This window comes from Flavobacterium sp. MR2016-29, from assembly GCF_015350695.1.
In the GTDB taxonomy this organism is placed as follows: domain Bacteria; phylum Bacteroidota; class Bacteroidia; order Flavobacteriales; family Flavobacteriaceae; genus Flavobacterium.
Window position 1 is genome coordinate 1 of sequence record NZ_JADKPU010000005.1, and the last position, 57,671, is coordinate 57,671.

Annotated in this window: 40 protein-coding genes (1 of these 40 running past the window's edge); 12 read left to right on the top strand and 28 right to left on the bottom strand. The window is 34.3% G+C overall.

The annotated features are described in order from the left end of the window. The coding region (locus tag IR010_RS12420; RefSeq protein ID WP_194604242.1) for a DUF11 domain-containing protein at positions 1-2,103 on the bottom strand (2,103 nt) is incomplete at its 3' end. A 473-nt stretch (positions 2,104-2,576) separates the two neighbouring features. Continuing rightward, positions 2,577-3,632 carry a helix-turn-helix transcriptional regulator gene (locus IR010_RS12425; RefSeq protein ID WP_194569806.1) on the bottom strand — a complete coding sequence of 352 codons (1,056 nt, stop codon included), beginning with the start codon at positions 3,630-3,632 and terminating at the stop codon, positions 2,577-2,579. 542 nt (positions 3,633-4,174) lie between these two features. On the opposite strand from IR010_RS12425, the gene IR010_RS12430 reads away from it, so the two are divergent. Together IR010_RS12430 and IR010_RS12435 are read left to right on the top strand one after the other, a co-directional pair. Next, positions 4,175-7,240, top strand: a complete 3,066-nt coding sequence (locus IR010_RS12430; protein WP_228515156.1) for a PAS domain-containing protein — start codon at positions 4,175-4,177, stop codon at positions 7,238-7,240. Positions 7,241-7,242: 2 nt separating this feature from the next. Next, positions 7,243-7,698, top strand: coding sequence for a response regulator (locus IR010_RS12435; RefSeq protein WP_029272895.1), 456 nt, complete (start codon positions 7,243-7,245; stop codon positions 7,696-7,698). 123 nt (positions 7,699-7,821) lie between these two features. On the opposite strand, the gene IR010_RS12440 is transcribed toward IR010_RS12435, so the two are convergent. The 4 genes from IR010_RS12440 to IR010_RS12455 form a co-directional block, all read right to left on the bottom strand. Then, positions 7,822-9,240 (bottom strand): TolC family protein, encoded by a 1,419-nt coding sequence (locus tag IR010_RS12440; protein ID WP_194604245.1) that lies wholly within the window; start codon positions 9,238-9,240, stop codon positions 7,822-7,824. Further along, positions 9,221-10,576 carry an HlyD family secretion protein gene (locus IR010_RS12445; RefSeq protein WP_194604248.1) on the bottom strand — a complete coding sequence of 452 codons (1,356 nt, stop codon included), beginning with the start codon at positions 10,574-10,576 and terminating at the stop codon, positions 9,221-9,223. The genes IR010_RS12440 and IR010_RS12445 overlap by 20 nt, the downstream gene beginning before the upstream one ends. Positions 10,577-10,578: 2 nt before the next feature. Continuing rightward, a complete protein-coding gene (locus tag IR010_RS12450) occupies positions 10,579-12,234 on the bottom strand; it encodes a peptidase domain-containing ABC transporter (protein ID WP_194604252.1) in 1,656 nt (551 codons plus the stop codon). Positions 12,235-12,333: 99 nt separating this feature from the next. Continuing rightward, complete coding sequence (locus IR010_RS12455) at positions 12,334-12,663, bottom strand: hypothetical protein (protein ID WP_228515157.1); 330 nt, start codon at positions 12,661-12,663, stop codon at positions 12,334-12,336. Between the two features lie 315 nt (positions 12,664-12,978). On the opposite strand from IR010_RS12455, the gene ribB reads away from it, so the two are divergent. Together ribB and IR010_RS12465 are read left to right on the top strand one after the other, a co-directional pair. After that, entirely contained in the window at positions 12,979-13,641 is a 663-nt protein-coding gene (gene ribB, locus IR010_RS12460) for a 3,4-dihydroxy-2-butanone-4-phosphate synthase (RefSeq protein WP_194604258.1), read from the top strand. A gap of 3 nt (positions 13,642-13,644) precedes the next feature. Beyond that, positions 13,645-14,217, top strand: a complete 573-nt coding sequence (locus IR010_RS12465; protein ID WP_194569814.1) for a Crp/Fnr family transcriptional regulator — start codon at positions 13,645-13,647, stop codon at positions 14,215-14,217. 72 nt (positions 14,218-14,289) lie between these two features. On the opposite strand, the gene IR010_RS12470 is transcribed toward IR010_RS12465, so the two are convergent. The 4 genes from IR010_RS12470 to IR010_RS12485 all read right to left on the bottom strand — a co-directional run bounded on the left by IR010_RS12470 (position 14,290) and on the right by IR010_RS12485 (position 16,807). Next, positions 14,290-15,537 (bottom strand): MFS transporter, encoded by a 1,248-nt coding sequence (locus IR010_RS12470; RefSeq protein ID WP_194569816.1) that lies wholly within the window; start codon positions 15,535-15,537, stop codon positions 14,290-14,292. 19 nt (positions 15,538-15,556) lie between these two features. Next, positions 15,557-15,784, bottom strand: a complete 228-nt coding sequence (locus tag IR010_RS12475) for a hypothetical protein (RefSeq protein WP_029272889.1) — start codon at positions 15,782-15,784, stop codon at positions 15,557-15,559. Between the two features lie 6 nt (positions 15,785-15,790). Next, positions 15,791-16,387, bottom strand: a complete 597-nt coding sequence (locus IR010_RS12480) for a TetR/AcrR family transcriptional regulator (protein ID WP_194604261.1) — start codon at positions 16,385-16,387, stop codon at positions 15,791-15,793. Positions 16,388-16,567: 180 nt separating this feature from the next. After that, positions 16,568-16,807 carry a hypothetical protein gene (locus tag IR010_RS12485; protein ID WP_194604264.1) on the bottom strand — a complete coding sequence of 80 codons (240 nt, stop codon included), beginning with the start codon at positions 16,805-16,807 and terminating at the stop codon, positions 16,568-16,570. 167 nt (positions 16,808-16,974) lie between these two features. Between IR010_RS12485 and IR010_RS12490 the strand changes: the two genes are divergently transcribed. Continuing rightward, positions 16,975-20,250 (top strand): CheR family methyltransferase, encoded by a 3,276-nt coding sequence (locus tag IR010_RS12490; protein WP_194604267.1) that lies wholly within the window; start codon positions 16,975-16,977, stop codon positions 20,248-20,250. Between the two features lie 49 nt (positions 20,251-20,299). Here IR010_RS12490 and IR010_RS12495 read toward each other — a convergent pair whose 3' ends face one another. Then, positions 20,300-20,752 carry a response regulator gene (locus IR010_RS12495; RefSeq protein ID WP_194569824.1) on the bottom strand — a complete coding sequence of 151 codons (453 nt, stop codon included), beginning with the start codon at positions 20,750-20,752 and terminating at the stop codon, positions 20,300-20,302. A 357-nt stretch (positions 20,753-21,109) separates the two neighbouring features. On the opposite strand from IR010_RS12495, the gene IR010_RS20240 reads away from it, so the two are divergent. The 5 genes from IR010_RS20240 to ligD all read left to right on the top strand — a co-directional run bounded on the left by IR010_RS20240 (position 21,110) and on the right by ligD (position 25,155). Beyond that, positions 21,110-21,244: a hypothetical protein gene (locus tag IR010_RS20240; RefSeq protein WP_255526354.1), complete on the top strand. Its 135-nt coding sequence runs from the start codon at positions 21,110-21,112 to the stop codon at positions 21,242-21,244. 20 nt (positions 21,245-21,264) lie between these two features. Beyond that, a complete protein-coding gene (locus tag IR010_RS12500) occupies positions 21,265-21,735 on the top strand; it encodes a hypothetical protein (RefSeq protein WP_194604269.1) in 471 nt (156 codons plus the stop codon). Between the two features lie 24 nt (positions 21,736-21,759). Further along, positions 21,760-22,059: a hypothetical protein gene (locus IR010_RS12505; RefSeq protein ID WP_194569829.1), complete on the top strand. Its 300-nt coding sequence runs from the start codon at positions 21,760-21,762 to the stop codon at positions 22,057-22,059. Between the two features lie 77 nt (positions 22,060-22,136). Then, positions 22,137-22,607 (top strand): hypothetical protein, encoded by a 471-nt coding sequence (locus IR010_RS12510; RefSeq protein ID WP_228515158.1) that lies wholly within the window; start codon positions 22,137-22,139, stop codon positions 22,605-22,607. 4 nt (positions 22,608-22,611) lie between these two features. Beyond that, entirely contained in the window at positions 22,612-25,155 is a 2,544-nt protein-coding gene (gene ligD / locus IR010_RS12515; RefSeq protein ID WP_194604272.1) for a DNA ligase D, read from the top strand. Here ligD and IR010_RS12520 read toward each other — a convergent pair. Continuing rightward, the gene (locus IR010_RS12520; protein ID WP_029272880.1) at positions 25,152-25,931 is read right to left on the bottom strand and encodes a Ku protein; all 780 of its coding nucleotides are present in this window, start codon (positions 25,929-25,931) and stop codon (positions 25,152-25,154) included. The two genes, ligD and IR010_RS12520, sit on opposite strands and share 4 nt — an antisense overlap. 94 nt (positions 25,932-26,025) lie before the next feature. Next, on the bottom strand, positions 26,026-27,624 hold the full coding sequence (locus tag IR010_RS12525) for a family 43 glycosylhydrolase (RefSeq protein ID WP_194604275.1): 1,599 nt from the start codon (positions 27,622-27,624) through the stop codon (positions 26,026-26,028). Between the two features lie 440 nt (positions 27,625-28,064). Between IR010_RS12525 and IR010_RS12530 the strand changes: the two genes are divergently transcribed. Together IR010_RS12530 and IR010_RS12535 are read left to right on the top strand one after the other, a co-directional pair. Beyond that, positions 28,065-28,511 carry a response regulator gene (locus IR010_RS12530; protein WP_194569834.1) on the top strand — a complete coding sequence of 149 codons (447 nt, stop codon included), beginning with the start codon at positions 28,065-28,067 and terminating at the stop codon, positions 28,509-28,511. Positions 28,512-28,523: 12 nt separating this feature from the next. Continuing rightward, positions 28,524-32,930 carry a PAS domain S-box protein gene (locus IR010_RS12535; protein WP_194604278.1) on the top strand — a complete coding sequence of 1,469 codons (4,407 nt, stop codon included), beginning with the start codon at positions 28,524-28,526 and terminating at the stop codon, positions 32,928-32,930. A gap of 73 nt (positions 32,931-33,003) precedes the next feature. On the opposite strand, the gene IR010_RS12540 is transcribed toward IR010_RS12535, so the two are convergent. From IR010_RS12540 to IR010_RS12610, 15 genes are all read right to left on the bottom strand, one after another. After that, a complete protein-coding gene (locus IR010_RS12540) occupies positions 33,004-34,920 on the bottom strand; it encodes a sialate O-acetylesterase (RefSeq protein WP_194604281.1) in 1,917 nt (638 codons plus the stop codon). 216 nt (positions 34,921-35,136) lie between these two features. Then, the gene (locus IR010_RS12545; protein ID WP_228515159.1) at positions 35,137-37,056 is read right to left on the bottom strand and encodes a RagB/SusD family nutrient uptake outer membrane protein; all 1,920 of its coding nucleotides are present in this window, start codon (positions 37,054-37,056) and stop codon (positions 35,137-35,139) included. Positions 37,057-37,067: 11 nt separating this feature from the next. After that, entirely contained in the window at positions 37,068-40,160 is a 3,093-nt protein-coding gene (locus IR010_RS12550; RefSeq protein ID WP_194604287.1) for a SusC/RagA family TonB-linked outer membrane protein, read from the bottom strand. A gap of 546 nt (positions 40,161-40,706) precedes the next feature. Further along, positions 40,707-41,363 (bottom strand): fructose-6-phosphate aldolase, encoded by a 657-nt coding sequence (fsa, locus tag IR010_RS12555; RefSeq protein ID WP_029272873.1) that lies wholly within the window; start codon positions 41,361-41,363, stop codon positions 40,707-40,709. Between the two features lie 225 nt (positions 41,364-41,588). Then, complete coding sequence (xylA, locus tag IR010_RS12560) at positions 41,589-42,914, bottom strand: xylose isomerase (RefSeq protein ID WP_029272872.1); 1,326 nt, start codon at positions 42,912-42,914, stop codon at positions 41,589-41,591. Between the two features lie 8 nt (positions 42,915-42,922). Then, positions 42,923-44,407: a xylulokinase gene (locus IR010_RS12565; RefSeq protein WP_194604291.1), complete on the bottom strand. Its 1,485-nt coding sequence runs from the start codon at positions 44,405-44,407 to the stop codon at positions 42,923-42,925. Positions 44,408-44,410: 3 nt separating this feature from the next. Further along, positions 44,411-45,421, bottom strand: a complete 1,011-nt coding sequence (locus tag IR010_RS12570) for a GntR family transcriptional regulator (RefSeq protein WP_029272870.1) — start codon at positions 45,419-45,421, stop codon at positions 44,411-44,413. Positions 45,422-45,549: 128 nt separating this feature from the next. Further along, the gene (locus IR010_RS12575; RefSeq protein ID WP_194604294.1) at positions 45,550-46,575 is read right to left on the bottom strand and encodes a glycoside hydrolase family 43 protein; all 1,026 of its coding nucleotides are present in this window, start codon (positions 46,573-46,575) and stop codon (positions 45,550-45,552) included. Positions 46,576-46,605: 30 nt separating this feature from the next. Next, positions 46,606-48,039: an MFS transporter gene (locus tag IR010_RS12580; protein ID WP_194569849.1), complete on the bottom strand. Its 1,434-nt coding sequence runs from the start codon at positions 48,037-48,039 to the stop codon at positions 46,606-46,608. A 219-nt stretch (positions 48,040-48,258) separates the two neighbouring features. Next, positions 48,259-49,368, bottom strand: coding sequence for an endo-1,4-beta-xylanase (locus tag IR010_RS12585; protein WP_194604297.1), 1,110 nt, complete (start codon positions 49,366-49,368; stop codon positions 48,259-48,261). A gap of 22 nt (positions 49,369-49,390) precedes the next feature. Continuing rightward, positions 49,391-52,294, bottom strand: coding sequence for a glycosyl hydrolase 115 family protein (locus IR010_RS12590; protein WP_228515160.1), 2,904 nt, complete (start codon positions 52,292-52,294; stop codon positions 49,391-49,393). 217 nt (positions 52,295-52,511) lie between these two features. Further along, the gene (uxuA, locus tag IR010_RS12595) at positions 52,512-53,675 is read right to left on the bottom strand and encodes a mannonate dehydratase (RefSeq protein WP_228515166.1); all 1,164 of its coding nucleotides are present in this window, start codon (positions 53,673-53,675) and stop codon (positions 52,512-52,514) included. Between the two features lie 176 nt (positions 53,676-53,851). Continuing rightward, on the bottom strand, positions 53,852-54,589 hold the full coding sequence (locus tag IR010_RS12600) for an SDR family NAD(P)-dependent oxidoreductase (RefSeq protein ID WP_194569857.1): 738 nt from the start codon (positions 54,587-54,589) through the stop codon (positions 53,852-53,854). Between the two features lie 16 nt (positions 54,590-54,605). Then, positions 54,606-56,771, bottom strand: coding sequence for an alpha-glucuronidase family glycosyl hydrolase (locus IR010_RS12605; protein ID WP_194604302.1), 2,166 nt, complete (start codon positions 56,769-56,771; stop codon positions 54,606-54,608). A gap of 157 nt (positions 56,772-56,928) precedes the next feature. Then, positions 56,929-57,671, bottom strand: partial view of a LacI family DNA-binding transcriptional regulator gene (locus tag IR010_RS12610; RefSeq protein WP_194604305.1) — the 3' portion only. The gene runs 304 nt beyond the window's last position; the window shows 743 of its 1,047 coding nt (coding positions 305-1,047); the start codon falls outside the window, past its right edge; the stop codon is at positions 56,929-56,931.

Here is a 57,671-nt window from a genome sequence, read left to right on the forward strand (position 1 = left end):
AAGTGGATTCAGCGTTACTGTATTGTCTTCTGCAACTGTATAAGCATCATTGATTGCAACAGGTAAATGATTTACTGTAGGAGTAACAGATGACGAATTATTTGTCGAAATCGGATCATATGAACTAGTACTAATTGTAGCTGTGTTCAAATAAGAGCCTGTAGCATTTACTTTAGCAACAATAGTTAATGTTACTGTTGCACCATTCGCTAAATTACCGATAGTCCAATCTGGAGTTGTCCATGATCCTGTAACAGTTGAAGCACTTACAAAAGTATATCCTGCCGGAAGAACATCTTGAACTTTTACTCCAGTAGCATTATTAGATCCATTATTTTGTGCAGTTATCGTAAAAGTAACATTATCTCCAACGGTAGGAGTAGTGTTATTTATACTCATATTAACTTGTAAATCAGCCTTACAAACAGATGAATTCAAATTAACAGAGATTGCCAATATAGAACCAGTATTACCACTAGTAGCACCATTTGCTTTAAATTCCGTTAGAGATGAAGAATCTGTTTGCCCATTTGCACCTCCCAAAATTGTTTTAGTTGAAGAATCAGTTGTTGCATTAACAGAAATTACACCTCCGCCTCCGCCTCCGCCTGGTCCCTCTGCTTCAGCTCCAGTAATTAACTGTCTGCCACCGCTTCCTCCATTTGCATTTAAAGTAGTTGTATTCGCAATAGTCCCAGCTTGAATTAAAACTGTTCCTCCACCACCTCCACCTCCAGGAGCATCATTATGGGTATTATTAGTATTAGCTCCATTTTCGCCATTGGCTTGTATAGTACCTGTACCTGTTATACTATTTGTAACTACTAAGAAAACGATTCCTCCACCATCTCCACCATCTGCATTGGAAGTATTATTACCATCACCGGCTCCACCACCTCCACCAAAGAAAATTTGGCTTTGCATACTTGTTGAAGCTAAAGGTCTTCCACCTAATCCTCCTGTTGCATCTCTATAATCTCCTCCCCAAGTAGAATTTGAAACCGCTGCTGCAGGAACTCCTGTAGCTATAAAACCTGCAGGATATGATGGTCCTACAGTACACGCATTTAAGTTTGCTGATGAATAAGTATATCCTCCACTACCACCTCCGGCAGAGTTTGTTAATGCATTTCCGTTTGCTATATAATTTGGATCTAATACCCAAGCTCCAGGATTTCCACATCCACCTGTAAAATCATTCATTACACCGGCTCCTCTAAACCAATTTGCGGGATTACCTCCATTGGCACCACCTCCACCTCCAGAGTTATGAGCATTACCTCCACCACCACCATTTGCAGGTGCACCTCTTCCGTATCTTCCTCCTAAGGCTGCAGCATCATAATCTGTTCTATATCCTGCAATTCCTTCTCCTTTTTCCGCAGATAATGCCGGATCTGTGGTTCTAAAATCTGTATAAAAAGTAGCCCCTGCTGTAGAAGTTGTATTTTCAATTGTACCACCCCTAAAACCAGCTTGATTGGCATTTATCGAACTGTTATTAATAATGTTAGTAGCAAGAATTCCAACAACACCTCCTCTTCTTCTTTCTGGAGCTGATGGGTCTGCTCCTCCAAAAGTAGGTGCACCCCAAGGAACAGCAACAATAGTTCCTGGACTGGTAATTGTTAAATTAGCATATTGTGGAATTCTTATAACTTGAACATATCGAGCTGCATAGTAAGATAATCGCGTATTACAAGTTAAGGTAATAACATTACCTGAAACACTGCTTACAGTAGCCAATTCATAAGATCCGGCACCATTATAATTAGTTACAGCTCCGTAATTTATTGTATTTGTAGCATCTATAATTGCTCCCTGTGCCTGATAAAGCATGATTAAATCTCCCGCAGCTAAAGCATTAGATACGAATCCAGCGGCATTAGTAGCAAGTCCTGTATACGTAATTCCATCACGATTTAATTCATTTATATTGGTTACAGTAACTGTATTTGTACCTGCTAATACATCAGCGGTAACTCTTGTGTATCTATTCAATACTGTATTGGCAACAGTGACCGTTAATGAGCCATCTTTTGTTTGCGCAAAAACGTTATTAAGAGATAACAGCAATAAAAAAATGACCAGAAATATATTCAAAGTCCTTTTTTTGATTTCCGATAAAATTTTCAAATAAGTAAAGTTCACCATATAATAAATAATTAAAATTCTTTTAAAAAAAAGCAATAAATAGCCTGTGCTTGAAATTTCAAAAATTGAAAAATCAAGCATTTCTTGTTAATTAAAAATGTGTTTATAACTTGGTATAAAACGGATAAAAGAAAACTGAATAGAACAATGATTACTAAGGATTTACAACTTCATCAACACCATTAATTCATTTGTTTTACCGCCAAAAATAGATGAAAAAAAAAAGTATGAATAGTCAATTCGGACATATTTAAAGCTTGTAATCAGTGTTGTTCTTTTGAAAGAAAAAAATTATTTTTAGCTCATTTTGTATTTTTGTAAATAGTTAAAAATAAATCAGTTATAAAATATGCCATAAAAAAACAAGGAATAAAAAATTAGAAAAAAAATTAAAAAAAACTGCAAAAATATTTTTTATCCAGCTAAAAACGCGCTTCCGAAGGCAATTTGCCAAAACGCTTTTTAAAGCCAGATGCAAATCGGCTTGGGGAATCATAACCGGTTATAATCGCAATATTTTGAATGTTGATATCTGATTTTTGAATTAGCTGCATAGCAAGCAGCATATTTCGCTCTTTATGATACTGCAACATTGAAAAACCAAAAACAGTTTTGAAATTCGATTTTAATTTTGTTGGCGATGTATTTACTTCTTTGGCAATAAATTCTATCCCTACAAAAGGAAGATGTAAATTATGCAAAATGATTTTCTCCGCTTTAGCTACATTTTGGTACTCCAAATTGGTTAAAGAATTATTATCTAAAATTCGGTTATCATCAAACGAATTCTCAAAAAAATCAACCATTAGTTTAATACTCTTTTTCTTCAGACCAGCTCGTTCCGCTTCTATATCAGCACTATTTTCTAATATTTCTAAAATTTTATTAGACAAATCATGAGCTTTTGGAGCAATGTCTAACCAAGTATACGATCCTCTTTGTCCATTTAAAAATCTCATAATAGCTTTTCTTTCCTTAAATTTTTTGGAAGAAAAATTCTTATTAGCCCAATCTTTTTTGATAACAAAACTAAAAACCTTACATGCAGTACCTTCAAAAAAATAGGTAGAAATTTCCGTATCTGGCTTGCTGAATGTCCAATATGGACTTAAAAGCGTAACCTCTTCAGATCCCTTAAAAGAAAAATTATTTTCAAATAATGAATATGTAAGTAAATAATATTCGCTTAATTTATTTTTATCAAATCCGAGTTTAGTTACTATATTTTTCGTTACATCTACCTTACTCACTAAAATCCAAAATCCTTCATCAATTTTTCTATAATAAAAATCTGTTTTACAAAAAGGCGAATCTAAAAGCATCGATTGCTTTGAAGAATTATGTTTTGTTATGGGCAGTTTTAGCAAACTACTCAACATTACAGAAGGAGAATTAAATAAAAATGGTAATTCAAAAAAATCATCCTTCAAGAAAAAAAGATGTTTTTTAATATAATTTGGCCAATTATCTAAGGTCATAAAGTAAAAATAAAAATTTGCATTGGGACAATGTGTAAAACTTATAATCAAGAAATAAAAGTTTCTATTCTATATAAAAAACTTACAATATTTTCTTTTTTCATACGTACGAATTAAAAGCAGATTTGGTTTTAATTTTTTAAAAAAAGTAGCCTCATTCCTTCAACTAATGCAAGCATAACTACAAGATATTATTTTTTTTAAACCACTATTAATCAATTCTAAAAAAAAATAAATATTAATAAATCAGTACTAATTTTTCCTATTTTTTTAAAAAAAATGTATTCCCTTTCTTATTTAAAACTAATTAAGGATCGATTGGTATAATTGAGGTGCAAAGTGAAATTTTAAATTTCCAGGCACATTTCATAACTTAAAATAGTTTTCATTTCTGCTTTTTTGATGGCATTGCGTATTCGGGTTAATTTTTTTATTTTAGCTAATGCTTGGGCACTTGATCTTTCATAATATATCATGAAGAATTATAGCGGTAAAAAGCAACAAAGCCACCAATGATAGCTTCTCAGACATAAAATGCATCAATGAAATTAACAGAAAACAAAGACTTTTTTCAAACCGTTTTTAACGCTGTGTCAAACGGTATTGCTGTGATGCAATCTCTTTATAATAATGAAGGAAAAATTGAAGATTTTTCAATTCTATTCTTTAATACCTATACGCTCAACTGGACTGGCGATATAGATTATAAAAACAAACTATACAGTGATATTTTCCCTACAGCAAAAGAAAATGGCGTCTTAGAAAAATTTATTGAGACAGCAGAAACTGGAATTACTGCCAATTTCGAAAAATGGTATGAAGGCGAAGGCATGAAAAACTGGTTTCGTTTTAGTGCAGTAAAACAAGATGATTTATTGGTTGTTACTACATATGATATTACTGAAAGCAAACAGACCGAAATTGCGCTTAATAAAGCATTAGACACTGCAGAAAAACAAAAACGGCTCTACGACTCAATTACCAATAACACGCCTGACTTGGTTTATGTTTTTGATCTGGACTACAATTTTACTTACGCAAATAAAGCTTTACTCACCATGTGGGGTAAATCAGCAGAAGATGCTATTGGCCTTGGTCTGCGTGAAAATGGTTACGAAGAATGGCACGCGCAAATGCATGAACGAGAAATAGATGAAATTGTCGCAAATAAAAAAACAATCAGAGGAACTGTATCTTTTCCTCACGCAGAGTTAGGCAACCGTGTTTACGACTATATTCTTACTCCGGTTGTTAATGAACAAGGAATTGTTGAGGCTGTCGCGGGAACAACACGAGATATTACCGAAATAAAACAGGCTGAAGAAAAATTACAGCAAAGTGAAACCCGCTTTCGTAATATGATTGAGCAGGCGCCCGTAGCAATGTTACTCTCTAAAGGAGCAGATGTTGTTATTGAGAGTATAAACAAGCCTATGCTGAAGTTTATGAACAAAAATACAGCGGAGGAAGTTCTTGGAAAAAAAATGCTTGAAACATTGCCCGAACTTAAAGGTCAGCCAGCACTCGAAAATGTTATAAATGTACAAAAAACGGGTATTGCTTTTAGGGGAGATGAACAACCTGTTGATTTATTGGTTGAAAGTAAGATGGAGCGCCGTTATTTTAATTTCTCATACGACTTAATTAAAGAATTAGGAGAAACTTCTGCAGTGTTGCACATGGCTTTAGACGTAACCGAGCAAGTGCTGGCGAGAAGAAAGTTAGAAGACAGCGAGAGCAGACTGAGATCAATGATCGACCAAACCCCGTGTCCTACATTGGTGTTAAAAGGCGATGACTTGGTCATAGAGCAGATAAATAAACACATGCTTGGAATGATTGGCCGTGGAGAAGAAATCATCGGAATGCCATTGATTGCTGTTTTGCCAGAACTTGATGGACAATACGTTTGGAGTCAAGTTCAGAACGTTTACAACAAAGGGATTCCTTTTGATCAAGCCGAAGTATTGGTAACACACAATCGTACTGGTGAAATAAAAGATTATTATTATAATCTTGCCTATCGTCCGTTAATTGAAGACGGCAAAATAACCGGCATGATTCAGACAGCTGTTGATGTTACAGAGCAAGTAATCTCAAGAAAAAAATTAGAAGAGAGCGAAAATCGTTTCCGAGCTTTGGTAAATGCCTCATCAGATGTGGTCTATCGTATGAATGCCGATTGGACTGTTATGCGCAATTTAGAAGGGCGAGGCATTCTTTCTGATACTGGAGACCCAATATTCAACTGGATGGATAAATATATTCATCCCAAAGATCAGGAAAAGGTTATAAAAGCTACTATTGAAGCCATAGCAAATAAAAGTATTTTTGAACTGGAACATAGGGTTTTAAATTCAGACGGTACTTTGAGCTGGACTTTTTCAAGAGCCATACCTGTATTTGATGATCATGGGAATATTATTGAATGGTTTGGATCTGCAACCGATATTAGTGCTCAAAAAGAGGTACATGAGATTATTAAGGAAAGTGAAGAAAAATTCAGACAGCTTGCTGATCTTGTACCACAAATTATCTGGACAGGCAATCCCGATGGATTTATTGATTATTATAATAAACGTTGGTATGAGTACACCGCATTAAATGAAAATCAATTTGGAGATCCTAGCTGGATTCCGCTACTCCATCCTGATGATGCTGCAATTGTAACTGAATTTTGGTACAATAGTGTTCAAAAAGGCACTTCATATCAAATTGAATTACGATTAAAAAATGGAAATACTGGTGAATACCGCTGGTTTTTAAGCAAAGCATTACCAATTAGAGATAAATCCGGAGTGATAACGAAGTGGTTTGGTACGTGCACAGACATACATGAACAAAAGACCATTACTGAAAAATTAGAAATTCTTGTGAATGATCGTACTAAAGAATTACAGCGATCAAATGAAGATTTACAGCAGTTCGCTCACGTTGCATCTCACGATTTAAAAGAACCTGTTCGAAAAATAAAAACGTTTACCAGTCGTCTCGAAGATCATCTTAAAGACAAATTAGACGAATCTGCAACGAAATTTATTGATAGGATTCATGTTGCTACAGATCGTATGTTCAACATGATCGATGGTGTTTTGGCATATTCTAAAATCAACGCAGATTTGCAAAGTCCAACGTTGGTTGATCTGAATGATGTTATAAAAAACATTGAAACCGACTTGGAAGTAGCTTTGCAAAAAACAGGCGGAAGAATTTATCATGATAATCTCCCAACGATTGAAGGAGCATCAGTATTACTGTATCAGCTTTTTTATAATCTGATCAATAATTCTATTAAATTTGCAAAATATGGTACACCATCACAAATAAATATATCCTCAAAAACAATAGTTGAAAAAGAGATAGAATTTGCAGTAATTACCTTAGAAGATAATGGAATTGGTTTTCAGCCCGATCAAGCAGAACGCATCTTTGAAACCTTTACCCGACTCAATTCTAAAGACAGTTACGAAGGTACAGGATTGGGACTATCACTTTGTAAAAAAATAGTGGAACGACATGGAGGAACAATCAGTGCAGTTGGCAATCTAGATAAGGGAGCTACATTTATTATAACACTCCCGATACAACAAAAAGAAAAAGATATTTAGATATGGATAAAAAAATAATTTTATTAGCTGATGATGACATGGACGACACTGATATGTTTCGTGAAGCATTAGTAGATATTGATGAAAATATTATTTGCCACATTGCTGATAATGGCAGTGAAGCATTGAAAATACTCAATGAGCTGGATGAAAAACCTAATCTTATTTTTCTAGACCTCAACATGCCTATTATGAATGGCTGGGATTGTCTTAAACTACTAAAAAAAGATAAAATTTACCAGGATATTCCTGTGATTATGATCTCAACTTCTTCCCACAAAAACGATATCGAAACGGCTGCAAGCCTAGGTGCCATTTGCTATTTTGTCAAACCCAACAGCTACAATAACTTGAAGCAAATCTTGCAATCAATTACTGCAAATCTCGGAGCTGGATTAAAAAGCGCTATTGATAATCTCCAGAAAAGTCAATCTGAGAATATTTTTGGGTTTCATTAGATTACTTTAGAAAACATAAATAAAAAAGTTATCCTTGTCAAAGTTTTAAAACTTTGACAAGGATTTAAAAAAACAAAACCTTTATTCCTTTGCCACTTTGAGCCTTTGAACCTCTAAAAAAAATCAATCCGGATTCGCTAAAATCTTAAACAACTCCGCATTCGAAATGTAAAACTGATTTTCGATTCCGATTTGAGACAGCTTTGCACTTACCAGATTATTCTCTCTAGAATTAATTAGGAAGATTGAGCTTTCGCCAAAAGAAAACAATTTCTCCTCTGAGTTCAGCATCGTCAAATAATCCTTTACCAAATTATCAATCACATTTTTTTGTCTTTTTAAAGAGGCAATTTCAGTCTGCTGTGCTTTTATTTTATTTTTAAGTTCTAATCTTTGCTGATCAATATCAAACTTTAAATCCTGAATTTTAAGTTTCGCCATTTTTAAGCTTCCTCTCTCCTTTCGTAAGAAAATCGGAATGCTGAAATCGACATTAAACTTATAATCATCGGCGTTAAAAGAATCAAAATAAGAAGGGTCAGAAATATAATTGTAACCCACATTTAATTTTGGAAGAAGCGAATTTGCTTTAAGCTGCCTGTTGACTTCCAGCATCGACATTTTGGTTTCTAAAGCCTGAATTTTAGGATGTGAATCTAATGTTTCTACATTGACCATCATCGCATCAGTTCTTAGTGTTTCTTCTAAAGTCAAAATTAGATTTTCTTCTGGCTTAACCATTTCATCCAATTCGACTGGAACATTTTCAATCCATAAATAATTGGAGAGATTCAATTTAGCTTTAGCCAATTTTAAATTTCCATTTTCTACATTCAATTCTCTGTTTCGAACCGTAATTCCGGCTTCAACGCTGTCAATTGATGGAGAGTCTCCAAGTTCTATTAATTTTTTTACACCTTGAAAACGCGTGCTTGCAAAACCTAAATATCTTTTGTAAAGCTCGGCTTCATTATAACTTTTGCGCCATTCAAAATAAGCTTCACTGGCTTTGTACAAAACTTCGATTGCTCTTAGTTTTCGCTGTGCGTCGCTTAATTTTAACTGCAATTTTCCTTCTCTTACATCGGCCATACGCTGGTTTATAAACATTCCCTGACCTAAAGCAACGCTAATTCCTAATGAAGTTAATCCAGCTTCTGGCGTACGATTCTGCGGATTGTAATATTGCCCATCGGTATCATCAAAACCGGCTTTGATCTCGATTCCGTACCAAGTCGGAATTTTAAAACTGCTGTTTAAAAGCGAATAATATTCTGTTCCCTTAAATTCTTTTTTACTGTAGTCCACTTCAATTTTTGGATCAAATCCGCCACGCGCAACCATAAGCGCTGCCTGAGCATTACTTAATTCTAAATTGGCCTGTTTTACCAACGGATGGTATTTTTTTACATATCCTAAATACTCGCTGTAACTGAGTTCTTCCTTATTAAAATCCTGACTGTAAATGGTCGAAAAGCCGAATAAAAACAAAAAAGAAAACAATCTCACCGCATCTTTCAAATTATTTTTTCTCTTTTCCATTTTTAACATCTTTTTCATCTGACTTATAATAATTTGGTGGAAAACCATTTAAATTTCGCCATATTTCATACCATACCGAAACGGTATCTAACAAAGCAATACTCTGTGCTCCTGCTCCAATACTTAGTTCTTTTGGCCATTTATGATCCGGACCATCAGGCGAAACTAGAATTCGGTATTTTCCGTTGGCACTAATAAAGTTTTCGATTGCCACTACTCGACCGCCAAAAGTTCCGTACGATAATCCCGGCCATCCAGAAAATACAATTCTAGGCCATCCGTCAAACCAAACACGCACTTTTGCACCGCGATGCACCAGCGGAAGATCGATAGGATCAACATATGTTTCAACGGCAATATCATAACTAGACGGCATGATGCTTACAATAGGAGTTCCTTCTTTGATCGTTTCACCGAGACCCGCCAGCAAAGCACGGTTTACATAACCGCTTTGAGGCGCCGTGATGTAATACAGCCCATTTCTTAAACTATAATTTACATATTGATTCTGCAATTTATTTACCTGCGCTTTTGTATCGTACTGTGTGCTTAAGGCTGTGAATTTGTCGCTTCTCGATTTCGAAATTTTTTCAGCATATTCAGCTGTAATTCGGTTTATTTCGACTTTAGCATTGATCAATTCATTTTTACTGCTCAACAATTTGTTTTGCTGTGTAATGATATAAGCTTGAGATTCCTGAAGTTTTAATCTTTTTTGTTCAACATCTGAAAGCGGTTTTAAGCCTTCTTTATTTAAAGCTGTCGAACGATCAAATTGTGTATTGGCTATTCTTAACTGCGTTTTTACCGCTTCAAGATCCATGCTGTCACTTTTAATTTTCAAGTGCGCTTGTTTTATTTTATTCTGAGCCTGCTGTAATTTTAATTCTCTTTCTGTGTTAAGCGACTGCGCTTGAACATCGAGAGAGTTTACTTTATCTCCATACGATTCTACGGCCATTTTTTTTGCATCAACCTGATCTTTAGTGTTTCCAACCAAATTAGGGTCTAAATAATCTTCTTTAGTTTCAGAAATAAATAAGATCGTATCGCCTTTTTTTACGTAATCACCTTCTTTTACAAACCATTTTTCAATTCTTCCTGCAATAGCATTATGCACAGTCTGTGGTCTTTGATCTGGTTTTAAAGTCGTAACTGAACCGCTTCCAGAAATATTTTGTGTCCACGGAAGAAAAAGACACGCAATTAAAAAAATCAAAAATCCAACTATGACTCTGTTTAAAATTTTATAATGCGGTCTGCGGGCCACGCTGGTGATAGAGGCGTATTTCCCCGGCGTAATAAGTATGTTATTATCTTTAGATATATTGAGCATGATTAAAGCTTTATGTCGTTAATAATTTTTCCATCATCAATCGTTATCATACGGTCGCATTTGTTCTTCCAAATATCATTTTTAGAAGTTACAATTACCGTCCAGTCATTTTCTTCAGAAAGTAAAAAATCGACAATTTTACCCGAAGTCAATTCGTCCATTTTATCAACTGGATCTTCAAGGAATAATATATTAGGTCTGTGAACAATGCTTCGCGCTAAAAGAATCTTCTGAACATCTGAAGCTGAAAGTTCGCGTCCCCCAGGATGAATTTGATGTTCCAGTCCATTTGGGAATGTTTTAATATCTGCCGTAAGTGCTACATTATCTAAAGCCCATTTTAAATCATCATTTGTGATCGCTTCATTACCAAAAAGAATATTTTCCTTAATGGTTCCTGCAAAAAGTGTATCGCCTTGTAAAAAAGTGCCCGCTTGAGCTCTATAGCCATCTTCATCAAGACGGTTCATGAAATTATCGGTTACATACATTGCACCGCTTTCTGGTTCAAGCAATCCGGAAAGCAGTCGTAATAAAGTACTTTTTCCCGCGCCATTTGTTCCTCTCAATATTATTTTTTCGCCTTGAGATATTTTCAGGTTAATGTTTTTTAGCGATTTTTTATTATGCTCCGGATAGTTGTAATTTATGCTATCGGTTTCGATTGTAATGCCCGTTTCGCTTACCGCGGATGTATGAGGAATACTTGAAATTTCCATATCAGTAACCTGACCAATTTTTTCTACTGATGTCAATACATCATAAAAAGATTCTAATCCGAAGATGATTTTTTCTACCGAATTGATCAGCAATACAATTACAATTTCAGCAGCTACAAACTGCCCAATGTTCATTTGATGGTGAATTACCAGAAAACCACCAATCGACAACAGGGCAGCCGTAACAATAACTTTAAAAACTGTAAGCTGAATGTATTGTTTTTTCATTACCTGAAAATGCTTCTCACGGTAGTTTATATATTGGCTTACGTAGCCATCATTTCTGTTCAATGCATATTCGAAACCCCCTTTTCTGCGAAAACTTTCGCGATTGCGCGCTATTTCCTGAAGCCAAGCCGCTACTTTATACTTAAATTTAGATTCGTTAAGACTCGTTTCTAATCCATCTTTGTATGAAAATTTAAAAATGACATACAGAATAACGATAAACAAAAGACCGATTACGGTAAAAAAGGAATGGTATAAAACCAATAAAATAATACCCAAACCAACCTGAAGAAAAGCAGTACAAAAGTCTAAAAGAAGTTTTGCAGTTCCTTTTTGAACCATCAGCGTATCAAAAAAACGGTTTGCTTTTTCAGGAGCATATTCAGAATACATTTCTTTAAATTTAATTAAAGGCATTCTGTAAGCAAATTCAAATGAAGAACGCACAAAAATTCGCTGTTGCAGATTTTCTACAATTCGCAATTGCAAAATAATCAAAACACCGCCAAACCCAACTCCGATTGTAACCAAAAATACAAGCACAATCCAAGAAACGCTAAGCTGTCCGCTTTGAATAAAATTAATAATCGCCTGAATTCCTAAAGGCAGAGAAAGGTTGACCAAACCAGCAAAAGCAGCATAAAATATAATTTGATATACGTCGCGCTTATCCAGTTTGAGTAAATTGTAAAATCTTTTTAATGGTGTCATGAATTATGATAAATACAAGATTAATAGATTGATATTAATATACGGATCAGACCGTATTAAGGATTTAGAATTCATTCTAATCCCATCAGCTATAATTATTTATGCAACAATTCGAGGAGGCGGTAAGTGAATTTTACCATGAAAACCAAACGAGAATATAGGATTATTTATGTAGTTTTCTCCTTTAGATTTAATTTGAACATACAAGCTGGGTATTGTAGCATTTAAAGGAACCAAATATTCTAATAAAAGAATTCCTTTTGCAAGTTTAGCCGTTTTGCTGTCTTTTGTTTCATCAAGCTCTTCTGGAATGCCGTCGCATTTGAACATCTTTTTAAGAAAATTGCAGGTCATTCCTTTAACCGAATGCGTTTCAGAATTTTGTTGTACGACTCTGCTAAACGTACTTGAGATATTAATACTGCTCATTAAAAAATAGCCGATAAGCAACACCTGCAGGCATTTACATAAAAGACTATTTTTAATTTTGCTGAGCATCTTGTAAAAAAAATTAAGTCCGCAATTTAAAACTAAATTTTATCTCATACATTAGAATAACATTAGAATTTGGACTATTTCAATCTTTTGTTTGAGGTTAGTCTGAAAGCATTTTAAGAATTTCTTTAAATCAAAAATTTTGTAAAATAAAAAGGAATAATTTATTGACTTACATCAAACTTTTGCTTGAGAAACAACTTTAGCTTTGCTGCTTATTACTTTTAAAAAGTATCAAAACAAATAAAAATGATAAGTACAGAATTAAGTCCGCTTATACAATTTGGCGCCACTAGTGAAGAACGTGTAGAAAGAGCTTTAGAACAACTCAAAAAAGGAAAAGGAATTATTGTTACCGATGATGAAGACCGTGAAAACGAAGGCGATTTAATTTTTTCTGCAGAACATATTAACGTAAAAGATATGGCTTTAATGATTCGTGAATGCAGTGGCATTGCGTGCCTTTGCTTAACCAATGAAAAAGCAGATGAATTGCAGCTTCCTTATATGGTAAAAGAAAATACGAGCAGTTTTCAAACTCCATTTACAATAACAATTGAAGCAAAAAATGGCGTAACAACAGGCGTTTCTGCCTTAGACCGAATAACTACAATTAAAACCGCAATTGCAACCAATGCCCAACCCGAAGATTTAGCAAGACCTGGACATATTTTTCCGCTACGTGCAAAAAATAATGGAGTTTTAGAAAGAAACGGCCATACAGAAGGAAGTGTCGACTTAATGAAACTGGCCAATTTAAAACCAGAAGCAGTTCTTTGCGAATTAATGAATGAAGACGGCAGCATGGCAAAACTAAATCAAATTATAAGTTTTGCTAATAAGCACGATTTAATAGTTTTGTCGATCGAAGATATTGTCTATTACCGTAAATTCGTGAGAGATTATAATTAAAATATGATATACGAACAGCTTGGTCATTACATTAAAAAAAGCATTGCAGTTTCTGATGATGATTTAGAAATAATTCTTTCTTATTTTAAGCCATTAAAAAAAGACAAAAACGACATTTTGCTTTCGCAGGGAGAAATCAGCCAGCAGACTTTTTTTGTTGGTAAAGGCTGTTTGCGCATATTTTTTATTAATGAAGAAGGGAAAGATGCCACCCGTTATATTGCTTTCGAAAATCAGTTTGCCACAGCTTTAGTAAGTTTTATAACCAAATTGCCTGCATTAGAAAACATTCAAGTAATCGAGAAATCAGAATTATTGACCATTTCTCATGAAGACTTTATTCATTTGATGCAAATTGTGCCCCAATGGAGAGAGTTTTACAGTAATTATTTAGAAAAAGCATATGTAAACAATGCTAATCGTTTAATGTCATTTACTACAATGGACGCTTTAGAACGCTACCAGCAATTGCTTAAAATAAATCCTGCTATTGTAAAAAGACTTCCAAATAAAATAGTTGCTTCTTATATTAATGTTTCTCAAGAAACTTTAAGCCGATTAAAATCAAAAACTTAAAAAAGAAACTTACGAAAAAAAAAGAGCTTGTCCGAAAGAACAAGCTCTTTTTTAAAAAGTCAGCTATTTATATTAAACCTTTAATGCTTTCTCTCTCGACTTTGCTAATTGATTTACTCTCCACATTAGCAATACTGTTGAAAACGTAACAACTGCAATTACATAGCCCAAAATATCATAATTTTCTAATGGTGAAGTTTTGGTTTCCTGATGCACAATAAAACCTGCACAAACTGCTGCAATTCCGCCTGCAATTTGTTGTAGTGAGGATGTTATAGACATATACGCACCACGGTCTTTCATTTCTGGAATTGCTGTATTTAATGTTGTTGCTGGAATCATTCGGCTCATGATTCCCATAAATAAAATCATGTTGATCACTACGATTTCCCATAATGGGATTGGGTCAAGATTGGTATAAATTAAAATCATGACAATCGAGATTACAGACCCAGCAGCAAACAGCTTAAACTTGCTGATTTTATCACTCAATTTCCCGACCAAAGGCATGATAAAAAGTACTGAAAGTCCAGTAAAGAAAAATACCATTGGTAATTGTAAATGACTAATATGAATATTATTTACCAAAAACGCACTTCCGAAAGGCTGCAGCATAAAGCCTCCAACTGAAAGAAAAGCAATTGCTGTAAAACCAACTTGATAATGTTTATTGCTCAAAGTATGCCAAAGATGCAAAAACGGACTTTTATCTGACTGTAATTCTAAGTGTTTTGTAATAGGCTGTAATTGTGTAATAATCGCAACAAGAATTAACAATCCTAAAACGGCAATCATGATAAAAGCAGAATGCCATCCCCAATTATTTGCAAAATATAATCCAACAGGAATTCCTAGAATCTGGCTCGTTGCAAATGCCATTTGTATAAAACCCATTACGCGTCCTCTTTGATGAATTACAAATAAATCGGTTACAATTGCTAGGGAAACTGAGCCAATTACACCGCCAAAAAGACCTGTAACGATTCGTGCCAAAAGCAGCATGATATAACTTGTTGAAAGTGCGCAAAAAACAGTTCCGATAATAAATCCTGTATAAAAGAATATCAAAAGTTTTTTTCTGTCAAATTTATCGGCAAAACCTGCAGCTAATAATCCCGAAATTCCTGCACTAAATGCGTAGGCAGAAACTGCAAAACCAAAGTTTGAAGTGGTCATATCTAATGTTTTCATCAAAATATCTCCAAGTGGAGAAATAACCATAAAGTCAAGTATAACAGTAAATTGCAAAAGTGCCAGTATGGCAATAATTATTTTTTGATGTGAAGTGAAAGCAGGACTTTCTATTGTAGTTTTTTCCATTTTTTAATGTAATTTTTGCTTAGGATAATTCTTGGCACTCATGGCCTATTTTATTAATTAAAGTGATAATCTCTTCTGGTGTAAGTGTTTCAGAAACAACGCGAAGTACGCAGTCAATATCTTCACAGTCAATACTCCATTCTTGTATTTCTGAATGATTATCTAGTATTTGGCGTATAGCACAATTTGGAGTTATTTCTCCAATATCGGTTTTAAAAATGTGTATTGTATTTAAATTTGTTTCCATAATTTTTCATGGTTTTAACCCTTTTACGGTAGCTTGAAAAGCCTCTTTCATAATTTCTTTAGTAAGCTTGAAAGGTCTTCCTCCCATGCTTTTTCCTTCTCTATGTAAATTTAATAGTGTGTATAAAGGTCCGTAGGCAACACACCAAAAAGCCTCAAATGTCATCGGAATTAGCTGTTTAGTCAGCTGTGCATTTTCAACAAATTGCGTCATAATAGCTCTGAAATCTGAGAATTCTTTAATAGAATCTAATATAGCTTCGCCGTGAGGAGAATGTTTGATGATTTCAAAAAATGCAACTTCTTTAGGATATTTCATGGCAAAGTCGGCGCGGTTTTCCCACTGTTTCCATAATCCTTCCTCAAATGACATTTCTGGCGAAAAGTTTTTAATCGTATTAGTAAAAAACTTTAAAGCCATAGTGGCACCTATTTTTTGTATTAAATCATCCTTGTCTTTGTAATAAATATAAAGTGTAGCCACCGAAATCGAACAGGCTTTTGCGAGCTTATTCATGCTGAAACCCTGAAAGCCTTCCTGCACGATTTGATCGATCGCCATTTCGATTACCAATTTTTCTTTATCTACATCTCTTATTCTCATTTGAGCTATTTTTAAGCAAAGATAAAATAATAAATGAATGAACGTTCTTTTATTATTATTTTTTTTCTGAACTAATGTCAAACTAAAATAGTCACCACTTCTAAAAAATTTATTTTAAAATAGGATATAAAAAAAACCTGTAAAAACAGGTTTTAGAATAAAATTTGTATGGATACAGATTTAAAGTGGCGGAATAGAGTCTTTACGCATTTTTTTGGTTTTACCAGCCGTAGTATGTTTTTTCGCCGGATTTGTTTTTGTAGAATCTGTTTTATAAGTTGATTTCTTTTCAACTTTAGATTTAGTAGTACGATTAATAATCGTATCTTGTTTAGATTTTGGTTTTTTAGTCGGAGTTTCCTGTGCAAAGGCAAACCCCATAAATCCCACCATTGCGATTGTTACAAGTAAATTTTTCATAATATTGATAATTAGATAGTTAACGATAATTTTATAGAGTAAATATTAAAAACACAACCATCAAAATTTTATAATATTTACTATCATTTTTTATATATTTTCCATTACAAAAAACCTTTTTTTAATACTAAAAGACTTCTTATCTTTGATTTAAATATTATCTCTCCATGAAACTTCCTGAAAATAAAGATCCTAATAAAACAAAACAGGATTTTCCCGTTGTGGGTATTGGTGCCTCTGCAGGAGGACTAGATGCATTCAAAAAAATACTTAAAGCGATACCTGTTGATTCAGGAATGGCTTATGTACTGGTACAGCATTTATCGCCTGATCATCCAAGTAATTTAGCAGAAATTTTGGCACAGAGCACTGAGATTCCTGTTCATGAAATCATAAATGATATTAATCTTGCGCCAAATCATATCTACATTATACCAGAGAACAATAACTTAATTGCTGAGGATGGCGTATTAAAACTGCATGTAAGAACTCGAAATGAGAAAAAAAATGCTTGCATTGATATCTTCTTTGAGTCTTTAGCAAAAGTTCACGAAAGTTTTGCTATTGGGGTCATTTTATCTGGAACCGCTTTTGACGGAACTTTTGGATTAAAGAAAATTAAAGAATTTGGAGGAGTAACTATTGCGCAGGACCCAGAAACAGCTGCATTTAAAGGAATGCCACAAAGCGCGATCGATGCTGACGTGGTCGATTATGTACTTGCGCCTGAACTGATTCCAGAACGATTAGTTCAGATTCAAAAAAGTTATACGGCTAATCATGCTTATAATGAAATAGATACAATTCCGAAAAATGAAGAAGAAACACTAAATCAAATTATCAATCTTATTTTCTTAAGAACGGGAAATGATTTTAGCCATTATAAACAGCCTACAATAAGAAGACGTATTGCCAGAAGAATGGTAATCACGCGGAAAGAAAGTTTACAGGAATATTTTTATTTACTTAGAAATGACAAAACAGAACAGGATATTCTTTTTAATGATTTCCTTATTCCGGTTACCTATTTCTTTAGAGACAGTAAATTTTTTGAAACGCTGCCAAGTACTATTTTTCCGCAATTGATTCAAAATACTACAAACAACAATTTACGTATTTGGATTGCCGGATGTGCGACTGGTGAAGAAGCTTATTCTCTTGCCATAAGCATTCATGAATTTCTTGTTGAAAAAAACAACAAGGATATAAAAGTTCAGATTTTTGCATCTGATATTTCCGAAAAATGCATTACCAAGGCACGAACTGCCATTTATTCAGCACAGGACGTACAGCACGTTTCGCAGGCCAGGCTTCAAAATTATTTTACAAAACGTGATGGAAATTATCACATCAATAAAGTAATACGTGATATGTGCATTTTTGCCGTTCATAACTTTATTAAGGACCCGCCTTTTGCCCGAATTGATTTGGTTTCTTGTAGAAATGTACTGATTTATTTTGATCCTTTTTTGCAAAAAAAAGTATTGAGTTCTTTTCATTATTCTCTGAAAGAAAAAGGAATTTTATTTCTAGGAAAATCTGAAACCACAACCAATGCGCAAAATTTATTTGAGCCAACTGGCAGAAACGAAAAAATATATATCCGGAAATTTGCTCCTGTCCGCTATGTACCTGAGGCATTTAAGCCTGCAAATATGAGTACGCGTGATAAACCAGAATCAACTGAAAAAAGAAGTCTGCCTGAAGCAGATTTTAGAAAAATTGCTTCTGATATCTTATTTTTAAAATATACGCCGGCAAGTGTTATTATAAATGAACATCTTGAAATAGTTCATTTTCATGGAGATACAAGTTACTTTTTACTCCCTTCTCCAGGAAAACCAAATTTTAATGTGCTAAAAATGGCGCGCGAAGGTATCAGCTTTGAACTTCGAAATGCCATTTTGAAAATAAAAAAGGATAAAAAAAACGTAAAAAAGGAGAATGTAGTAGTTAAAGATCAGCCTTATATGGCCTCATTTGAAGTAGTTTCTATTCCAAATGATGATGAACATTTTATGATTCTTTTTTATAAAAAACCGCTTCCTGAATTTGATGACAGCAAAATAAAAAGAAAAACTTCAGATCAGCAGCGAATACTTGAACTGGAAAATGAATTATTGCAGCTTCGCGAAGATATTAAGCGCGTAACAGAAGAGCAGCAGACTGCATTTGAAGAATTGCAGACTACAAATGAAGAATTATTGAGCAGCAGTGAAGAAATGCAGGCAATGAACGAAGAATTAGAAACTTCGACCGAAGAACTTCAGTCTAACAATGAGGAATTAATGTGTGTTAATGACGAATTAATGGATCGTCAGGAGCAATTGATTTCGATGCGAAATTATTCTGAATCTATTTTTAAAACGATTCGTGAACCTTTATTGATCATCGATAGAGACTTTTTCGTTAAAAGTGCTAATCCTTCTTTTTATAAATATTTTCAAACCACAGAAAAAGAAACTGAAGGATATTCATTCTTTGAAATTGGTGATTGCCAATGGAATATTCCGGACTTCAAAGATCTTATCTTTAAAATGTTAGGAGATGAAACGTCTATTGAAGATTTTCAGGTTCATACAATATGCAAAGGCATTGGAAAAAAGATCATGATGGTAAATGCAAGGCGAATTTTAAATGCTAAACCAGCGGGGATGATTCTTGTTGCCTTAGAAGATATTACTGAAGTTGTTGCAGCTAATGAACAGCTCAACATCAAAAATTTGCAATTGCAAAGTTATAATGAGCAGCTCGAAAGATTCACTTCTGCTGCAAGTTATGATTTGCAGGAACCGCTTCGCAAAATTCATATGTTTTGCCAGCGAATTATAGACAATGAGCAAAACTTGTCAGAAACAAGCAAACACAATCTTGAACGAATGTTATTTGCTGCCAGTAATATGAGTCAGTTAATTGCAGATCTTATTGATTATTCCCGAATAAATTTTGTAGAAAAAGAATTTAAAAAAACAGATTTAAATGTTCTTTTAAAGAAAATAATTGCAGATCTTAAAGATAATATTTTAGAAAAAAATGCCTCAATTACGATCTCACCGCTTCCGCAGCTAAATGTTATATCATATCAAATTCAACAGCTTTTTTCTAATTTGATTCTGAATGCTATTAAATATACAAAAGAAGGCGTAATACCAGAAATCAAAATCGAAAACGAGAATCCTTCAACAGAAGAAATACTTGAGATTGGCGGCAATAAAGACATTAGTTATATTAAAATTTCTATAACTGATAATGGTATTGGTTTTGAGCAAGAATTTGAATCTAAGATTTTTGAGCCTTTTTACAGATTACACAGTGCCCAATATCATGGCAGTGGACTGGGTCTGACATTGGTCAAAAAAATTGTATCCAACCATCACGGATTCATTGCAGTAAGAAGTAAAATAAATCAAGGAACAGTATTCAATATCTACTTGCCACTATAAGATAATAATTAAAAAAAGAGATACTTAAAAACGGGTACCTCTTTTTTTATTAATTATCTAGAGAAGCTTTTATCTGTTTTTTATTAAGCTGTGTAATTGTTTTCGACTCTAACCAATATTCTATAATTGTTTTTATGATCTGCTTAAATTTAGTATAATCATACGGTTTAATAAAATAGCTTTGAGTAGGAATCGAATACGGATCTATTACAAAACTTTGCTCAAAAAATGTTGTAAAAAACAGATACGGGCAATTAAATATTGTACCTACATTATCAAGTGTTGTCTCTATAATTTTATTATTCATAACATTCAATAAAACGATATCTGCAAATACAAGAAACGGTTTAATTTTATGTCGAAGTAAATAAGTACAAGCAGTATCAACATTATTAAAATATATAGTCTGATTCGGATAGTTCAATTCAGAAAAAACTTCTATAAATAATTTTCGATCTTCTTGCTTGTTTTCTATTACTACAATGGGTCCTTTTTTATTCATAATCGGTAAATTAAATTTATAAATTACGCTTTGACAAAATCAAAGTGGTGTCTTTTCTATAGAATTCTTTATTCAAATGCTATAACAAGGCATTACAAATATTTTAAAAATTGCTCTAAAAAAACTTACAAAATCATTCTTCCAGATTATATAATTTTCATTCTAGAGTAAATATTTGCGTTTATATTTCAAAAAAATCCTCCTAAACCACTGAAAATTATGCAACTACTAAATTTAATTCTATAAACAAATATTAATGTTTCAAATTAATTTTGATATATACCATAATCAGTTGAGCTTAAATGAATTAAAAGTCACTGATAACCTCATTATTATATTAATTTAAATAAAAGTATTATGAACACTTCAAGTCAAAAAAACAGCGGCACTACTAGTGCTAAAACAGCATCTAAAAAATCTGATGCTAAGGAAACTGCTTCAAAAAGCACTTCAAAAACTGCCGACAAAAAGTCGACAACAACTAAAAAATAAGAATCTTTAAATCATTTCATATGATAACAGGAAACAACCAAAATTACGGTCGGGATGACCGTAATTTTCATCATCCGGAAGATGACATTCGCAATAAACCTTCAAATGATAAAGAAAGTTATGTTGATCATTATCAGCAAGAACATGGAGGACCAGATTATGATGATGAAGAAATTGTAAATCAGGACGATGATATAATCAACAATGAAGACGATGATTTGGATCGTGAATTTTCTGATGCCATAGATAGAGATGACGAGGATGATGAAGACAATGACTTACTGGATAATCTTGATGAAGATCTAGACGAAGAAGATGATGATCTTGATGAAGATGATATCGACGATGATCTGGAAGAAGATTATGATGAAAATGATCGCGATATAAATGATGCTCCTGATAATTTTAAATTAGATGAATTAGATCAGGAATATGACATTGATCAGGATCTTGAAGAGACAGATCCTGTTAATCATCCTAGAGAATTTTAAGAGATATAAACTAAATTTTAAATTATGGAAAATATTTTTAATCCACAAACCCGCGAAAATTTAGGATACTATGCGGAGAAAGAAATTACACCAATATCGGCAAATAAAATTTTGTGTTATGCTGCCGGTTCGTTTTTGGTGGGGAAAACGCTAAAAGCAGCAGGTAAACGTTCTGCTGGATCTTTTATAGGAAAATTGGTATTGCCATTGCTGGCACTAGGGTTCTACAGAAAATTAACTGATACTTCTGAATCAAAACTGAAACAGAACGAAGAAGAAAACAAAGAACAGCAAATAAACCAATATGACAGCAACGAATTGTAACTGATGTACTTCATATATCATTTGAATATGAAGTACATTATTTTTCCAATTAGCCTTCATTTCTAAATGACCAAAAAATGCATATAGACTTTTACACTTTCTTGCAGCTATTAATAGTTTCAATAACAGCAACGTCAACGATGACATTGTTTAGTTATGCCGTATCGAAAAATTTTAGGGAATTGTATAAAGAACCTGTTTTGCTATCACTAGTTCTTTCAAAATTAAAATTAGAAACAGCACCTAAAACAGAAAATGTCTTAGGCTGGATCCTGCATTATATTATAGGTTTTCTTTTTGTATTGGCATATCATTTTTTATGGTCGCACAATATTTTGCCAGTTTCTATTTTGAGTGCTCTTTTACTGGGTTCGATCAGCGGTATAATTGGCATTTTAGGCTGGATGCTTATTTTTAAATTAAGCAATCATAAACCTGCTATCGATTTTAAGGGATATTATATACAATTATTTTTGGCTCACGTGATCTTTGGCCTAACCGCTACTGCCGTTTACGCCCTTTCTTTAACCACTTTAATATTAGCATAAACATATGTCACTTTCTAAATACAATCAGAAAAGAGATTTTAAACAAACTCTCGAACCGAAGGGCAAGATTGGAAAATCGGCTCATGAATTAATCTTTGTGGTGCAAAAACACGCTGCCTCACATTTGCATTATGATTTTAGATTAGAGATGAATGGCGTGCTGAAAAGCTGGGCAGTACCTAAGGGTCCATCACTAGATCCAGACATGAAACGTTTGGCAATGATGGTTGAAGATCATCCTTACAGTTATAAAGATTTTGAAGGCACGATTCCTGAAGGAAATTATGGTGCCGGAAATGTTATTGTTTGGGATAATGGAACATATCTCCCAGACGAACCAACAGAACATCCTGAAAAAAAATTACTGGCCGATCTTAAAAAAGGCCATTTGAGTTTTATTCTGAAAGGAGAAAAACTGAAAGGAGAATTTTCATTGGTTAAACTAAAAGGCAAACAGGAAAATGCTTGGCTTTTAATTAAAAAAAATGATAAGCATGCTTCTGATACTGATATTTTGGCGAAAGATAAATCGGTTTTATCTAAAAGATCTTTAGACGAATTAGGCGAAAAAAAGAAAAAAACTGCTATAACCAAAGAAAAAAAGACTGTAAAAAAAAACAGTGAACCGATACAGCAAGCTTCATTTATAAAACCAATGCTGGCTACTATTAAAGAAGAAGCTTTTGACGATGAAGATTGGGTATTTGAAAACAAATATGATGGTTATAGAACCATTGCCGTTATAAATCCGCCTGAAGTTGAATTATACAGCCGAAATGAAATTTCCTTCAACAAAAATTTTAAGCCTATCGCAGAAGAACTACAAAAAATGGATCATATTGCAGTTTTAGATGGCGAAATTGTGGTTGAAGATGAAAATGGAAAAGCCAATTTTCAACTCCTTCAAAATTATCTAAAAACGGGTATCGGCAATTTAAAATATTACGTTTTTGATCTTTTAAATTTAGATGGAAATCTAGTTACTGATTTGCCTTTGCTTGATCGAAAAGAATTGTTAAAAATTTTATTTAATAAATATGACTTTAATGCTATTTTCTTCTCTGAGCATATTCTAGAAAAAGGAATTAACCAATTTGCTCTTTCAATAAAAAATAAAGATGAAGGTATAATTGCAAAAAAAGCAAACAGTACTTATTTGCCTAATAAAAGAAGCAACGATTGGCTTAAAATAAAAACTTCAAATCAGGAAGAAGCTATTATTATTGGAATAACGGAACCCAAAAAATCCCGCAACTATTTTGGCGCTATTTTACTCGGACAATATTATGGAAAAAGGCTTCAATTTATTGGAAAATGCGGTACAGGATTTTCAGAATCAACCTTAAAAGAACTTTATACTAAATTTGAGCCTTACTTTGTTAGCGAATCACCGCTCAGCGAAAAAATTGCATTACGAGATAAAATTCAATGGTTAAAACCAAAATTTGTCTGCCAGGTAAAATTTTCAGAATGGACACAAGATAAAAACTTAAGACATCCTGTATTTCTTGGCTTAAGAGTAGACAAAAAACCAGCAGAGGTTTTTTTACCCTCTAACATTAAAAATCCAGTTGAATTAAAAGATGAAAAAATGGAGGATTCAAAAAAAAACAAAACAGAGAATGATTACGATTTGAATGTTGGAAAACGAGTGCTTCATCTGACCAATCAAAACAAAATATATTACCCAAAAGACGGCATTACTAAAGGAGATATTGTACAATATTATAATGAAGTGGCGCCTCTTATCCTGCCGTATCTTAAAAATCGTCCGGAATCAATGAATCGTTTTCCAAATGGAATTGACGGTCCAAGCTTTTATCAAAAAGATGTTGATATTGAAAAAACACCGTCTTGGCTAAAAACCAAAAAATTATTCTCAGAGTCTAATGATGCTGATGTAAATTATCTTATTTGCAACGACAAAGAAACATTGCTTTATATGGCAAATTTAGGCTGTATCGAAATGAATCCGTGGAATTCTACCATTCAGCACATTGATAATCCTGACTGGCTTGTAATCGATATAGATCCTGAAAAAGATGATTTTGAAGCTGTTGTCGAAACTGCTTTAACGGTAAAACAAGTTTTAGATGAATTAGAAACGGAATGTTTGTGCAAAACCTCAGGCGCTTCTGGACTTCATGTTTATATTCCGCTAGGTGCGCAATATGATTATGATTCTATAAAAATCCTAGGTGAATTATTGGCAACAGAAATTCAGTCCCGTCTGCCTGAAACCACTTCATTAGAACGAAGCATTAAAAAAAGAAATCACAAAATTTATATTGATTATCTGCAAAACAGAAAAGGCCAAACATTAGCTGCGCCTTACTCTGTGAGACCACGACCAGGCGCAACAGTTTCAACACCTTTAGAATGGAGTGAGGTAAACAACAAACTGCATCCTTCTCAATTCACCATAAAAAATGCAATGAACCGATTTGAGAAAAAAGGTGATTTATGGGCGCCAATTTTGTCAAAAGGAGCCAATATTAAAAAGATTATAAAAAAGCTAGAAGACAAGCAAAATGACCAAAAAGATTAAGAAGATTTTTTCTTTTTGGTTTCTAAACTTGCCTTAAGCATACTCATCAAGTCATCACTTTGTTTGTGTACAACTTCTAGTTTTGCTGGTTTTGAAGCTACTTTTCCTTTTGCTTTCTTTTTAATAATATCTAAAAGTTTGGCAGTATATTCATCTTTAAAACTGCTGATATCGAATTTCTCTGTCAGCTGTTCTATTAGTTTATCGGCCATATCCATTTCTTTTGTTGAAGTTTTAGAAACGGGCGGTAATTTTAACTCTGTTGTATCTCGTATTTCCTGTTCAAATCTAATTCGGTTTAAAACGATTACATTTTTATAAGGTTTTAAAATTGCAAGACTTTCTTTATTGCGCAAAACAAAACGCGTTACTCCTACTTTACCAGAAGCCTGAAGTGCATCGCGAAGCAAAGCATAAGCGTTCATTGCTCCTTTGTCAGGCTCAAGATAATACGGCTGCTCATAATAAATACTGTCAATTTCTTTTTCTGCTGCAAAACTCTCAATGTCTATAGTTTTGGTTTTGATGGCGTCTGCAGCTTCAAAATCAGAATCTTCTAAAATCACATATTTATCATCAATTTTGTAGCCTTTTACGATACTCGAAAAAGCAACTTCTTTGCCTGTACTTTCGTTCACGCGTTTGAATTTGATGTGTGCATGATCTTTTTCATCCAGCATATCCATATCGAGATTGCTCTCTTCGACCGCAGAAAATATTTTAATTGGAATATTAATTAACCCAAAACTTATCGATCCTGTCCATATTGCTCTCATAATTCCTTAATTTAAAATCAGCTTAAAATTAGAGCAATTTTACTTTTGAGATCTTACAGCAAAATCGGAATATTTTACAAAATAACGAGTCTTTTTAATTTTTAACCAGCGATATATCATCAAATAATGAATAAGCTTTTGCCTGACCATCAGCCAGAAAACCAACCTCAACCTTTCCTCCTTTTACAGCAATATTTTTAATTCTGATTGTTTTCCATTCGGAGTTTTCCTCCTTAACAGTGATTAGAAATTTTTTCCCATTGCTTATTCCGTACAGTTCTAAATTAGTAAATCCTTTACTGTTTTTTATTTTGGCGGTTAATGTGTAAGTTCCATCTTCAAGTTTTACATAAGGAGCAGAAGTTATAATTTGAAAAACTTTTCTTTTAAAATTAATTTTATCACTGATATTCAAACTTTTTTCGCCAATAACCGTTTTCCTTTCTATTTGAGTATTAAAATGATTTAAAACTGGAGAAGTTACAGTATCCTGACTTATTGCATTTCCTTCGATAATTTCTGTTGCCCAGCCTGTTAACTGAATTTGAACTGGTTTAACAGGACTCGGAATATGTCGTCTGTCTGCCTCAAAACTGCCATTTTTTACAAAATTATTTTCTTTGGCTGCTCTCCAATTTCCCGTTTTAGAATTCAGATTCCATGCACTTAATGAATTGAAATAAGGTGTTTTTTCTTCAAAAGAAATTGGGCACCATTGGTTGTATCCTAAACCGTTTCCGGCAAAATCAGCCCAGCGGTCGCCGCAATAAACAATCGTTTCCTGTTTGTTTCCTTTTACAGAAAAGAAAAAACCAGTCTGCGAAACATGTGCAAAATCTTCAGAAGCGCCATCTATAACCAGCATATTATTGGTTGGGAGATAAGGGCCTCTAATGTCATCAGCAACAAGATAATAAGCAAAAGAAGCATCCCAGCCGTATATGTTTGAAGCAAACATATAATACTTATTATTGTATTTAAACATGCAGTTTCCTTCTCTGCTTTCGCCTTTAAAAACTTCTGTACAATCTAACAAGTTTACTTTTCCTTCTTTCATGCCAATTTCAGAAACGTAGATTTTATTTCGTCCTTTTCCGTAGGAATAAATTAAATAGGATTTTCCGGTATCTTCATCAGTAAAAACGGTTTGATCTCCTGTATTGCTGGTTCCTATCATTTTCTCCATATTAATTTTCTGATGCCAAACAAAATCGCCTGTTGGCGAATCAGAAACTGTAATCAGTACTTCGCTTCCATGCTGTACAAACATGGCATATTTATTCATCTCTTTAATGTAACAAACGCCTAATCGCCCAACCCAGGTTTTTCCATATTGATTGACTTTGTCTTTAGTTAAAACATTTCCCTCAAATTTCCAGCTTTCTAAATCAGAAGAACTGTAACAAGTTACTGCTTCGAATGTATTTTTATCATGTGTTATAGACGGATCTGCACGATAAAGATCGGCTTCTAGATAATGCACGCCGTACCAATAATATTTTTGTTTGCCAGTAACTGGATCAGGAAATTTGAATATTCCACCGCCTTGGCTGTTAATCGGAAGTCCGTCTTTTGTATTCCAAAACACGTCGTTTTGAACAGAAAGTTCCTGTGCATATGTACTAGATATTCCGATCAGGAAAGTCAATGCTAAAACAGCAAAGCTCAAAGAATAACTTTTTTTTATTTCCATAATTCTCATTATTACATTAGATAAATCTGTAATAAAAGTATTTAATAACAATACAATTACCGTCATGCTGTATCCTGTTTACCACTTAATTGACAAAAAATGAATTTTTATATCCCAGAAATTTCACTACTACAAAATATAATTTGGAGCTCTTTTTTCAATAAATAAAAATTATTAGAAAAAATTCACCTTATAAAAAAGGAAAAATCCGACAAACTCATTTTTTCTTGAATTAAAAAATTAAACAAAACAAAAATGATTATCAAATTTGACTTTAAATCGTTAATTTTATTGAAATTTTATTAATTCTGGATAGTTAAATTAATATTATCTTAGCCGAAATAAAAACCGCTTTTCGATTCAAAATTTTACATTTAATAGTAACAAAATGAGATAATTGAATTGTAAAAAATCATATAAATAAAATTATTCTACAACAAATGAATCAACAACATTACAATCTTTTACTGGCAGACGATGATGAAGATGACTGCTCTTTTTTTAGAGAAGCGCTTGACGAATTATCTTTACCTGTAAGTCTTGTAACAGTTAATGACGGCGTACAGCTGATGGATTATTTAAAAGCTAATGCTCCAAATAATTTACCAGATATTCTTTTTCTTGATCTTAATATGCCACGAAAAAACGGTCATGAATGTTTAAAAGAAATCAAAGAAATTGATGATTTTCAAAATCTTGCAGTAATTATTTTTTCGACATCGCTAGATACTGAAATTGTTGATTTGATGTACTCTAAAGGAGCTACATATTATATTCGCAAACCTGGTGAATTTTCTAAATTAAAAAAAGTAATCGGAAATGCACTCGCCATCACCAAAGATCATTTGAAACAACCCGTAAGAGAGCATTTTGTTCTTCAACCTTAAAGCGTTTTTAGAATGAGCCCTATAAATAAGGAACATTATTTTCTAGCCGATGGAGGAGAAATGGGTGAATTAATACGATCGAAAGATTGGAGCAAAACATCTTTAGGCAATCCTGATACTTGGCCACAGAGTCTTTGTACAATGGTTTCTGTTATGCTCAACCATCCTTTTCCTATGTATATTGCTTGGGGAAAAGACTTCACGCAACTCTACAATGATGCATACAGACCAATTTTGGGCTCGACTAAACATCCTGATGCTTTAGGAAGAAGCGCAAAAGAGACATTTTCAGAAATTTGGGATACAGTGGCACCCATGTTAGATGAAGTTGCAAAAGGAAAAGCAGTTAGTTTTCCAGATTTCATGCTAGTCTTAAACAGAAACGGATTTGATGAAAAAACTTATTTCGATTTCTCTTACAGTCCGATTAAACAGGAAAATGGAGAAGTTGGCGGTGTTTTAGTCACCTTAATAGAAACTACCGAAAAGAAAAAAGCAACTGAAGCATTAAAAGAAAGCAATGCGCGATTTTTAAATAATATCATGCAGGCTCCTGTTGCTATGTGTGTTTTTAGAGGAAAAAATCATATTGTAGAAATGGCTAATGCTGAAATGCTGCAGTTATGGGGAACTAAAATCGAAAATGTAATTAATAAATCAATATTTGAAGGCTTGCCTGAAGCAAGAAATCAAGGCTTAGAAGATTTAATTAATACAGTTTATAATACGGGTGAAAGATTTGTTGCCAATGAAAGACCTGTACAGCTGTCTCGAAACGGAAACAAAGAAACTATTTATGTAAATTTTGTATATGAAGCTTTGAAAGAAGCTGACGGAAAAATTTCTGGCGTAGTAGCAATTGCGATTGAGGTAACGCAACAAGTTACAGCCCGCTCAAAAGTAGAAGAAAGCGAGCAAAAAATTAGACAATTAGTAGAGAATGCTCCTTTTCCGATAGCAGTATATGTTGGAAAAGAGATGACTATAGAGCTTGCTAATGATTCTATCATTAAAATATGGGGAAAAGGCAATAATGTCATAGGAAAATCTTTTAAAGAACTTCTTCCCGAACTTGACAATCAATTAGTGTTTGAACAGATTAATACCGTTCTTGAAACTGGAAAGTCTTTTCACACCAAAAATACTCCTCTAGATTTAACTGTTGACGGAAAGCTCCAGACTTTTTATTTTAATTATAGCTTAACGCCTCTTTTTGACATTCATGGAAATGTATATGCCGTAATGAATACCGGTGTTGACTTGACTGACCTTAATTTAGCAAAGAAAAAAATTGAGGAAAACGAGAATAACTTACGCAGTATGGTTTTGGAGTCTCCAATTGGAATATGCGTTCTGGATGCCCAAACATTAATTAGCGAAATTGTAAATGAAAGTTTTATTGAAGTTGCAGGAAAAAAATACGAAGAGATTGCAGGAAAACACTATTGGGATTCATTTGCAGAAGTAAAACCGTATTACGAAGAGGTACTTCAAAAAGTCGTTACTGACGGTGATCCTTTCTATGCCAATGAGGTTGAAATGAAACTCATTAGACATGGCAAAGAAGAAATTATATATGTAACTTTTGTTTATGCTCCTCTAAAAAATATGGAAGGAGAAGTTAAAAAAGTTGCCATTTGGGTTCTCGATAATACCCCGCAAGTAAGTGCCAGACGTAAAATTGAAGAAGCGGATAAACGCTTCAGAAATACTGTTAAGCAAGCTCCCGTTGGTATCACCATATTACGCGGCCCAAATTATATGGTCGAAATGGCAAATGAAGCTTATTTAAGACTGGTAGATCGAGAAGAAAAAACTTTTGTTGGCAGACCTTTATTTGAATCTTTGCCAGAGGTTAAAGAATCTGTAAATTCTTTATTAAAAGGCGTTTTCAAAACCGGAATTCCTTTTCATGGAAATGAATTAGCAATTCCTATAAAACGTTATGGAAAATTAGACAATTCATATTTTGACTTTCTTTACCATCCTCTAAAAGAAGAAGACGGCTCTATTTCTGGCATCATTGTAATTGTTACAGAAGTCAGCGAAAAAGTTGAAGCTAGAAAGAAAACAGAACAAAATGAGGAAAGGCTTAACATTATTGTCGAAGCCAGTGAATTGGGTACGTGGGAACTGCATGTAAAAACAATGTTATTTGACTATTCAGAAAGATATCTTGAGATTGTCACCGGCATTAAAGACCAGCCAAAATTAAAACATGAACAGCTTTTAAGTCATGTTCATCCTGATGATATGCCTGTTAGAGAAAAAGCGTTTAAAGATGCAATGACTTCAGGATATCTTCAATATGAAACCCGATTAATATGGGATGATCAATCTATTCATTGGGTAGAAGCAAAAGGAAAACTTTTTTATGATGAAGAAAACAATCCTGATAAACTATTAGGTACTATTAGAGATATTACCGATGAAAAAAATCATCAGCAGGAGCTTGAAGACAGCGAAAAAAGATTCCGCAGTCTGGTAATGGAATCTCCTGTACCAAAAGCTATTTTGAAGGGAAAAGATATGGTAATCGAAATTGCCAACGCTGCACTTTTAAAAAGTATCTGGAAAAAAAAGCAAAGTGATGTTGCTGGAAAAAAATTATTTGATATTTTCCCAGAACTCAAAAAACAAAAATATGCCCAACTTTTAGAGGAAGTTTATGCCACTGGAAACGTGCATTCTGAATCTGAATCTCTTTTACATATTGGCAAAGACGGCGAACAGCATAAAATTTATATTGATTTTGAATATGCGCCTTTACGGGAAGCAGATAATACCATTTCAGGAATAAAAGCAACTCTGATTGATGTAACTGAAAAAGTTGAAGCCCGAAAAAAAATAGAAGAAAGTGAAAAACGTTTTCGATCGTTGACGGAAAGTATTCCGCAATTGATTTGGGAAACTGATGAAAAAGGCAACGCCTTATTTGCTTCTGGAAAATGGTTTGAATATACCGGAATTCATCCTTCCGGAGAAACAGAGTGGAGAGCCATGATTCATCCTGATGATTATGAGGAAAATGTAAAAATTTGGACTCATAGCTTAAAAACCGGCGATTTATACAGATGCGATGTACGCGTTCGAAGAAAAGATGGCAACTACAGATGGCATGCTGTTATTGGAGAACCTGTTCTAAATAAAGACAATAAAATTATTAAATGGGTTGGAGCATTTACTGATATACATACTGAAAAAGCTTTTACACATGAGCTTGAGCAGCAAGTAACAGCAAGAACCCGAGAATTGAGCCTGATGAATGAATCGCTTCAAAAAAGTGAGGAGCGCTATCATTTAATGGTCGAAGAAGTTCAGGATTACGCGATTTTATATCTCAACCATGAAGGAATTATAGAAAACTGGAATTTAGGTGCCGAAAAGATAAAAGGATATAAAGCAGAAGAAATTGTTGGGAAAAACTTCTCTATATTTTATACAGAAGCAGATAAGAAAAACAATCTTCCTCAAAAACTATTGAACCTGGCGATAGAAAAAGGAAAAGCAAAACATGAAGGGTGGCGTGTTCGCAAAGATGGAACTTTATTGTGGGCAAGCATCGTGATTACTGCCATTCATAATAAGAAGAAACAAGTTATAGGTTTTTCTAAGGTAACACATGACCTGACAGAAAAAAAGAGAGCTGATGACAAACTAAAACTAAATGCTTTAGAACTTGAACAGAAAAATACGGAGCTTGAAAAAATGAATCAGGAACTGCAGTCTTTTGCTTATATTTCAAGTCATGATTTACAGGAACCTTTGCGAAAAATTCAAACTTTTGCAACACAAATTATAGAGCGGGAATCTGATAATTTATCAGATGTTGGAAAAGATAAGTTTCAAAGAATGCAAAATGCCGCACAGCGAATGCAGACTTTGATCAACGATTTATTAGCCTATTCCAGAACTAATATTCAAGAACGAACTTTTGAAAAAACAGATCTTGCTAAAATTGTCGCTGAAGTAGAAGATGATCTAAAAGAAGAAATAGAACAAAAAAATGCTAAGATTGAACGTATAGAAAACTGCGAAGCAACTATTATTCCATTTCAATTTAGACAGCTTTTATATAATTTAGTAAGCAATTCTCTAAAATTCTCTAATCCAGAAAACCCAATTGTAATCAAAATTGATTGCAAAATTGTAAAAGGAAAAGACATTGGCAATAAAAAATTAGATGATGAAACTAACTATTGCCATATTCAAATTGCAGACAACGGAATTGGTTTTGAGCAGCAATACAGTTCAAAAATCTTTGAAGTTTTTCAGCGTTTGCACGGAAAACTAGAATACACCGGAACCGGAATTGGACTTGCTATTGTCAAGAAAATTGTAGACAATCATAACGGCATTATTACCGCAAGCGGAGAACTCAATAAAGGTGCTACATTTGATATATACTTGCCGGTTTAACGATATAAATAAAAATAAAAAAGCAGGATTTCGACATTTGAAATCCTGCTTTTTAAATCTATATTTATTCTATTTAGTGTAAACTTGCTTCAAAAGGAGAGGCTGGCAAATCTTCTTTATTAAATAAATTTGCCTCAATCGGGTTATCTGCCCAAGCATATCTCACTTTAAAAGGCTGTGATACAGCATCACTCCACACTTTAATTTTATTGCCTTCAATTACAGCATTTGCCCAAACAAATTTTCCGTCTTTTTCTGCAATTTCAAAACCTCTTAAAAAAGCATTGTTTTTAGCAATTAACCCGCTTCCAACATCTGTAAAAGATAAAATCAATTGATTCCCTTTTTGTTCCATTTCTTTAAAAAGCGGTCCAGACGAAACAATATTTTTTTCTCCATAAGCGACTTTTCGAGCCTGCAAAGCCAATCTTTTCCCAACATCGTATTTGTTTAAAGGATGAATGTCATTCCACTCTCCTATATCAATTGTAACTGCCATTCCGGTATTTGGAACTGCTAAAATGTTTTTCTGCTGTTGTCTCAACGCAGCCCAATTGCTTTCCCCTGGTTCTGTTTTAGGATCCATAAAATTTGTAAGCTGTACAAATAAAAACGGAAAAGAACCTTGCTTCCATTCTGTTCGCCAATTATTAATTAATGTTTCCATCAAAGCTGCATATTCTGCTGGTTTTTTAGTACTCGATTCTCCCTGATACCAAAGCACGCCTTTTATTCCATAATTTTTTAATGGTGCAATCATCGAATTATATAATCCAACTGGTTTCCATCTAATGAAAGTCTGCGGAGGCAAAGGCAGCATTTTTGTGCCCAATTTATACTTCCAACTTCCTTTCAAATCAATTGAATCATTGTCTATAATTAATTGATAAGGTTTATCAGCAACAAAACCGCCTCTTCCTGTATTATTAATGACTCTTATTGCAATTTCGTTTTTCCCTTCTTTTAAAAACTTCGGATCGAACGCATATTTTCGTGGCGGATACATGTAAGATGTTGTTCCAACAAAATTTCCGTTTACATAAACTGAATCGGCGTCTACAATTCGGCCTAAAATAAGTTTTGCATTAGTTGCTTTTAGATTTGACAAATCAACTTCTTTTCTAAACCAAACTGCTCCATTAGTATTTCCTAATGCATTATCTGCCCAATAACCAGGAATATTCATTGTTGCCCAATCTGAATCTTCTAAATCAGGTTTAGACCAATGATTTTTTAATCCTTCATCTTGCTGGTTTACTGATTTGTACCAATCTGTATTAATTTTTCGGTCGTTTTCTTCAATTTGAGTTCCGAGTTTTCCGTCTTTGAATTTCTGATATTCAGCATCATATTCCGGAAATTTTTTAACAGCTTCAGCACTTATCCAGCACTCAGCAGGTGAACCGCCCAAAGCGCTGTTAATTAATCCAATCGGGATTTTATATTTCGCATAAATTTCACTTGCAAAAAAATAAGCAACGGCAGAAAAATTTAAAATATTCTGCGGATTTACAGAACGCCATTCTCCAGAAGATAAATCGACATTTTCTTTCGCAAAATCATATTGGTCAGGCACCAAAAATTGTCTGATGTTAGGATTATCAGCTTTTGCAATACTATCTTTGTATTTGTCTTTTACGCGTTCCATCGGAAGTTCCATATTAGACTGTCCAGAGCAAAGCCAGACATCTCCAAATAAAATATCTTTTAATGCAATCGTATTGCTTGCAGACAAAATCATTTCGTAAGGTCCGCCGGCTTTTTGAGCAGGCAATACAATCGTCCAGTTTCCATCTTGAGAAGACATAGTTTGAAATTTTTTCTTGTTGAAACTAATTTCGACTTTTTCGTTTGGACCAGCCCAACCCCAAATTTTAACTGGAATATCGCGCTGCAAAATCATTCCATCACTAATTAATCTCGGAAGTTTTATTTGAGAATAACTGCTTGCGCAAATAATCAAAGTGATAAAAATTAGTATTTTTTTCATTTATAAAATGGATTTGTTTTTTTCTTTTAATCTAAACGATATCAATCAGGCATTCTTAAGTTTTACAACAAAAAGCCGAAAGAAATAAACTCTCGGCTTTTATATAGAAACAAATTTATACTAAGTTATAAACTAATCCTGTAAAATAACACTTATAACTACTAACTAACCAAACTTGAATGTCCAGCAAAATTTGTTTCAATTATTTAATTCTTATTAATATCCAGGATTCTGATACGCTGCTTTTTCAGAAGCCGTCATGATCATAGCATCAAATTGTACTTGCGGAATCGGACGCAGATAATGATATGGTTTGATATCTCTAGCTACATTAATTGGTGTGTGGTTTCCGTATGCCGGACCACAAATTTGGTATGCGCTTGAAAGTTCAGTCCATTTTTGAGTACGAATTAAGTCATACCAACGATATCCTTCTCCATAATATTCACGAGAACGTTCTGCCAAAATATAATTAATATCAATAACTGCAGGTGTTGCGGCAGTCATAACAGCACTATTGTCAACCACTTTTGAAACATTTCCATTGTTGTCAAATCTCCATTTTCCGGCACGAGCGCGCAAAACGTTTACTAGTTCTCTAGCACTTTTTCCGCCTTGAGGCGCTGCTCCCATCACTACTGCCTCAGCCGCAATTAAATACAGCTCTGACAATTTTGCAATATTAAAAGGTCTTGTGCTCGCTCCGTTTGGAGAACCTAATCCGGTACCATTATCTGTGCGGTACGTTCCAAGTTTCCACAAACCAGGATATAAAATTCGGCTAATGCCACTTGGTGCAATAACAAAATCAGATCTTCCAGGCAATACTCCTGCTCCAACATTTCCATTTGTGGCATTATAGACAATAGACGGATCTTCATTATTTAAGAATGAAAGTATTGCACCTCCCGGAGCAACAGGCAGACTATTTGCATTATTTAAAGTTGGAGTTGTTATTCCTGCTTTGTTCCAGTTACCGCGATACACAGTTGTAAATGTGCCATCATATCGAGAATCATTCGTTTTGTCAGCAAATGTATTTACGATTGCGCCTATAGTTGGGCACATACGAATAAACGGTCTTCCTAAATGCTGTTCTGCTTCACGCTGCACAGAACTTACACCAGAACTTCTTATTACAGTATAGTTGGGAGTCATCATCCATACAGCAAAATTTTCAGGAGCTGCACCATTCGAAAATGTTAGGCTGCTGGCATTATAAAATTCACTTTTTTCAGTGTGGTCAGCGTATAATACAATTTCGCTGTTGCGGTCGTTGCTTCCTAAATGCACATCATAATAAGTTGGCTGTAGCGCAAATGAACCATGAGTATCAATTGCAGTTGCGGCTACATCATATGCTTTCTGAAAATACCAAGTTGCATCATGCCCGTCTGGGTCAACGCGTGTACTTTCTGGATAAGTTGGAATATTATTTGGGTTTTTTAACCACCATGCATAAGTCAAATAAGCTTTTGCCAAATAAAGCCTTGCTGCAGTTTTAGTTACACCGCCTTTTACTCTCCCAACGTCTGGCAAATCATTTACCGCTGTTATTAGATCAGGAAATATAGCTTTAGTATAAACTTGTGGCACAGTATTTCTAACAGAAAATCTTGATGGACTTGTGTTGAATTTAAGTTCTCCTGCGCCCAAATCTAACGGAACTCCGCCAAATGTTTGAACTAACAAGAAATAATCAAATGCGCGAAAGAATCTCGCTTCAGCAATCATTGCATTAGACACCGTTCCAATAGCTTCAGCATTTTCAATAATACCGCTTGCCGTGTTTATATTTATAAATGCAGGCTGCCACAAAGCATCAGTACGGCTCGAAGATGGCGTAATTGATCCTACTCCTGAAAGATCCATATCCTTAAAGTTCGCATCCGCACTTTGTGCATAGGTTACTTCATCGGTTCCTGTTTCGGTCGTATTGTAGTAGTAACCCTGTCCATAGATATAACGCAAGTGCGCATACATTGACGTTAATCCTCCAATAACTCCCTTTTCAGTTTTAAAATATTCAGGAGTGTAAATACTGCGTGGCTCTTCATCTAAAATATTAGAACATGCTCCCAGGAACAGCGTTATCATTGCTGTTGCCATAAAAGTTTTTATTTTTATAGGTTTCATCATTATCTTTTTTAAAATGTTAAGTTAAGGCCAATCAAGAAGGTACGTGTTGAAGGAGTGTTTGTTCCTAAGGTCAGCAAACGTCTTTTATAGAAATCAGTTGTTGCTGCATTTTCGTTCCCATACGAATTGGTTTCAGGGTCCATACCTGTTTCTTTATGGTAAGGAGAATAAATTACGAATGGATTTTGCACAGTACAATAAAGACGAAATCTGTCTATTCCGGCATCTTTAATAAATTTTTCAGTAATGTTATAACCTAGTGTAATGGTGCGGATTTTAACATAAGAGGCATCAAAGTATCCTAAAGTAGATCCGTATTTTGGATTATCATTACTTGTAATTCCGCCTGGTCTCGGGTATTTTGCATCCGTATTTTCAGGTGTCCAGTAATCTACTTTTACGTTTCCTCTTCTTCCGCTCAACATGTTAAGATAACCTGATGAAGAGTAAAGCGTGCTGATAAGAACTCCTCCGCTCTGAAAGGCTCCTACTACACTTAGATCTAAATTTTTATAGGCTACACGAGTGTTGAAACCTCCTTGAAAATCAGGGTTAACATCTATGATTTGTCTGTCTGCGGGACCTATTTGTCTAGTTGGTGTTCCGTCTGCATTAAAATCTCCGGTATATTTTACTTTAATCATACCAACATTTCCTCCTGGCTCATATTTAGTAAAATTTGCATCTCCTTCTTGCCAAAGTCCTATTTTTTGATAATCGAAAATCACATCAATTGGATGTCCTACGAACCACCAGTTGTTTTCGTCTCTGTCTTGTCCAGAAGAAAGGGCTACCAGCTTATTTTTGTTCGAATAATAGTTTACCCCAACATCCCAAGACCAGCCATTTAGATTGTCTAATATTGATCCGTTAAGTGTAAATTCGTAACCTTTATTTTGAGTTTGTCCTATGTTTGCTGTATAACTGCCCACACCTGCTGTTGGAGGCAGACCTACACTTAAAAGGATATCTTTTGTATCGGTAACATAATACTCCGCTGTTCCGGTTAAACGATTTTTAAAAAAGCCAAAGTCAATTCCGTAGTTCATTGTTGTAGAATATTCCCAACCCAAATCAGGATTAGGCAACGTCGATACATAATATCCAGTTGTATTTACTTCGCCAAAATTGTATGGTCTTGAATTTAAACTGCCCAGTGTAGAGTAAGGTGCAACTGCCTGGTTGGATGTTTCTCCGTAACCAACACGCAATTTTAACTGTTCCAGCCAATTTACATTTTGCATAAAAGATTCATTTTTGATGTTCCATCCAGCAGATACTGCAGGATAAGTATGCCATTGATGTCCTTTGGCAAGTCTTGAAGAGGCATCAGATCGAACAGTTGCTGTAAGCATATAGCGATTGTCATAAGAATACATAGCGCGGGCCATGTACGAAATCAAGCCGCTTTGCTGATAATCCTGATTGTCCGGATTAATCGAAATTTCTCCCGCGGCTCTTCCTAAATTGTAAAATTGGAAAGAATCTGAAGGAATATCTTTCGCAGAAACTTGTGACTTATTGTATGTCGTTTGTTCTGAAGAGTACATTGCAACTGCATTTACCTGATGTTTTCCAAAAGTGCGATCGAAAGTAAGCAAGTTTTGAATTGTCCAGTTTGTATTAAGCGTGTTGGTAATAGATGCTGTTGAAACTGTGGTCGGATTGATACTAAATACACCTTCTCCAGTATATTGACCTCCATTAGTAGAACGGAAATTACCTCCCAGATCTAAATGGTATTTCAAGCCTTCTACACCCGGTATTTTTACCTCCGCATATAAAGTGTTATATGAACTGTATGCTCTTGTCTGGTCTATCCACTTATCTTCTAAATTATTAATCGTTTCTCTTGTATAGACCCAGTTTTCATCTAATGGCATTTTCACAGTTCTTTTCAAAGAGCCGTCTGCATTATACGGATTAGAAATAGAAGTTGTACTTAACGTATTGTACAAACTTAAGTTACCTCCATTTGTAACAGAGTAATTATTATTTGTAGTGAAACCAAATTTAAAATAAGACCCTACTGCCTGATCGACAGCACCTCGCAACGATAAACGGCTGTAGTCTTGTCCCGGTACAACTGCTTCTTCTTTGTAATAACTCGCACCAAAATTATAATTACCATTTTCAGTACCGCTAGAAACGCCTATATCGTGATTTGTTACAACACCCGATCCAAAAAACAAGTCTTGCCAATTGGTATTTACATTATTAGATTCATCTGCACCGTTCGAGTAAAGTGGTGCTGTAGTACCTGGAAGAGTGGCTGCTTTACGCAAGGCAACAAATTCTGGTCCGTTCATCATTGGGAACTCTGCAAAAATATTTTTCAAACCGCTGTAAGTATTGTATGTAAATTTTGCTTTTTGACCTTTCTGACCTTTATTAGTTGATACTAAAATAACACCATTAGCACCACGCGATCCATAAATGGCAGTTGCTGATGCGTCTTTTAAAATGTCAATACTTTTGATATTATCCGGACTAATATCACCAATTGATCCTGCAAATGGAACTCCATCTAACACTACCAGCGGATTGTTGTCTGCCGTTAGCGAACGCGTACCTCTAATACGAATTTGCATTTCAGCACCTGGCTTAGATGATGTCTGAGTCATTTGAACTCCTGCTAAACGCCCTTGCAAAGCCTGTGTTATATTAGCCGATGGCACCTCACGAACTACGTCTCCTTTAATGGAAGATACAGAACCTGTTACTGCTTCTTTTCGCTGTGTACCATAACCAATCACTACAACTTCCTGCAATGCGTTAGAATTTTCTTCTAATACTGCATTTATTTTATTCTTACCTCCTACGGATATCTCTTTTGTTTTTAGACCTAGAAAGCTAAATACTAATACTCCATTAGAAGGAACATTCGAAATAGAATAATTCCCATCAAAACCTGTGGCGACACCCGTTTTAGTGCCCTTGATACTCACATTTGCTCCTGGAATCGGACCATTCGCATCTGAAACAACTCCTGTTACTGTAGTTTGAGCCGTGGCACTCAAAGAAAACAGAAAAATCAGGGATAAAAACCCAAAGCACTTAAAGAGCTTTGGTTTGCTTTTAATTGTAAAGAATTCAGTCATAAAAATTGATTTAGATAATTAATAGTTGGTTTAGTTAGTTTTTAGTGAAATAGAAACTCATATACTTAGCGAAGTGAAAAACAGCACACTTATCTCTTATTTTCAAAACAAATATAGACAAAAATACAAAACACGCAATCGGTTGTGTAATATTTTTTTATCTATATCGAAAAAAAAGTCATAATTAAATATGAGATATATAAATTTAACTAGAAAGGATTAGGTATTACGCAAATCAATACTATTTAGATTTCACAGTATTATTTTAGAAAAATAATAAGCTATTACCCTTAAAAGGTAGTAAAAACAACAACTTTAAAAAATTAAGATCGTTAAATACAGAAAATACAGTAGAAAATAAAAATTTAAAATCTCGTAAAAAAAGATTTTTTAACTGATAAAAAGAGCACATAATTTTTTAATAAATCATTCTTTTTAGGCACGGATTAAAAACACAATCGTTTGCTTTATAATACAAAAAAAACTCCTTTTAAATTAAAAAGGAGTTTTTTTTGAAAATCAAAATTTCGTTGAATTAAATCGAAATTATAAATTCATTTTTTTAGCATCTTCAACAAATTGTTTCAAACCAATATCCGTTAACGGATGTTTTAATAATCCTTTTATTGAGGACAAAGGTCCCGTCATAACATCAGATCCTGCTTTAGCACAATTTACTACATGCATAGTATGTCTGATCGAGGCGGAAAGTATTTGAGTATTGAATGCATAATTGTCGTAAATCTCTCTGATCTCAGCAATTAAATGCATTCCGTCGGTAGAAATATCATCTAGTCTTCCTAAAAAAGGAGATACATAAGTAGCGCCTGCTTTTGCTGCAAGCAATGCTTGCCCTGCTGAAAAAACCAAAGTAACATTGGTTCTTATTCCTTTATCCGAAAAATATTTACAGGCTTTAATTCCGTCAGCAATCATTGGGAGTTTTACAACAATTTGTTTGTGTAAGGCAGCCAACTCTTCTCCTTCTCTGACCATGCCTTCAAAATCTGTAGAAATAACTTCTGCAGAAACATCTCCATCTACAATAGTACAGATATCAAGGTAATGCTTCAAAATATTGGCTTTGCCGGAAATTCCTTCTTTGGCCATTAGCGACGGATTGGTGGTCACTCCATCTAAAACGCCTAAAGCTTGTGCTTCTTTAATGTCTTCTAAATTTGCTGTGTCAATAAAAAATTTCATTGTTTTTTGGTTTAAGGTTAGTTATGAAATATAGTTTTAAGTATCGTTTGTCATTTCGGCTCAAGAGAAAAATCAAACTAGAAATTATGCGAAGTTTTATCTACAATCTTTGCAGATTTCGAGTGTAATTTCTCGTTCACGGAAATGACAAGATTGTGCAAAAAAAATAAAAAAAGACCTAACAGATTTAAACTTGCCAGGCCTTTATAATTAAGTTTTTATCAATTAAATATATTGATTGATAATGTTTTCAAATAATTCTTGCTTACCGCTTTGCAATGATAATTCTCCATTTTGGTTTGCGATATCGTATAAATCTTTAAGGTTTAATTTTCCATCAGCAAAATCTTTACCTTTTCCAGAATCAAACGAGCTGTATCTTTCTTTTCTCAATTTTTCATAAGGAGAAGAAGTGATGATTTTATCTGCAGTCAACAATGCTCTTGCAAAAGTATCAGCACCTCCAATGTGCGCTAAGAAAACATCTTCCAAATCAGTTGAGTTTCTTCTGATTTTGGCATCAAAATTAACTCCTCCGCCTTGCAAGCCGCCCGCTTTTAAGAATACCAACATTGCTTCTGTCGTTTCTTGAATATTGTTTGGAAATTGGTCTGTATCCCAACCGTTTTGGTAGTCACCTCTGTTAGCATCAATACTTCCTAACATTCCAGCTTTTGCAGCCACTTCTAATTCGTGTTGAAAAGTGTGCTGTGCTAAAGTAGCATGGTTCACCTCAATATTGATTTTGAAATCTTTATCTAAACCATATTCACGTAAAAATCCGATAGCAGTCGCCGAGTCAAAATCGTATTGATGTTTAGATGGCTCCATTGGTTTTGGCTCAATAAAGAAAGTTCCTTTAAAACCTTGAGCTCTTGCGTAATCTCTAGACATTGTCAAGAATTTTGCCATATGGTCTAATTCTCTTCCCATATCTGTGTTCAATAAAGACATATAACCTTCTCTACCTCCCCAGAATACGTAGTTTTCTCCATCTAAAGCAATCGTCGCATCCAAAGCTAATTTTACTTGTCCTCCAGCTCTTGCCACTACATTAAAATCAGGATTTGTCGCTGCTCCGTTCATAAATCTTGGATTTGAAAAACAGTTTGAAGTTCCCCAAAGTAATTTAATTCCAGACTCCGCTTTTTTCTGTTTCAAATATTCTGTGATTGTAGCCAAACGTTTTTCAGACTCAGCAAATGTTGGGCCTTCAGCAACTAAATCATAATCGTGAAAACAGAAATAATCAAATCCCATTTTACTGATAAATTCAAATGCAGCATCTGCTTTATCTTTTGCAGCCTGAATCGGATCTGAAGACTGGTCCCAAGCAAAGTTTTGAGTTCCTGGTCCGAATGGATCGCTTCCTTGCCCGCAGAAAGTATGCCAATACGCGATAGCAAATCTAAAGTGCTCACGCATTGTTTTTCCAGCTACAACTTGGTCTGGATTGTAATATTTGAATGCCAAAGGATTATCAGACTCCTTGCCTTCAAATTTAATTTGACCAATACCTTTGTAGTATTCTTTATTTCCTAAAACTATCATTTGTTCTTTTATTTATTTGTTAATATTAGTTCTAATTCTTGTTTCCATTTTTGATAAGCCTTTTTATAAGGGGCTGCGTTGTGAAGTGGTAAAAATGTCATTACATGATCGTTGTCACTAACATTAGCTCCAAATTTACTGTAATCACCATCTTTTAAACCCACCGCTCTTGCCGCTCCTACTGCTCCGGTTGTATTGTAAATTTCGATTTCATGCCCAATTAATGTTGCCACAGTATTCGAAAAAATTTCTGAGCGGAATAAATTATCATTTCCAGCTCGAATCACATTAATTGTCGCATTATCTTCTTTTAAACATTCCATTCCGTATACAAAAGAAAAAGCAATTCCTTCTAAAGAAGCTCTAAACAAATGTGCACTATTGTGAATGTTTAAGTTGAGGTTTAGAAAATGAGTTCCGATGGTTTTGTTGTTGAACATACGCTCAGCGCCATTTCCAAACGGAATGACCACAACGCCTTCTGATCCAACTTCAATATTTGAAGCCTTTTCATTCATTGCTTCATAACTCTCATTTCCCATATTATTACGCAGCCATCTGTATTGTATTCCGGCTCCGTTAATGTTCAATAATTTTCCGATTCTTGGCGTTTCAACTTCATAGTTAACATGAACAAAGTTGTTTACTCTATTGGTTTTATTTCCAGACGCCATTTCGCTTACAGCGTAAAAAACGCCAGAAGTACCGCCTGTTGCTGCTACTTCTCCCGGATTTAATACATTTAACGATAAGGCATTATTTGGCTGGTCGCCAGCGCGGTAAACAATCGGAATTCCGACAGGAAGTCCAGATTCTTTAGAAGCTTTTTCATTTAAAATTCCTTGATTTGTAAAATTCTCTACAATTTCTGGAGTCAAAGATTGATCAATTCCGTAATAATCCAACAGCCAATTGGCTACTTTGTTTTCTTTATAATCCCAAAGCATTCCTTCAGAAAGACCGTTTTTAGTTGTTGTAAATTTTCCGGTAAGTTTATAGGCAATATAATCGCCTGGCAACATGTATTTGTAAACTTTATTATAGATTGCTGGTTCGTTTTCTTTTACCCATTTTAGTTTCGAAGCCGTAAAATTTCCTGGAGAATTCAGCAAATGCTCTGAACATTTTTCTGGACCAATTTCAGCGAAAGCGGTATTTCCAATTTCAACTGCACGGCTGTCGCACCAAATAATAGAATTTCGAAGCGGATTGCCTTCTTTATCTACAATAACCAATCCGTGCATTTGATAGGATATACCAACACCTTGAATTTTAGAAGCATCAATATTTGCTTCACGAATGGCTCTTTTGGTCGCCACACAAATGTGCTGCCACCAAATTTCGGGATCTTGTTCTGCCCAGTCTGGGTGCAAGGACACAATTTCCATTTCGTTTTGAGGCTCATTCAAAACAATTATCTTTTTGCCAGTTTCGGCTTCTACCAAGGCAACCTTGACAGACGAACTTCCGATATCATATCCTATATAATACATAACTTATAATGATTCTCTTAATATTAAATTTGTGGGTACATAACACTGCACAACTTCATCATGTGTAATAAATGCAGCTGCTTTTGTTCCTAATTGATTAAAATCAGTCGAAACAACTGAAATTCCTTTGTATATAAATTTTTTCATTGGCGTTTCATTGTAAGATAAAAAACCAACATCTTCTCCAGGCTCCAAATCTTTATCTTTGCACTGCTCTAAAAAATGACCTAAAATCCTGTCGCTGATACTGATGTAAGCAATGCCTTTTTCGATATTAAACTTTTTAGGATCTGTTATAATTTCATTTTTAAAATTAAAATCAGCACAAAATTTCTTAAAAAACTCCAAGGTTTCCTTTGGATGATTGGTATAATCCGGATACACAAACTGAAGGCTTTTGTATTTCTTAAATAAATCTGCAGCCTCTTTCAATGCATTATAAAATGCTTTTCCGAAATCCTGAAAAACATAATTATTATTATTTTCAGCGTGAATATTCCAATCAATCAAGAGCAATTTTTCATTCGAAATAGTTTCGAGCGTTGGTGCAATTTCATCGTGATCAAAATTCATTACCACGTATTTGTAATATTTCCCGACACTGTTATTGATTATCGTCTTAAAAACATCAATGTTATAATGATGAAACTGAACATCTGTAATTACATTATCCGGCAAATTATTCACAAACGAATGATACAAAACCTCTTTATACGCTTTAAAAGTATCTAATACCAAAAGTACTTTTCTGGTTTCTCCCGAAACATAATACCCTTTATTCGGAACAGAATCGATTATATTTTGATCTTTTAGAATCGAATATGCCTTAAAAACAGTATCTCTCGATAGCTGATTGTTTTTGCAGATCGCATTTACAGACGGCAATAAATCTCCTTTCTGCAAAATATTCTCTGCAATGGCATTATTAATTCCGTTTACCAATTGCTGGTATTTCGGAATATCACTGTCGTGATTAATAACAAATACAAATTTTTCCTGTTCTTCGTTTAGCATACCGTTCCGTTCTGTTCTGGTATGCTAAAGTAAATAATCCCATTTTATAAAAAAAATATTTTTTAAATGAAATTGTTATTTTTAATATACAGTTTTAAAATTCTACTTATTTATTCTTAAAAATTAAATTAATCCCTTTTATCGTAAGGATCTATAGTTACAATCGACCCATCTGCATTGTATTCAATTTTAGTTACTTTGATTGATCTTAAGTGCGTTATGCCTTTTGACAAACTTGAATCGTGGTAAAACAAATACCATTCATTATTGATCTCACAAATAGAATGATGTGAAGTCCAGCCAATAACCGGTTTCAAAATCTTGCCTTGATAAACAAAAGGACCATACGGATTATCTCCAATTCCGTAACAAATAAAATGTGTGTCACCTGTTGAGTACGAGAAATAATATTTATTGTTGTATTTATGCATCCACGAAGCCTCAAAAAAGCGGCGATCGTTGTCTCCAGCCAATAGAATATTTCCGTTTTCATCCAGAATTTTTATTTCTTTAGGCTCTTCAGCAAACTCTTTCATATCTTCAGAAAGCAAAGCAACAATTGGTCCCAAAGCAGGTTCATTTGCTAAAGGTTCTTCATTCTCTTTATCATATATATTATTTCGATATTTTTGAAGCTGGCCTCCCCAAATTCCTCCAAAATACATATAATACTTGCCATCGTTATCCTCAAAAACTGCAGGATCAATAGTATAACTTCCTTTGATTGCTTCGGGTTCAGGAATAAAAGGCCCAACTGGAGAATCGCTAACAGCAACTCCAATCTGGAAAATTCCGTTTGCTCTCTTTGCTGGAAAATACAAATAATATTTTCCGTTTTTGTGCGCTGCGTCCGGAGCCCACATTTGCCTTTCTGCCCAAGCAACATCCTTTACATGCAGGGCAACACCATTATCTACAGCATTGGCATTTACATTATCCATAGAAATTACATGATAATCCTCCATACCAAAATGATCGCCATTGTCATTAAAAGGAATTCCGGCATCAATATCATGAGACGGATAAATATAAATTTTTCCATTGAAGACATGTGCAGACGGGTCAGCAGTATAAATATGATGTACTAATGGATTTGAAATGGCTTTTTTATCTAACGCTAAAAAGTCAATATTATCAATATTATCTTCAGGCATGCTACTCTTTTTTATAATTTTTAAAATGAACTAGGCTCTTCTTTCTTTTAAATCTGCTTCAATCTGAACTTCCATTTTTTTATTTATTTTGTAGAAGAACAATAATCCAACGCCAACCAGAAAAGGAATAGAAGGAAAAACACTTACCAACAATTTTATTCCGTTTATGGCAATGTTAGATTGAACTGCTGCATTTGGTACGTAATCAAAATGCCCTAATAATGAAGTTGTTAAAGCTCCTCCAATACTCAAACCTGCTTTTAGTCCAACCATCATAGCCGAAAATATAATAGCCGTAGCACGGCGATTATTCAGCCATTCTGAGTAATCTGCAACATCTGCAATCATAGCCCAAAGAATCGGTATTGTTATGCCGTAGAAAAAGCCGTGTAAAATTTGAGAGATAAAAATAAGGGGAATTGATTTTGAAGAAAACAAATAAAAAGCCAATATAAATAAGGTCGACACAAATAAGAAGGAAGCGAAAACATTACGTTTCCCGTATTTATCTGCTAATCTTTTAGAAAGCGTAATTCCGACAATCATGAAAATTATACCGCCAGCATTAAACAAACCAAATCCGGCCGCAATAGGATCATTACCAAACTGGTTTAACCCAATATTGGCCAAAGCATCTAAAATAGGCTGAATAAAAATTGCCAGCTGTTCTTTATCTACATAATTTTCAAAATAATACACATATGCACCTCCTTTCATTGCCAATGTTATAAAAACCAAAGTAGTCAGCGTCAGCATTATGAGCCAAGGTTTATTTTTCATTAAATCGCTTAAATCTTCTTTTATGCTAGATTTCTGTTCTGGTTTTGGAACAATGCGCTCTTTTGTTGTAAAAAATGTAATCAAAAGCATTATTGTTCCGATAATTGCCAAAACCGTCATTACTTTTTCGATCCCAACAGCTTTATCGCCATTTCCCGCACTTTTTATAATGCCAAGCATAAAAACCTGAACAAAAAACTGTGCAAACATAACCGCAACAAATCGATACGACGACAAACTGTTTCGCTCGCCCATATCGCCTGTAATGACACCGCTCAAGGCAGAATATGGCAAATTGTTGCTCGCATAAAAAAGCAAAAGCAATGTATAGGTTACCACTGCGTAAATGACTTTTCCGTGATAGGAGAAATCAGGTGTTGTAAAAGCAAGCAAAGCAATAACGCCAAGCGGTACTGCCGTCCATAAAATCCAAGGTCTGAATTTTCCCCATTTTGTACTCGTTCTGTCCGCCAATACTCCAATAATTGGATTAAAAATAAAGGCCGCAATTAAACCTACAGCCAACATGATTATCGAAGAATGTGTAGGCGATAATCCATAAATATCAGTGTAAAAATACGCCAGATAAGTAATTAAGGTCTGAAAGACTAAATTAGCCGCAAGGTCGCCTAAGCTGTATCCAATTTTTTCTTTTATGGATAATTTTTGGGAGTTGAAATTCATTATTGATCTGTGGTTATTTTGGGTTAGTCTATAATCAAACTCTTTTAAAATTTAATTATTTAGTTAGTTCTCGTACTGGTTTCAAAAGGGTTTTAATTAAGCAATCGGTTGTGTAAAATTAGTAAAAAATACATACTATGCAAATTTACTTTCCTTTATTGCAGTATTTTTCAAAAAACAACCTATTGCATTATTAATTCTATCTTTATCTTTTAACCCTTATTCTTTAATTTCTTTAAGTTCAATAACACTATTATATGCTTTTTTAGGCTTTAGCACTGCATCAAACAATAAAGGATAATTAGTACGTCCTTTTATCGGCCAATCGTTTAGCCAAGACTGACCATCATAAACACCCCAAAAAGTCACTCGGCTGATTTTGTCTTTGTGTTTTAAGAATAATTTAAAAATTGAGGCATAACGCGCTGCCAATTTAGTTTGAACAGAATCAGGCAGTTTTTCTGCGTACGGATTCATTTTCGGATTTTCCTCAAATTTCTGATTGACGTCAGCACCTTTTAAATCCCACGGATTAGGCAAAACTGTGATATCTAATTCTGTAAAAGCTACTTTAACGCCAAGTGCAGAATAAGCCAAAATACTTTTTTCGATTTCTTCTAAAGATGGACTTTCCAAGCGCCAATGTGCCTGAATACCAACACCGTCAATTTTCCCTCCGGCCGCTTTAATTTTTTTGATCAAATTAATTGTGCCTTCCCTTTTCGCTGGCTCTTCATTATTATAATCGTTGTAATACAAATCTGCTTTCGGATCAGCTGCTGCCGCTAATTTAAAAGCATCAACAAGATATTTTTCGCCAAGTGTATTCAAAAAAATTGATTTTCTCAATGTTCCATCGTCGTTTAAAGCTTCATTTACTACATCCCACGAACCAATTCTTCCTTTGTATTTAGAAACAATTGTCGTGATATGATCTTTCATAAAAGCTTTCATTTGTGTGCTGTCTTTTATTTTCTCCATCCAAGGTGCTAATTGACTGTGCCAGATTAAAGTATGTCCGTGAATAAACATTTTATTTTTCTCACCATACGCTACAAATTTATCTGCAAGAGTAAAATCATATTTATTCTTTTCAGGATGAACAAACATCGATTTCATACTATTTTCTGCCGTAATGGCGTTAAATTCTTTGCGTATTAAAGAATCAACTTTAGGATTTTTTTGTTCGATTTGATCTGCGCTTAAAGCAGTTCCGATATAAAAGTCATTTTTATACGAATCCTTTAGTGTAACTGCTTCTTTTTTTGAAGCACAATTCACAAAAAACACTGTAGTAATTGCCAGCAAATAAGGTTTGATTAATTTCATTTTTATGGTTTTTGGTTGATAGTTACTTGGTTTTAAAACTTTCTGGCGGACCTAAATAAGATTTAAGCAATTGTCCTGATTCTGTTTCAATTACAATTTTTTGAAGCACTAAAGAAGGATCTACACCATACATTTTTAAAATATGATGTCCAGAATTTTCAATTGTATGCGAAGAGGTTATTATTTTAATATTATCAGCGACAGAAGCATTCCAGTTTTTATCTGAATTATCCTGATTAAGATTCATAATTTGAGGAACTTCTGAGTCAAATCCGATTCCGTATTTTAAACCGTCATGAATGCTGAAATTAATTGTCGGCGAAAAATAAGCCTGAACTTTTACGTTTCCTTTGCAAAAAAAATGCACTTCATATTCTAATCTTGGTGATTGCTCTGAAACAATAATACTTTGAAAATTAGAAGGTTTTAAAGTTACTCCCGATGCTGTTTTGCCGATATTCGGAATCGTGGTCCATTTAATCAAATTTCCATCGATTGCTTTTGAATAATTTTGAGCGTCAATTGCAATTATTCCGTTACTTTCAACAAAACCTTTTATTCCAGTCAATTCAATATTTTTCGCAATAACATTTACCACAAATTTTTGTTTGTTTGCAGTTATTGTAAATTGAGATTTCAGATCGCCTTTTGGAACTTTTTTCCAATCTATATTTACTAAAATTCTCTTTTCCTGATCGATTTTTCCTTTTAATTTTGAAACTACAACCCAGTCACTTTTAGTTGTAATTTTAAAGTCAAAAGGTTTTGCTCCCCGGTTAAATAAATCAACGTAAAAGGTTTTATTTTCTAAAGAATTAAAAGTCGGCAGAACAATTTCTTCTTTAGAATTTGGCCACCAGCTTTCAGAGCCTTCAATCGCAATTCCGGCTTCTGATTTGTTTGGCAATTCAATTAATTGTGTTTTCGGAATAACATTGTTTTTAGGTTCCTGCCAAGATGTGTAACCAATATGCGTTTGCGACATCATATGATTCCATTTGCCGTTTGCGAGTTTTGTATGATAATAATTGGTCAGCAAACTGTCTTTTTCAAACAGCTCCTTTACCTGTTTTGCATATGAATTTGCAGAAGCTCTTCCTTGACTCGCATAAAGCTGATTTTTTGCCGTTGACACATACAGTTCATTTAAATTTGAACTTGCTAAAACCGGGAACAAAACCAGCTGATAAAAAGCATCTTTATATTCTGGCTGCAATTCATCATTAATTTGATCCGCTTCTTGAACCAACTTTTTATAAGCAGCTACAATGTTTTCTGCTTCCTTATAATTGGTAATACTGTATGTTTTCTCCTGCAGCAATTCAGGTTTTCTTCTTGCATTATATTTAGTGTACAATTTTAAAATTGCTGCAATTTCATCAGCATTTTGACCACCAAAATTTTCCTTAGCCCATTGCACGTAATATTGATCTAAATGTCCCGCATTAAATTTTTCTGGATTCCATGCCATATCAAGAAAAAACTCAATCGGAAACTCCATTGGTTTAATATCGCCGACATTAACAATCCAAATTTTATCAACTCCATATTGATAAGCCAAATCCATTTGTTCCCAAGTACGCTCGATTTGGTTGGTATTGATCCATTTATAATTTCTCGGTCCGCCCACATAATCGTAATGATAATAAATCCCGTAACCGCCTTTTCTTGGTTTCGCATCCAATTCTGGTAATTTCCTGATATTTCCCCAATTATCATCACATAACAAAAGCGTAATATCATCCGGAACGCGCATTCCTTTGTCGTAATACTCTTGAACCTCTTTATAAAGTGCCCACATTTGCGGGGTTTCCTCGATTGGTTTTTTGGTAACTTCTTTTATAATATCACGCTGTGTTTTTACGATATTTTCTAATAATCCAATTGCTGTTCCCTGTGTCATAGGTTCGTCACCGTCGCCTCGCATTCCAACCGTTACAATGGTTTCAGTATTACCTATTCTTTTCATTCCGTCTTTCCAAAACGAAATCAGGTTTTCAGAATTGGTATTAAAATCCCATTTTCCTTTTCCTAATTTAGCCCATTCTGCATGCGCTCGTGTTAAAGGTTCGTGGTGAGAAGTTCCCATTACAATTCCGTATTCGTCTGCCAAAACTGCATTTTGAGGATCATCAACATAAAACATTCTGCCCCACATCGATGGCCACAAATAATTGCCTTTCATTCTCAAAATCAACTCAAAAACTTTATCGTAAAATTTAGCATTAAAACCACCATAATTTTCAAATGCCCAACCAGATAAGGCTGGAGCTTCGTCATTTATAAAGATGCCTCGGTATTTTACTTTTGGTTCTTCTTGTGTATGAACTCCAGGCAAGACATGCAAATCTGATTGTTTTTTAACTGGAACATCTGCCCAAAAATACCAAGGAGAAACTCCTATTTGACTGGATAAATCATATATGCCGTAAATTGTTCCTCTTTTATCTGAACCTGCAATAACCAACGCTTTTTTTATTCCGTTAAAAGGATTCTCAACAATTTGAGTTGTAAATTTTTCCCATTTTCCTTTTAGCTGATTTGCATCAATTTTTCCTTCTTTAGCCAGCTGATCGATAATTTCACTTTTCCCGAGTGTTCCTATGATTATGACAAAATCTGTTGCTTCTGAAATTGAATTTATTCTTTTTGAATGCAAATCGGTTACCTTAAAAAGATCATTTTCGAAATGTCCCGCAACACGCAAAACTCCCGAAAAATCATTTTTACTCACTAAAACCGAAGCAATTTTCCCGTTTGAAGCCAAAGGAAAATTTTCGGCGGAAGCCAAATTAACTACATATTTCTCAGGGTTTATTGCAGAAGATTTTGTGCTTAATCCGATTAGGAAAAGCCATAAAATCAGATGCGATAATTTCATTTTTAAACACATAGGGTCATACGTTTCTTTGTCTGTAAAAGGCATTTCACTTTTTTAAACAAATATAGTTCTCATCAGTTTTGTGATTCGATCCCGAGGCTTCGGGAGAGGAATCACACGAGAAATTCCGCAATCAGAATTAGCAATCTTTGTCAAACCCCGAGTGTGATTCCTCTCCCGAAGCCTCGGGCTCGGAATGACAATAGAACTTTTATTTATACCTAACAGGTTTGGAAACCTGTTAGGATACGTAAACTAATTTCTATAAATTCAATTTATATGCAATTCCCATTTCCAATCCTCTTAATTCGGCTAAACCTTTTAGTCTGCCAACTAAAGAATATCCTGGATATGTTTCTTTGTCTTCATCAACAGCGTGCAAAAATCCGTGATCGGGACGCATAGGCAAACTTAGTTTTCTGGAATTCATCAATAAAAGTATTTTTTCAATAATAACTTCCATTTTTGTGTCGCCATTTAAATGCTCTGATTCCCTAAAAATGGTTTCGCTTTCGCGGAAAGTATTTCGGAGATGCAAAAAGTGAATTCGGTCTCCAAAGTCATCAATAATTTTCGCCAGATTATTTTTCGGATCTGCTCCTAATGAACCCGTGCAGTAACATAATCCATTTGCGTTCAAAGGCACAGCGTCAAAAATCGCTTTAATATCATTTTCTGTAGAAACAATTCTTGGCAAACCTAAAACTGAAAGCGGAGGATCATCAGGATGAATCGCTAATTTCGAATCATTTTCTTCAGCAATTGGGGCTACTTCTGATAAAAAATAAATCAAGTTTTCTCTCAATTTAGCATTGTCAATATTGGCGTAATTATCTAATAGAGACAAAATTTGTTCAGCCGTAAAATTGATTTTGCTTCCCGGTAATCCTAAAAGAACATTTTTAAAAAGCAATGCCTTTTCGTCTTCTGAAAGTGTATTGCCAAATTTTAAAGCATTTTCTTTTTCTGTTTCTGAATAATCGTTTTCAGAATTGGGTCTTTGCAAAAGATAAACATCAAAATAAGTAAAAGCTTCTTGATTATATAACAGCGCTTTACTCCCATCTTCATTACTAAAATTATGATCGGTTCGAACCCAGTCTAAAATTGGCATAAAATTATACGTGATAATTTTAATCCCACAATCTGACAGGTTCTTAATGCTGACTTTATAATTTTCAATGTACTGCAAATAGTTTCCGGCTGCTCTTTTTATTTCTTCATGAACGGGCAAACTTTCCACTACTGTCCATTCTAATCCTGCGTTTCTAATGATTTGCTGTCTTTCTTTAATGTCTTCAATTGTCCAGACTTCTCCCACCGGAATTTGATGCAAAGCCGTTACAATTCCAGTCGCGCCGGCTTGTTTTATGTCAATTAATTTTACACTGTCCTGAGGGCCAAACCAGCGCATGGTTTGCTGCATTTTTATCATACATTGTTCTTTATAACCATTGAGTAAATTATTCTAACACATATAGGTAATGTAAACTTAAAATAGGCGTTTCACTTGTTGTATTAATAGAGTGTATCTATGTGAAGAATGTGTTTCTTTTTTTACAAATAAATCTATGTTGCTATGTGTTTAATCATTTTTCAGCATTAAAAACCAATACTGTTTCCACCGTCAACTGGCAAAATAGTTCCAGTTGTAAATTTAGATTCATTTGATGCAAAATAAAAAACAGCATCTGCAATATCTGACGGTTCTCCTAAAATTCCCATTGGAGTTCTATTTAATACTTTATTTTTTCTTTCAGGATCACTGTCTAAGGCTTTCGCCGACATTTTAGTTTTAATGAAACCCGGTGCCACGCAATTAACGCGAATGCCAAAAGGCGCCAATTCTACCGCCATTGCTCTGGTCATCGATTCGATTGCGCCTTTGCTCGCTGAATATGCAATTACTTTCGGAATACCATATTGAGACGCCATTGAACTGATATTGACGATATTTCCTCCATTATTCTCCTTCATATTTTTTACAACTGCTTTGCTTACAGCGAAAACGCTCAAAAGATTGGTATGAATTATTGATAAAAAATCTTCATCTGTTACGTCTAAAAATTCTTTTTTTAAGTTGATTCCGGCATTGTTTACCAAAACATCAATCGGATTATCCTTAGTTAAGTTCTCGATCATGGCCGGAATTCCTGCAATGTCATTTAGATCATATAAAACCGGAATTGCATTGGCGCCAATTGCTGCACAGGCTTCCTCTGTTTTTTCTTTTGATCTTCCAATTATAAATGTTTTGATACCATTATCACATAGTTTTTGTGCTGTTGCGAAACCTAAACCCGAATTCCCTCCGGTAACAATTGCTGTTTTTATGCTCATATTTTTATTTGTATAATTAATTTCCAGGTGCAAATGGAAATTTTAAGGATTGAAAATAGTCTAAAGATTGTGTTGTTTTTTCAACTCCTTTTGGCAATTCTTTGCCTGAAAACTGCTGAAAATAAAGCAAACAAGCATCGCGCCACCATTTTGCTTCTTTATATTGAATTTCTAATAACATCTGAACTTCTTTAAAGCGTTCGCTGTCAATATATTTTTCAGTTTTGTTCCAAGTATTTTGCATTTCCTGAACCTGATTTACACCTTCTTGATATTTTAAAGCTAAACCATTCCAAAGCGTTTGGCCATTTTTCAATTTATAATCCCAAGAAACGTGATGAAACCACAGTAAATCTTTTTCGGGACAGGTTTCTACATTATCAAAAATATTTCCTGCTTCTGGCGCATACTGTGCTGTGGCATTTGTTCCTGTTTTAGATCTGTCGAAACCAATTCCATTTTTATCGGCTTTATGATAGTAGGTCGGATTCCATTCTGGTCTTGATAAATTCGAAACCCACGGACCCGGCCCGTAATGATGGCCTGTATCCATAATGTGGTGCAAACCTAACGGAGTCATATAATTCACAACCGCTTCTCGAGATTCGATCATCATTTTTTTTACAGGTTTGAGAAAATTTTCATCGTTAGAAAAAGTACATCGCAGCCATTCATCTGCAATAACTTCAGAATCTAAATACGGATTCCACGCCAATCTTCCGAAACCGTACCAATTAGCCTGTGCAAAAGGATGTCCTGTCCAGTTTATATCATTTCCAATATTGGAAACCCCAGCAATTCCCGTAAGTTTGTGCGGATTTAATGAGCCGTCAATTACTTTAGCAACCGTTGAACCTTTACCTTTTTGATAGGTATCTGACTCTAAAACTTCCTGAAATAATTTTGGCAGAAAAACCAAATGCGTGCTAAAGCCTAAATACTCCTGCGTGATTTGAAACTCCATCATTAAAGGCGTTTTTGGCATTGCTCCAAATAAGGGATGAAAAGGTTCTCTAGGCTGAAAATCTATTGCGCCGTTTTTGACCTGTACAATAACATTATCTTTAAATTTTCCGTCATATGGCTGAAATTCGGCGAAAGCCTGTTTTGCTCGATCATTGGCATCATGCTCAGAATAAACAAAAGCGCGCCACATAATTACGCCGCCAAAAGGCGCAACTGCATCGGCGAGCATATTGGCGCCATCAACATGATCTCTTCCGTAATTTTGCGGACCTGGCTGGCCTTCAGAATTTGCTTTTACTAAAAATCCTCCAAAATCTGGAATTCGTTTATAAATTTCTTTAACTTTTTCTTTCCACCAATTCGCGACAGCGATATCTTTCGGATCAGCAGTTTTTAATCCTCCAATTTCTATAGGTGCAGAAAATCGGGCAGTTAAATAGACTTTTATTCCATAAGGTCTAAAAACAGCTGCTAAAGCTTCTACTTTTTCTAAATATTGCGGCGTTAGAATGAGAGCGTTTGCATTTACGTTAGTCAAAACCGTTCCGTTAATTCCGATTGAAGCGTTGGCCCTGGCGTAATCAATATAGCGCTGATCAATAAAATCGGGTAGTTTTTGCCAATTCCATAAAGAGAATCCTGCATAACCGCGCTCGACAGTTCTGTCTAAATTATCCCAATGATTTAAGATTCTGATGTTTGTTTTGGGAGCATCTACAATATTTAAATTTTGGATTGATTTATTGGTTTGAATCAATCTCAAAAAAGTATAGACGCCATATAAAACGCCAATATCTTTCTTGCCTGTAATAATGATGTATTTTTTATTTTTTAGAGCAGCCGATTTTATAATAAATCCTTCCTCGTTTATTTTTTCAAAATCAGCATTTAAAGTATTTTGAATTTCAGCATTTAAAGAAGATTTTGAACCTATAATAATTTTATTGTCTCCTTCTATTTTTGAAATAACATTGATTTTATTCCCTAACATGCCGGTCAAGCCTGTTTCCAATTCTCTTGAAGCAATTTTTGAAGTTTCAGTATTTTCTAAAGAAATAATTCCGTTAATGCTGTTGCTGTATTCAGCAACAAATGCTTGCTTGGTTATTTTATCATATTGAAGCCATAACTTATAATCCTTTTGAGCATAAATGGATAACGAAGCCAAAAGCAAAAAAATATGTAGCAATACAAAATGTCTCTTTTGATGGTTCATTAAGCTTAAAATTAAATGTTATATTTTTTCCATTTACACCTTTAGTTTCTATCAAACTTGCAATCGGTTGCGTAAAAATATAGCATTGTGTTTTAAGAAAAAAATTTTGAAGTGATTTTTTTCATTCAGCCTTTAAATAATAATAAAAAAAACGTGTTTATTTATTTCGGTTTGAAGAGGCTCTTACTACAACTTCTGTGTTTAAAAAAGTAACTTCAGTAATATTATCTTTTTTAGATTCAGAACTCTTTTTAGAAGATTTTAAATGATTTAATATTTTCTTAGCCGATGTCTGCCCCATTCTCACAGCGGGATGTGAAATAGTACTTAAACCTGGATCAATAATGGAAGCAATTGGATCATCGTTAAATCCAATAATAGCAATATCTTTCGGGATTTTTAATCCTCGCTTTTTCGCGACCTGAATGGCACCGACCGCTGCGGTATCATTTGATACAAAAATACCATCTGGGGGATTTGGCATGTCAAATAAGGAATTACTTGCTGACTCGCCATCTTCAAAAGTTAGTGCGGTATCTATTATAAGATCTTCATCAACAGTAAGATTGGCTTCTAACAAAGCATCAACATAACCTCTGCGGCGTTCGCTGTAAGTGTTTCTGTATTGTGAACCTGTAATGTGTGCAATTCGCTTGCATCCTTGTTCTATTAAATGCTTAGTTGCCTTATAGCCAGCCGAATAATTATCAATCATAACACGATACGTGTTAAAATCTTTGGGAACCCTGTCTACAAAAACCAACGGAATACTTTTATCTATAAATTTCTGAAAATGAGAGGTATCACGTGTATCCATCGCGAGTGAGCAAATAATACCGCAGACCCTGCTATCGTAGAGCACTTTCGATAAATTTACCTCATCTGTGTAAGAATCGTGGC

What these genes read in the sequence shown, in the direction of transcription:
- IR010_RS12425 (WP_194569806.1), bottom strand. Translation starts at nt 3,632, where the DNA reads ATGACCTTAGATAATTGGCCAAATTATATTAAAAAACATCTTTTTTTC.
- IR010_RS12430 (WP_228515156.1), top strand. Translation starts at nt 4,175, where the DNA reads ATGAAATTAACAGAAAACAAAGACTTTTTTCAAACCGTTTTTAACGCT.
- IR010_RS12435 (WP_029272895.1), top strand. Translation starts at nt 7,243, where the DNA reads ATGGATAAAAAAATAATTTTATTAGCTGATGATGACATGGACGACACT.
- IR010_RS12440 (WP_194604245.1), bottom strand. Translation starts at nt 9,240, where the DNA reads ATGGAAAAGAGAAAAAATAATTTGAAAGATGCGGTGAGATTGTTTTCT.
- IR010_RS12445 (WP_194604248.1), bottom strand. Translation starts at nt 10,576, where the DNA reads ATGCTCAATATATCTAAAGATAATAACATACTTATTACGCCGGGGAAA.
- IR010_RS12450 (WP_194604252.1), bottom strand. Translation starts at nt 12,234, where the DNA reads ATGACACCATTAAAAAGATTTTACAATTTACTCAAACTGGATAAGCGC.
- IR010_RS12455 (WP_228515157.1), bottom strand. Translation starts at nt 12,663, where the DNA reads ATGAGCAGTATTAATATCTCAAGTACGTTTAGCAGAGTCGTACAACAA.
- ribB (WP_194604258.1), top strand. Translation starts at nt 12,979, where the DNA reads ATGATAAGTACAGAATTAAGTCCGCTTATACAATTTGGCGCCACTAGT.
- IR010_RS12465 (WP_194569814.1), top strand. Translation starts at nt 13,645, where the DNA reads ATGATATACGAACAGCTTGGTCATTACATTAAAAAAAGCATTGCAGTT.
- IR010_RS12470 (WP_194569816.1), bottom strand. Translation starts at nt 15,537, where the DNA reads ATGGAAAAAACTACAATAGAAAGTCCTGCTTTCACTTCACATCAAAAA.
- IR010_RS12475 (WP_029272889.1), bottom strand. Translation starts at nt 15,784, where the DNA reads ATGGAAACAAATTTAAATACAATACACATTTTTAAAACCGATATTGGA.
- IR010_RS12480 (WP_194604261.1), bottom strand. Translation starts at nt 16,387, where the DNA reads ATGAGAATAAGAGATGTAGATAAAGAAAAATTGGTAATCGAAATGGCG.
- IR010_RS12485 (WP_194604264.1), bottom strand. Translation starts at nt 16,807, where the DNA reads ATGAAAAATTTACTTGTAACAATCGCAATGGTGGGATTTATGGGGTTT.
- IR010_RS12490 (WP_194604267.1), top strand. Translation starts at nt 16,975, where the DNA reads ATGAAACTTCCTGAAAATAAAGATCCTAATAAAACAAAACAGGATTTT.
- IR010_RS12495 (WP_194569824.1), bottom strand. Translation starts at nt 20,752, where the DNA reads ATGAATAAAAAAGGACCCATTGTAGTAATAGAAAACAAGCAAGAAGAT.
- IR010_RS20240 (WP_255526354.1), top strand. Translation starts at nt 21,110, where the DNA reads ATGAACACTTCAAGTCAAAAAAACAGCGGCACTACTAGTGCTAAAACA.
- IR010_RS12500 (WP_194604269.1), top strand. Translation starts at nt 21,265, where the DNA reads ATGATAACAGGAAACAACCAAAATTACGGTCGGGATGACCGTAATTTT.
- IR010_RS12505 (WP_194569829.1), top strand. Translation starts at nt 21,760, where the DNA reads ATGGAAAATATTTTTAATCCACAAACCCGCGAAAATTTAGGATACTAT.
- IR010_RS12510 (WP_228515158.1), top strand. Translation starts at nt 22,137, where the DNA reads ATGCATATAGACTTTTACACTTTCTTGCAGCTATTAATAGTTTCAATA.
- ligD (WP_194604272.1), top strand. Translation starts at nt 22,612, where the DNA reads ATGTCACTTTCTAAATACAATCAGAAAAGAGATTTTAAACAAACTCTC.
- IR010_RS12520 (WP_029272880.1), bottom strand. Translation starts at nt 25,931, where the DNA reads ATGAGAGCAATATGGACAGGATCGATAAGTTTTGGGTTAATTAATATT.
- IR010_RS12525 (WP_194604275.1), bottom strand. Translation starts at nt 27,624, where the DNA reads ATGGAAATAAAAAAAAGTTATTCTTTGAGCTTTGCTGTTTTAGCATTG.
- IR010_RS12530 (WP_194569834.1), top strand. Translation starts at nt 28,065, where the DNA reads ATGAATCAACAACATTACAATCTTTTACTGGCAGACGATGATGAAGAT.
- IR010_RS12535 (WP_194604278.1), top strand. Translation starts at nt 28,524, where the DNA reads ATGAGCCCTATAAATAAGGAACATTATTTTCTAGCCGATGGAGGAGAA.
- IR010_RS12540 (WP_194604281.1), bottom strand. Translation starts at nt 34,920, where the DNA reads ATGAAAAAAATACTAATTTTTATCACTTTGATTATTTGCGCAAGCAGT.
- IR010_RS12545 (WP_228515159.1), bottom strand. Translation starts at nt 37,056, where the DNA reads ATGAAACCTATAAAAATAAAAACTTTTATGGCAACAGCAATGATAACG.
- IR010_RS12550 (WP_194604287.1), bottom strand. Translation starts at nt 40,160, where the DNA reads ATGACTGAATTCTTTACAATTAAAAGCAAACCAAAGCTCTTTAAGTGC.
- fsa (WP_029272873.1), bottom strand. Translation starts at nt 41,363, where the DNA reads ATGAAATTTTTTATTGACACAGCAAATTTAGAAGACATTAAAGAAGCA.
- xylA (WP_029272872.1), bottom strand. Translation starts at nt 42,914, where the DNA reads ATGATAGTTTTAGGAAATAAAGAATACTACAAAGGTATTGGTCAAATT.
- IR010_RS12565 (WP_194604291.1), bottom strand. Translation starts at nt 44,407, where the DNA reads ATGTATTATATAGGATATGATATCGGAAGTTCGTCTGTCAAGGTTGCC.
- IR010_RS12570 (WP_029272870.1), bottom strand. Translation starts at nt 45,421, where the DNA reads ATGCTAAACGAAGAACAGGAAAAATTTGTATTTGTTATTAATCACGAC.
- IR010_RS12575 (WP_194604294.1), bottom strand. Translation starts at nt 46,575, where the DNA reads ATGCCTGAAGATAATATTGATAATATTGACTTTTTAGCGTTAGATAAA.
- IR010_RS12580 (WP_194569849.1), bottom strand. Translation starts at nt 48,039, where the DNA reads ATGAATTTCAACTCCCAAAAATTATCCATAAAAGAAAAAATTGGATAC.
- IR010_RS12585 (WP_194604297.1), bottom strand. Translation starts at nt 49,368, where the DNA reads ATGAAATTAATCAAACCTTATTTGCTGGCAATTACTACAGTGTTTTTT.
- IR010_RS12590 (WP_228515160.1), bottom strand. Translation starts at nt 52,294, where the DNA reads ATGCCTTTTACAGACAAAGAAACGTATGACCCTATGTGTTTAAAAATG.
- uxuA (WP_228515166.1), bottom strand. Translation starts at nt 53,675, where the DNA reads ATGCAGCAAACCATGCGCTGGTTTGGCCCTCAGGACAGTGTAAAATTA.
- IR010_RS12600 (WP_194569857.1), bottom strand. Translation starts at nt 54,589, where the DNA reads ATGAGCATAAAAACAGCAATTGTTACCGGAGGGAATTCGGGTTTAGGT.
- IR010_RS12605 (WP_194604302.1), bottom strand. Translation starts at nt 56,771, where the DNA reads ATGAACCATCAAAAGAGACATTTTGTATTGCTACATATTTTTTTGCTT.